Consider the following 47,555-nt stretch of genomic DNA (forward strand, 5'->3'; position numbering starts at 1 on the left):
CTTGGAAGATGGAGCCGGTCGGCCGGTTCATCCACTCGAAATCCATCGGTGCCTGGCGCTCGATCCCCGGCACGCAGGCCTGCACGGCGGCAGGGATGGCCTGGCGCGCGCAGGCCGCGTCGCAGCCCGCTCGGGCGGCTTCGGCCGGGGCCGGCTTGGCGTCCGGCTTGGCATCCTGGGCAGAGGCCGTGACGGCACCGAGCCCGAGCCAGGCGACGCAGGCGAGGGCGCGGAGAAACTCAGCCGGAGGCACGGCGCAGCCCGCCCCCGGTCCAGCCACGTTCCGTGTCATCCGACGAACTCTCCCTTATCCGCGTCAGCGCCGATCCCCGGACGCGGCCTCCGTCCACCGGCGCCGACAGATAGACGCCATTCTCAAGCTAAACCACTCTCGTCCGGATGAAGCGGTCCGGTTTCTGGCCACCGCATTGTAGATTTTCGGCGTCCGTTGCGGAAATGTAAATCGAGAGGGCGCCTGAGACCAATCGACGGCGGCGTATGGCCATCGCTAGACCGCAATCCGCAGCCGTCATCGTCATCCATCAATCCTGCTCACACCGCGGCCTGCCTGAACGCAGATCATCGCAAAACCTGCGAAGCACGCGCGTCATATTTTTCCGTCAACGTTGAACATCGGCCATCGGCGAGAACTGACAGACGCGGGCGAGCAGCGCGACCAGTTCGGGCTGGCGCGAGGTTCCGGTCTTGCCGAAGATCGACGCCAATTGGGTGCGCAGCGTCGCGATACTCACATTGCGGCTCTGCGCGATGGTGGCCAGCGGGATCCCCCGGCTGAGCTCCGCCGCGAGACGGCCTTCGGCCGCCGTGAGACCGAAGATCTTCTCCAGCGCCGGGGCGCAGACCTGGGTGCGGACGGCGAGGTCGATCAGGATCAGCAGGCGATGGGCCTCCCCCATGGCGGTGATGTCCATGGCCTGGAAGACCAGCCGCTGATCGCTGCGCGGCCGTTCCAGTTCGACCGTGCCGAACGGCTCGGTCAGCGCATTGGAGATCATACGGCTCGTAAACAGCTCAGCGTCGATGGGCGTCGTCTCGGAGACATCGTCGGAAATGATCTTCCTTGCCAACATATTGCAATCGATCGTCTTGCCACGACAATTGATCAATACGGCTGCCGAGCCAACTTTATCGAGAACATTGAGAAGCGCGTATTTATCCGGCATCCCGAGCGATCTCTATGGCGATATATCAATATATTTTTTGCCGGCGCCGCATTGCACGGTTATCCGCTCGCGGCATCGACCTTCAAGCGACATTCGTCTGAACGATATCATTATAGATCGAGTGATGCATTCGTGCCACTACCTGCAACTGCCGAACATCTGACTTTTTGCGCGCCGTCAAACTACGTATGACTTGAAATGGATGGAGCGTAGATTGGTAGCTCGACTCCGTATTTCTATAATATCACGATATTGCTGCAGGTTCCACTGCAAAACAGCATTAGATCAATCTCAGAACTTCGTTTCTACCGACGCCGGCTCGAAAACATTAGCGAACATCAAGATTAAGAGTAAAGCTTGGTGCAGGCCGCCATTCTGCTCTCAGCACGGCAGGCGCGGCCGGAGAATCTCTTTCTGAATACTCAGCGCAGTCATCGACCGCCGTGCGAATGCTTTTGCAGAATCAAACCCAAACAAGCGCCTCGTGCCTTGCCGAGGTTAACCTAAACAATCCGTTTCCACCCAAAACGGCATCTTATCATTCGAATGGATGATGCGGTTTTCGCCTGTCTCCCGTATTTAACGCCTCGTTAACAACTTCACAGAGCAATCGACGGATTTGCCGAGCTGGTCAACAGCCGGTTAATGAACCCGAACCGACTGCCGAGTGACAGATAAAATCAGCAGGGGAACAGTCATGCGGCATCTTTCGATTGCAACGGTCAGCGTTCTGGCCATCCTCGTTGCTTCTCCCGCTTTCGCGGCCGGAAACAACAATGCCAAGTCCGAGCAGAAGGGGACTGCCAACAAGCTCGAGCTCATCCAGACCGGCGTCGGCGGCAAGATGGACGTGACGCAGGACGGCAGCGACAACGGCACGGGCTACGGCGCCAAGGGCACCCAGAACGGCGGTAGGAACAACAGCCTCACCGTGACCCAGACCGGCGATCGCAACGCGTTCCAGTCGCTGCAGCTCAACGGCAAGAGCAACACGATCGACCTGACCCAGAGCGACAACAACAACACCGCGGGTCTCGGTCAGTCGGGCGGCGAGCGCAACGCCACGAAGGTCATTCAGCAGGGCCTCAACGGCGTCACCGATACCGGTCACACCTTGGCCACGGCACAGACCGGCGGCTCCGACTCGGTGATCGACGTCGGGCAGCTCGAGTATCACCAGACGGCTTTCGCGACGCAGGACAACGCGAAGGACCAGTCGACGATCTATATCCGGCAGACCGGATCGGATCATTTCGCCTATGGCGACCAGCAGGGCACGAAGAACTCGACCGCCTACGTCCTCCAGGCCGGACGCGCGGACAACGGCTACGTCGTTCAGCAGAACACCTCGGGCACCACCGGCATGGTGCTGCAGAATGGCGACCGGTCGGTCGCGGTCCTGTATCAGGGCAACAATTCGAACAATTCGACCGGTCTCATCAACCAGGTCGGCAACGACAACACCCTGTTCGCCGCGCAGTCGAACAGCAGCGGCAGCGGCATCTGGGCTTCGCAGTTCGGCGACCGCAACTACGGCCTGATCACGCAGTCGGACTCGAACAACAGCAACATCATCCTGGCGCAGTACAGCACCGACAACCGGGCGACGATCGAGCAGATCAATTCCAACGCCGCGACCGTCTCCGTCACCCAGCTGGGCGGGACGTTCAACACGGCGACCGTGACGCAGAACACCTCGTCGAACGCCGGCATCTATCTGATCCAGAACGGCAACAACAACGACGCCACTCTCAGCCAGACCCGGTCAGCGGCCAGCACCATCACCGGCTTCCAGAACGGCGACGGCAACGTCCTCGTCGCGTCGCAGAGCTACAACCCGAACAGCGTGATCAACAGCACGCAGACCGGCAGCGGCAACCGCGCGACGATCACTCAGACCCGCTAAGACGACGGGACGCGCCTGGGCGTGGCCCCCTGCCTCGGCAGGGGGCCACGCTTCGTTCTTTCGGACCCGAGTGACCCTGTCCGCGTCCGATCGTTGTGCCGAGAAGGGGCGTGTCATGACCGCGTCCGGCGACGTTCCGCCACCGATCTCCTGTACCCTGCTCGAGCATCGTGCGGGCTCGCAGGTTCAGATCGAGGTCCGTCTCCGTTCGGACAGCGCCCGGACCGGCACCTATCGCCTGCAGGTCGTGAAACAGGGGCGCTCGGGGTCGGCGCAGATCAACCAGGAATCGGCGTTCTCGCTCGATGCGGGGCGCTCGGTGCGCATCGATGGTCCGAGCCTGTCGTTGGAGCCCTCGGCCTCCTACCGCGCCATTCTCTCCGTGAAAGCCAACGATATCACCTACACCTGTGAACGAAGCGGACCGGAGCCGACCGACAGCCTGTAAGTCTGATGTCACGCACCGAATCGGGCTGTTGCAGCCTGATCACGCTAAGCCTCATCAGTCTGCTTGATGTCCTATACCGGGCATGATTCCATTTGACTTGAGGAATGCCATCAGATGAAGGTGGCGAGGGGGACCTGGATCCCGCTCGGTACTGGATATCGACGATGCACAGGATGCATGTTCGAGTAACCAGTTTCGGAAGAAGATGATTCATAAAGTCGTGTTACAATCAAGCCGATCGTCCATGAAAGAGGGAGCGGGGATATGAGCAGTCCGGCACGTGCCGTATCTCGCCGTCGTGCTCTGTGCTGTGCTTGCGCGGGCCTCCTTCTGACCGGCCTTCATTCCGCGGCCGATGCCCAGCAGGCAGGCGTCCCGATCGAGTATCCCACGATCGGCGGCATTCAGATCCCGATCAGGATCCTGCAGCCGGACAGCGGGGCGGTCGGCGGAGCCGGCCAGCTCGCGTCGAACAGCCAGACCGGGATCGGCAACAGCACTGAGATCAGCCAAGCCGGCCAGGGCAACCGTGCCGGGATCGTGGCAGTCGGCAACGGCAACACGGCGCTCATCGGCCAGCAGGGGCTCAACAATGTCGGGCAGGGGACCCTGACCGGCAGCGGGCTCAGGCTCGATCTGCAGCAGATCGGCGCCGGCAACGTCGCCGACCTCGGCGTCAACGGCCCGGCCGGGGGCAGCCTGACGGTCCTGCAGCGCGGCGACGGCAACACGGCGACCGGATCGGTACCGGGGAGTCGCGACGTGAGCGTGACCCAGCTCGGCAACGGGGCCTCGGTCGACGTCAGTCAGGGCGGCGTCCCGAAGAGCATCATCATCAACCAGGTCCGCGCGCGATGAGCCGGACAACGCTGCACCGTGTCTCACGCGATTCCCACGGCGCCGCGCCCTCGCGCGCGGCCCGCACGGGACGTCGCGTGAGGCGTTGCGGAGCCGATCGAGGGGCAGGGGCCAGATCATGAAGACACGCATCCTCGCGGTCGGCGCCGCGATCCTGTTGCTGGCCGCTCCCTCCCAGGCCGGCAATCTCGTGTACCAGGCGGCGAACCCGGCCTTCGGCGGAAACCCGCTCAACGGCAGCTGGCTGCAATCCGAGGCGCAGGCGCAGAACATTCCGCAGGCGGCGCAGCAGCGCCAGCAGCAGCTGTTCAGCACGGGTACCTCGCGAGGTATCTCGACCCTGACGCCGGGACAGATCTTCGCGCAACAGCTCCAATCCCAGCTGTACAGCTCGCTCGCCAACCAGATCACCCAGGCGATCTTCGGAGAGAACGCGCGCCCGAACGGGACCTTCGTGTTCCAGGGCACGACGATTGAATTTCTGAGGGTCGGCTCGGACGTGCAAGTCACGATCAACGACGGCCAGACGAAGACGCAGGTGGTCGTCCCGGCGACACCTTAGAAGAACTGGATCTTCGCAACGACGTCTGGCTGCGCAAGCAGCATCTTCGAGTACGCGTGACGACGGTCGTCACGACTCTCGCAATCAAACGACTCGAAGGCCGCACCAAGCGGCCCGGTCGTGGCCGGGATTGCTGATCTGATGTGGGCTGAACCTTCATTCCGCCGGGGCATGACAGCCGGCGCTCTGCTGCTCGCGATGCTCGGGCTCGGTGGCTGCGTGGCGGTCGGCGAGCGCGAGCCGCTCAACGAGGCGCCGACCGTCACCGAGACCTCGCCGACCGGCCTGAATCTTGAACTGCTGCCGCCGCCGGTGAAGGCGGTGGACCTCGCCGTCTACAGCTTCCCCGACCTGACCGGCCAGAATAAGCCGAGCGACAACTTCGCCGAATTCTCGCGGGCCGTGACCCAGGGCGGCGCAGCCTTTCTCGTCGATGCGCTGCGCCGCACCGGCGGCGGCCGCTGGTTCCGGGTGGTCGAGCGCGGAAGCCTCGCCAACATCCTTCAGGAGCGGCAGCTCATCCGCGCGACCCGCCAGGAATTCGATCAGGACCAGGCCAAGCCGCTGCCGCCGATCCGCTTCGCCGGCCTGCTGGTCGAGGGGGGCATCCTCGCCTACGACGCGAATTTCGTGACGGGCGGGATCGGCGCCCGCTATCTCGGGATCGGCGGCGACATCCGCTACCGGCGCGACGTGGTGACGGTCGGCATGCGCATCGTCTCCGTGCAGTCGGGCGAGGTGCTCACCAGCGTCACGACGACGAAGACGATCTACTCGATCGGTCTCAACACGAACACATTCCGCTACGTCGCGGTCAACAAGCTGTTCGAGTTCGATGCGGGCGTGACGCGCAACGAGCCAACACAGTTCGCCGTGCGCGAATCGATCGAGCTCGCCGTCTACGCGACGCTGATGGAGGGGGCTCGCAAGGGGCTCTGGAAGTTCCGCGATCCGGCGATCGGGCAGCGCCTGCTTCAGGACTATATCGAGCGGGACAAGCCGCTTCCGCCCGCAAGCGCGAACGCCGAGGTCGTCCAGGAAGCCGTCGTGGTCGCGAAGAACTGAGGCGATGCGCGGCCGGCTCCCATGGATGGCGGCGGCACTGGCGGCGGCCGTCCTGACCGCGTCCCCCGCGCGCGCTGAAAACCGCGCCCGCGTCGCGGTCCTGGATCTCACCGCACCGGTCCAGGCCAACGCTGCGAGCGAATCGCCGAGCGGGGGCGTCATCGCCATCGTCGAGACGATCCCACCGGAGGTCTCCCTCTCGACACTCTCGACGCTGATCGCCCGGGCGGCGGTCAGCAACGGCGTGCCGTCGGACTTCCTCCTGCGGCTGCTGAAGCGCGAGAGCGGCCTGAACCCCCTCGCCGTCAGCCCGAAAGGCGCGCTCGGGATCGCCCAGTTCATGCCGGGAACGGCGGCCGAGCGCGGTCTGAACGATCCGTTCGACCCGGTTCAGGCGATTCCGAAGGCGGCCGAACTCCTGCGCGACCTGCGGCAGCGCTACGGGGACTGGGCGCTGGCCGCCGCCGCCTACAATGCGGGGCCCGGCCGGGTCGATGCCTGGCTGCTCGGCCGCGTGGAACTGCCGAGGGAGACGGTGGACTACGTCGCCCACATCACCGGCGTGAACGCGCCGAGCTGGACATCGGCCTACCGTCCGGCCGGCCCCGCCTGGCCGCTCCAGATCGCGTCCTTCGCCGCACCCCTTCCATTGCTCAGCCTCACATCGGACCCGATCGCCATCCGGATCACCGGCCGCCGCGGCGCCTCAGCCGATGCGAAGCGATCGATGAAGCCGACGGACGGCGCCATCGCACCGCTCTCGACGGCTCAGCTGAGCGCTGCGGCCGGCGGCGTCCTGCGTCCGGCGGTGGCAAGGAGCGCGAGCAGCCCCTGCGCCGCCCTGCTCAACCCGGCCGCGCAATGTCTCAACTTCAGCCGGTATTGATCGGCACGGCGCGACGTCCATCGTTACGAACGGAAAGCGCCCCGCGGTCCTCTCGGATTCGACCGCGCACCGGTCTCCCGCGTCAGCGGCCCTGCCTCAGGGTGATCTGGTTGAACGAGCCGGATTGGGCGATGACCGCGGTGTTGGAGAAGCCGCTCTGTGTGACGCGGATGACGTTGCCCATTCCGGTCTGCGTCGCGTCGATGCGATTGGACTGCCCGTCCTGCACCCCGTAGAACGCATTCCCCTGGCCCGGACTCGATGCGGTGTCGATGCTCGTCGAGACGCGGTTCATCGTGTTGCGAAGGGCACCGTTCTCGAGATCCTGCATCGTTGCGTTGGATTGCGAGAGCAGGGCGGAGAGATCCTGAGCGCGTACGGACCCGGATATTGTCGTCAGGGCAGCGCAGAGGGCAACGATCGGAACAATTTTACGCATCGGGCACGATCCTTCTCGTCGCCCGAAACTCCGGTTTCCCCGTTAAAAAACCTTGTATAGCCGCAAGGCCGTCAACAACCGGAAGTCCTCGTCCACCGAAGATCGCCGGAAAGCCTGAAAAGGACGGCGAACCGTCGCGGCCACTTCAGACTTGGCTTGCGCTGCGGACTCGATCGAAGCGCTGTCGTCATGTCGCGTGTGGGAGGCGTGGCCGCAGGACCGGCACCCGGGTGAGGGTCGCCGGAGCCGGCTGGGCGGCCTTGCCGCATCAGCTGTTGGCGAGGCGGCTCAGCGTGTCGGTCAGCGTCAGCGCGAACAGGATCGCGAGCCAGAACAGGCCGCAGGCGGCGGCGAGGCGCACCAGGGTGTCGGCCCGGTCGAGCCGCATGAACAGCAGCGCCACCAGGCCGGCCTGACTCGCGGCGATGCCGAAATTGAGGACCGTCGACCAGGGAGCGGGCGCCGCGTAGGCCGAGAACAGGCTCAAGGCCGTCAGCGCGAGCAGGAGGACCCAGACGACGAGGCCGCGCCGCCAGATCGTCCCCACGGATCGTTGCGTGCCCGATCTCATCCACCGCGTCCGTCGAGGTAGAGCATGGGGTAGAGCACGATCCAGATCATGTCGACGAAGCCCCAGTAGAGCATCGCCACCTCGACCTGGGGGCTCTCGAACAGGAAGCCCGGCGCCCGCCACTCCTTCCAGATCAGGCGGAGGACGAGGCCGATGCCGATCGACAGGTGGATGGCGTGGATCGCGGTCGAGAGCCAGTAGAAGCCGAAGAAGAGCTGCGTCGCGGGCGCCGCGAGGGCGAAGCCGGCGCCGGGCACGAGGTGACGCTCGATATCCTCGCGATATTCCAGCCCCTTTACCACCAGGAAGGCGAGGCCGAGCAGGGCCGTGGCGGCGAGGCACCCGAGCGTCAGGCGCCGCAATGCCTCCCGCTCGGAGGCCTGCGCGGCGATCGCGGCGCAGAGTCCGCTGGTGAGGAGGAGCGCGGTGTTGAGCGTGCCGTAGACGATGTTGGTCTCGCGCGCGGCGGCGGCGAAATCCGCGGCGTGCTCCAGCCGCATCGCGGTGTAGAGCAGGAACAGTGCGCCGAAGAACAGCACCTCGCTGGCGATGAAGACCCAGATGCCGAAGGTCGCCCCGGCCCGCTGGTGAGCGAAGGCGCGGTCCTCCGCGAGGCGGAGTTCGTCCCACGGCTCGCGCAGGTGGCGCTTGGCGGCCGTGCCGAGAACATCGCCGCCCGTGCTCACGTCAGCGCCCCCTCTTCGGCGATGCGCGGCTCGTCGCCGGGCGGCGTCGCCTCCGGGTGATAGTCGTAGGGCGGGGCGAGGACCTGCGGGTTGCCGAAGAAGTTCTGCCGAGGGGGCGGCGAGGTCGTGCGCCATTCGAGCCCGGTGGCGTTCCACGGATCGTTGAGGGCGCGGCGTCCGAAAAACAGCGACCAGGTGAGGTAGCCGAGCGGCATCAGGTAGGCCACCGCGAGCACCGCGGCGCCCGAGGAGGAGAGCACGTTCCAGACCTGGAATTCCGGTGGATAGCTGTAGTAGCGCCGCGGCATGCCGAGATAGCCGGCGATGAATTGCGGGAAGAAGGTCAGGTTGAAGCCGAAGAACATCAGCAGGGCGGCAAAGCGTGCCCAGCTCTCAGGATACATCCGTCCCGTCACCTTCGGCCACCAGAAGTGCAGGCCGGCGAAGTAGGCGGACACCGAGGCGCCGACCATGATGTAGTGGAAGTGGGCGACGACGAAATAGGTGTCCTGCACGTGCACGTCGATCGGCACGGAGGCGAGGAACAGGCCGGTCAGCCCGCCCATGGTGAACAGGCCGAGGAAGCCGAGGGCGTAGAGCATCGGCGATTCGAAGCCGATCTGGCCGCGGTAGAGCGTGGCGGTCCAGTTGAACACCTTGATCGCCGAGGGCACCGCCACGATGAAGGACAGGAACGAGAACACCAGGGCGGCGAACGGCGACATCCCCGAGGTGAACATGTGGTGGCCCCAGGTGAAGAAGCCGATCACCGCGATCGCCACCAGGGCGTAGACCATGAAGGAGTAGCCGAAGATCCGCCGCCGGGCGTAGCAGGTGATGACCTCCGAGATCACGCCCATGGCCGGCAGGATCATGATGTAGACGGCCGGGTGCGAGTAGAACCAGAACAGGTGCTGGAACAGGATCGGGTCGCCGCCGCGGGCCGGATCGAAGATCGGCAGGTTGAAGGTGCGCTCGGCGATGACGAGAACGAGCGTCAGGGCCAGCACCGGCGTGGCGAGCACGAAGATCAGGCTCGTCGTGTACATCGCCCAGACGAAGAGCGGCAGGCGAAACCACGTCATGCCGGGCGCCCGCAGGAAATGGACCGTGGCGATGAAGTTGACGCCCGTGGCGATGGTCGAGAAGCCGGAGACGAACACGCCGAGCACGGCGAGCGTGACGAAGGTGTTCGAGAACACCGTCGAGTAGGGGACGTAGAAGGTCCAGCCGGTATCGATCCCACCCGCCAGCACGGCCGCCAGCGTCAGGAGACCGCCGGCGAGGTTGAGATACCACGAGATCAGGTTGAGTTTGGGGAAGGCGAGATCGCGGGCGCCGATCATCAGCGGCAGCAGGAAGTTGCCCATCGTCGTCGGGATCGACGGGATGAGGAAGAACCACACCATGACGATGCCGTGCAGCGAGAACAGCTTGTTGTAGGTGTCCGCGCCGACGACGTCGCCTTGCGGCGTGAACAGCTCCAGCCGTACCAGGGTCGCCGCCGCGCCGCCGATGAAGAAGAAGAACGTGATCGACAGCGCGTAGAGGATCGCGATGCGCTTGTGATCGGTGGTGAGCAGCCAGGACGCGACGCTGCGCCCCTCGGCGAGGTAGCTGACCGGCAGGCCGAGATCCAGCTCGCGCGGGTTGGCCAGCGTCGAGGCGTCGGAGGAGGCGCCGCTCATCGGGCAGGGCTCCCGGCAGGGTGTGGGATGCGCATCATGGCGGCGTGTCTCCCGAGGCGGGTGCGCCGGGCACCATGGCCGGGCTGCGCAGGGATTGGTTCGGCGACGAATCCTGCGGCGTCTGGCCCGGCGCGCAGATGTTCTGGGCCGGCGCGAGGTTGAGCGAGCCGATCAGGTCGAACCGGTCGGTGCCGTGGCGGATATAGGCGGTGAGCGCCTGGATCTCGCCGTCGGAGAGCTTGCCCTCGTAGCTCGGCATGATCGGCTCGTAGCCGGTTACCACGTCGCGCTGCGGCTGGAGGATCGAGTTGCGGACATAGGCCTCGTCGACACTCGCGGTGCGCCCGCCCTCCAGCGGCACCGACTGCCCCCAGATGCCGGCGAGCGAGGGCGCGTGCACCTTCGATCCCGCATTGTGGCAGCCCGAGCAGCCCCGCTCGGAGAACAGCCGCTCGCCGAGTTCGGCGAGCCCGTCGCGCTCCGGCTGCTTGGTGAGCCACCGGGCGTAGTCCTGCGGCTCCATCACGATCACCCGGCCGAGCATGCGCGAGTGGTCGGTGCCGCAATACTCGGTGCAGAGCAGGTGATAGGTGCCGGTCCTGGTCGCCTGAAACCACGTCTCGGTCTGCTGATAGGGCAGGGCGTCGCGCTTCAGGCGGAAAGCCGGGACGTAGAAGGAGTGGATCACGTCCTGCGAGGTCAGGAGCAGGCGCACGGGCGCGCCGACGGGGACGTGCAACTCGTTGATCTCGCGGGTGCCGCTGGGCCCTTGCGTCTTCCACATCCACTGCTTGCCGACGACGTGGATCTCGATGGCATCCTTCGGGGCTGAGAAGGCGCCGATCTCCACCGAGGCCGCCCACCAGAAGATGAAGACGAAGATGAACAGCGTCGCGGCGGTCCAGCCGACCTCGAACTCGCGCGAGACGAGGCTCGGCATCTCGCCGCGCTCGGCCGAGGAGCCGCGGCGGTACCGGATCGCGAAGGTGACGACCAGCCCGACCACGAGCAGGACGATCGCCGAGGAGATCAGGAGGAGGCCGATGAAGATCGCATCGACCTTCGCCGCCTGAACCGAGGCCGATTCCGGCCGCAGGAAGGTGGGAATGAGGGCGTCGAGCATCAGGGCGCCCCTCTCGCCGGCCCGGCGCCGGCGGGTGTATCGACGGCGCCCGGTCCGGCACCGGGGGCGAGCACGGTGCTCGACGCGCCGCCGCGGCTGCCGAGCGCGGGCGTCCGCTCCGGCTGGACCGGCGCCGCGTAGGCCGCGTTGCCGCGCTCGGCGAGGCGCCGCATCGCCTCCGTGATCGGCATGCGGGCGATCCCCTTCTCGCGGTCGATCCAGGCGTAGCCGTCGAGCTTCGTCCGCTGATCCTTGAGCATCGCCGCGAGGTCGGCCTCCGGGCTTTGCTGAAGCCGCGGGGCCGGGAAGACCCGTGCGGTCTGAACCAGGGGGCCGAGGTTCTGGCGGCTGTAGTAGTATCGCAGGCCGCCGATCGTGACGGCGGTGAAGACGACGATGAACAGCCCGGTCAGCAGCAGGGGTTTGAGCCGGATATCCGGCGCCTCGGTGCCGGGCGGGGCGTGGCCGACGACGTCGTCGTGGACCCGCCTGTGGAGCTGGCCGGGCGCCGCGTCAGACATGACGGAGCCTCCCGGCGCGCCGCATGATCAGCCGTGACGCGAAGCCCGAGACGAGCAGGAGCACGAGGAGGGCGACCACGGCCGCTGCCGCCGCACCGCCCGCCTCAGCCCCGTAGGCCGGCAAAACGAGCCACGCGAAATGCAGGGCGAGGCCGATCAGCACGAGCAGGCCGACGCCGCGCAGCAGAGCCGGGCTCTTCCGGACGGACGCGAAGAGCAGGGCGAGGAAGGGGAGGATGCCGCCGAGGACGAGGCTCGCGCCGAGGACGCCGCCCCACGGGCTCGCGCCGCGCTTGAGGTACCAGGCCGCCTTGGGCGGCAGGTCGCCGTACCACGCGACGATGTAGGACATCAGTTCCAGGTAGATCACGCCGAGCAGAGCCGCGAGCATCAGGCTGGCGAGGTCGGAGGAGCCGCGGGCGTCGAGGCTCGACGGGCTTGCCAGCGCGGCGAAGGCGAGAGCCGCCAGGATCTGGTGCAGCGCGACGTCGGCGGCGAAGGCCGAGGCGTTGAAGCCGGGCTCGACGGAGAGGATCCAATCGACGGAGACGAGGCTGATGGTCAGGCCGTAGAAGCCGAGGCCGAGGCCGGCGACGAGCGGACCGGCGCGCCCGGACAGGGACAACAAAGCGAGCACCGACCAGCCGAGGAGGGCGACCGTCGCGCGCACGAGGAACAGCGTCGGGTCGAGGTAGAGGCGCAGGACATCGGGCTTGGCGCCCGTGCCGGCGGCCCAAGGGTAGGCGGCCTGGAGCCCGAGGGCGACACCGAGGAAGGCGAGGGCGGCGAGCGGCACGAGGGCGGTCGCCGGCCTCAGGGCGGGCGCCAGGACCGCGCCCCATCGCCCGCCGGTCACAGTGTGGATCATGGCGAGGACCAGGGCGCCGAACGGCACCGCGCTCCACACGATCCAGGCGAGCAGCCAGCCGCGGAACAGGGCATCGCTCACGGCAGCTTCTCCGCGAGATCGGGGGCCTCGGCGACGCGGGCGCCCTGCGAGAGCTGCAGCGCGCGGATATAGGCGGCGATCGCCCAGCGGTCGCGCGGCTCGACCCGGTCGGCGTAAGCGTACATCACGCCGTAGCCGCGGGTGATGACATCGACGAAGTAGGCGGCCGGCGCCGCCCGCAGACGGTCCTCGTGATAGGAGGGCGGGGCAGGGAAGCCGCGCTGCACCACCATGCCGTCGCCGTGGCCGGTATAGCCGTGACAGGGCGTGCAGATCGCGTCGTAGCGCTGGCGCCCGCGCTCCAGCAGAGCGGCATCCACGGGCGGCGGATCGCGCAAGGCCGCCTCGCGACCGAGCGCGCCGACCTCGACCGTCCCCTCCGGCGGGCGGCGCGCCTCGGCTTGGTCGGGGAAGAGCGGTGCCTTGCCGTAGACCTCGTAGCGCGCCTGCCGGCGCATCGACTGGTCCTCGCAGGCACCGAGCGCGGCGAGGAGCGGCAGCAGGAGCGGGAGGAGACGCCTCACGGATGCATCTCCGCCACGAGCAGGGCGCCGGCCCGCTCCAGGCTCGCGCGCAGGGCGGCCGCGTCCGCATCCTTCGGCGCGACGAGGAGCAGGAAATGGTCCTGGCTCGCCCGCTCGAATTGCGGGATCGCGAAGAGCGGATGATGCAGGCGCGGCAGGCCGCAGGTCCAGAACATCGCGACGAGCCCGGCGATGGCGGCCATCAGCACCCCGAACTCGAACGGCACCAGCAGGAAGACCGGCCAGGAATGCAGCGGCCGTCCGCCCGCGTTCAGCGGGTAGTCGATCACCGACGAATACCATTGCAGGGCGTACATCGCCGCCGCCGCGCCGAAGCCGGCCACCGCCATCACCGGCCGTACCGGGTTGCGCTTCGGCGCGAAGGCGTCCATGAGATCCGGCACGGGGAAGGGCGTGAAGGCGTCGAGCGCCCGGTGACCGTCGGCGGCGGCGAGCCGCATCGCCCGCACCAGCGCCTCGGGCGTGTCGAACTCGGCAAGCAGCGGGGCGCTCATGCCGTCCCCCCTCTCGCCGCGCCCGCGTCGTGGGCGAGCTGGCTGACCTCGTGGATGGAGACGATCGGAAAGATCCGCGCCAGGACGAGGAAGCCGAAGGCGAACAGCCCGAGCGGCGCGATCAGGATCACCACGTCGTAGACGCTGACGTGATAGGTCCGCCACAGGCTGACGGCGTGGCCGTGCGAGAGCGTGTTCCAGACGATCAGGATGCGCTCCAGCCACATCCCGAGATTGATCACGACCGCGATGATCGCGAGCGCCCATAGGTTGAGCCGCACGCGCGCGAACCACAGCGCCTGCGGCACGAGGCAGTTGCAGAACAGCAGGCTGTAATAGAGCCAGCGGTAGTCGCCGGTGAAAAAGTAGGCGATCACCGACCGGTCGGCCTGATCGCCGCCGTACCAGCCCATGAACCACTCGGTGGCGTAGGAGAGGGTCATGACGATGCTGGCGAACAGCATCACCTTCGCCATGGCGTCGAAATGGGCCGGGGTGATCACCGCCTGGAGGTTGAGGCCCCAGCGGATGACGATCGCCAGCACGACCACCATGGCGAAACCCGAATACATCGCGCCGACGACGAAGTAGGGCGGGAAGATCGATTCCTGCCAGCCGGGCATCAGGCTCGCGGCGAAGTCGAGGCCGACGATGGAGTGGACCGAGCAGACGAGCGGCACGGCCAGCGCCGCCATGGCCTTGTGGAAGCTCTCGTAGATCGCCCAGTGCCGGGCCGAGCCGCGCCAACCGAGCGCCAGCGCGCCGTAGATCCGCTGCCCGACGCGCGTCCGCGCCCGGTCGCGCATCGTGGCGAGGTCCGGCAGGAGACCGGTGAACCAGAAGATCAGCGAGAACAGCAGGTAGCTCAGGATCGCCCAGAAATCCCAGACCAGCGCCGAACGCCATTGTGGCCAGAGATCCATGGTGTTCGGATAGGGCGCGAGCCAGTACGCGTAGAGCGGCCGCCCGAGATGGATGATCGGGAAGATGCCGGCGATCGCGGCGGCGAACAGGGTCATCGCCTCGGCGAAACGGTTGATCGAGGCACGCCAGTGCTGGCGCGTCAGCAGCAGCATCGAGGAGATCAGCGTCCCGGCATTGCCGATGCCGATCCACCAGACGTAGTTGGCGATCGAGAAGCCCCAGACCAGCGTGGTGTTCACCCCCGAAAGGCCGATGCCGACGGTGAGCACCGCGCCGATGGCGATGACGGTGACGAGCACCAGCGGCAGCACCCCGAGGACAGCGATCACCCATGCACGGCCCGGCCCGCGTCTCTGGATCGGGTCCGCGACTGCGGCGCAGATCTCGGCGTAGCCGAGGCGCTCGCGGGCGATCCACCGATGCGGCTGGTCCCTGCCGCTCACGCGTGATCCTCCTTCAGGTCCGGGTTCGGCGCGCGGAGGTTCGCGAGGTAGGTCGTGCGCGGGCGGGTGTTCAGCTCCTCCATCAGCGCGTAGTGGCGCGGATCATGCCGCATCGCGGCGATGGCGCTGCCGGGCTTGGCGAGGTCGCCGAACCGGATCGCCCGCGTCGGGCAGGCGGACTGGCAGGCGGTGGCGACCGCGTCCATCTCCCGGCCGTCGCGCTCGGCCGCCTGCCGCTCGGTGGCGATGCGCTGGACGCAGTAGGTGCACTTCTCCATCACGCCGCGGGCGCGCACCGTGACGTTCGGGTTGCGCTGTGCCTTCACCGATTCCGCGCCGAGATGGGCGTAGGGCTGGCCGTCGGCGTAGCCGAAGAAGTTGAAGCGGCGGACCTTGTAGGGGCAGTTCGCCTCGCAGAAGCGGGTGCCGACGCAGCGGTTGTAGACCTGAAGGTTCAGGCCGTCGCCGTCATGCACCGAGGCCGCGACGGGGCAGACCGGCTCGCAGGGCGCGTGCTCGCAATGCATGCAGGGCACGGGCTGGAACCCGGCCCGCGGCGCCTCGGGTCTGCCCTCGTCGTAGATGTCGATCCGTAGCCAGTGCATCATCCGGCCGCGCGCGATCTCTTCCGGGCCGACGACGGGGACGTTGTTCTCGGATTGGCAGGCGACGACGCAGGCGTTGCAGCCGATGCAGGCGTCGGTGTCGATCACCATCGCCCAGGCATGGCCGTCGGCATCGCCCTTCCACGGCGTGAGCAGGCTCGGCTGGTCCGCGCCGATGCCTTTCGGCTCCGCACGGGCCAGGGCGGAAAGGTCGATCTGCCGGAACAGCTTTCGGGTTTCGCCTTCGAGCTCGACGTAGTCCTGCGTGCGCAGGATCGTCTCGGTCCTGTCCGTCTTCGCGAGATCGACGCCGGTCACGAGCCAGGGCGAGGCGCCGCTCGCGAGAGCATAGGCATCCGTGCCGACGCCGTTGCCGATGGCGCCGGTCCGCTGCCGGCCGTAGCCGAGGCTCAGCACGCCGACGCCGTCGGCGACGCCGGACTCGATGATCACCGGCACCTCGATGGTGCGGCCGCCCGCGCTCGCGCGCACCACGTCGCCGGCCTCGAGTCCGCGCCGCCCGGCCTCGGCGCGGGAGAGCGCGAGCGCGTTGCCCCAGACCTGCTTCGAGATCGGCTTCGGGCATTCCTGAAGCCACGCATTGTTGGCGAAGCGCCCGTCCCAAAGGCATGGATCCGGCCGCAGCTCGACAGTGAGGCCGTCGCTCCGGCGGCTTTCCGGCAGCGGGATCAGGCGCGGCTCGCCGGGCTGAAGGGTCGATGCGGCGGTCTCCTCGATGATCCCGTCGTGCAGGCAGCGGCGCCACCAGCCCTCGAAATCCGCGCCCCCGCGTTGCCGCCACGTCTCCCGGACGAGAGCGTCGCCCGCCGTCGCCGTGCGGCCGGCGAAGAGCGGCAGGATCTCGTGGAGCGAGCGCCCATCGTAGAGCGGGCGCAGAAGCGGCTGGACCAGGCTCGCGGTGCCGTCGGTCGCGCGGAGATCCGACCAGCTCTCCAGCTCGTGCGTCAGCGGCAGGTGCCAGTGGGTAGCGCCCGCGGTCTCGTCGCCGTAGAGCCCGGCATGGACGCTGAACCGGGCGCGCCCGATGCGCTTGGCGAGGTCGAGCTCGGGTGGTGCCGTGGCGACCGGATCGGCGTCGAGGATCGCGAGGCAGGTCACCGCGCCGCGGTCGAGCGCGCCGGCCAGATCGGCAAGGGTCGCGGGCGCTCGCCCCTCGATCCCGTCGGGCGGGACGATGAAGTCGACGGGTGCCCGGAGGCGCGCGTTGATCCAGTGCGCGAGCGCGTGGCCCTCGGGCGCGAGTGCGGCCCCGGCGAGCACGAGTGCGCGGCCCTCGTGCGCCTTGAGATCCTGGGCGGCGGCCTCGGCGAACAGCCGGGCCGCTTCGGGCAGTTCGGGTGCGGGCAGGCCGGCGCCGAGCGCGTTGGCCACCGTCGCCAGCACCCCCGGCTGATCAAGGGGGTGGACGGCCCGGCGCGCGTCGGCCTTGACCCCCGTCAGAGTCAGCGCCGCCTCCGCGACGTAGAGGCGGCCGAACCGCTCCCGGTCGCGGCGGCGCTCGGCGAAGGCGTTCGCGAGCCGGATCTGGTCCGGTCCGGCCCCGAGCGGGTCGGCCCCGACGCACAGGATCCTCTCGGCCCGCTCAAACCGGGGCAGGGCGCGCAGGCGTCGGCCGAAGGCAAGTTCGGCTCCGCGCTCCGCGTTCCCGTCATCGACCGGCTCGTGAACGTGCCACGCCGCCTCCGGCAGCGCGCGCAGCAGCGCGTCGATCTGGCGGGAGAGCGTCGGCGAGGTGACGCGGCCGGTGACGAGGTGAAGGCCGCGCCCGCGGTCAGCCTGCACCGCCGCGAGCGGCCCGCTCAGCGCCCGCTCGAACATGTCCCAGGAGGCGATGCCGCCCACACGCTCGGTCACCGTGCGCGAGCGGTCGGGATCGTAGAGATCGAGGATCGCCGCCTCCGCGAACACGTCCGTCGCGCCGAGGCTTGCCGGATGCAGCGGATTGCCCTCGATCTTGATCGGTCGCCCGTCGACGGCAATGGCGTGGACCCCGCGCGCCCAGCCGCTGAGCGAGAGGGTCGTGGCGTAGCGCACCGGCACGCCGGGCAGGAGCTGCTCGGGCGCTTGCACGTACGGCACGATGGTCTCGACCGGTCTGGAGCAGCCGCCCGCGGCGAGCGTGATGCCGGCGCCGAGGAGGCGCAGCGCCTCGCGGCGCGAGGGCGGGGTCAGCGGTGGCATATCGAGCACTCGCTCAGCCGCTCGGGCGATTTGATGTGACGCTCCTCGACAAAGCGGGCACCGATCACCGCCTGATCGGCGGGCGGCTTCCAGGCCATGTCGAACACCGCCTCGTGCGGACGGAGGTTCGGCGCGGGGTCGCGATGGCAGTCGAGACACCAGCCCATGGTGAGCGGGGCCGTCTGCCGCATCAGTTTCATGGTCTGGACGGGGCCGTGGCAGGTCGAGCAGCCGACGCCCTTGGCCACGTGGACCGAGTGATTGAAGTAGACGTAGGCCGGCAGGTTGTGGACCCGGTTCCAGGTCAGCGGGCGTCCCTCGGCGAGGCTCTGGCGCACCGGCGCCAGCATCGGCGCGTTGGTCCATTCCTGGGAGTGGCAGCTCATGCAGGTCTCGGTCGGCGGAATGCCGGCGAATGCCGCCTTCTCCACCGAGGTGTGGCAGTAGCGGCAATCGATCCCGAGGCCGCCGACATGGTGCTCATGGCTGAACGGCACCGGCTGTTCGCGGGTCACGTCCTGGGCCGTCACGTAGGGCGAGCGCCACAACGTGTAGGCGAGGCCCACCGCCAGGACCGGAACGGCACCGATGGAGGCGAGGACGACGCGGGCGACGGTGTCCGCCCCCGGATGAAAGATCTGCACCATCCCGCGCGAGACGCCTTCCGCACGCCCATCCTGGCATCGCTACGATTCGAGATCGCCCTCGCGCGCGTCCGGTTCCTCCCGACGAAGCCCGACGTGATCGAAGCCGCGCCGATGTCGCTCACGCATCACAGTCGTTCCCCGGCACGGCTTCGCCTCGTCCCCGAACGGCAAACCTGCAGCATGGGAGAAAGATCAAACGCGGCCCGACCCTTCGGGGGCACCGTGCCAGAGGGCGAGCCGCACAGAGGCTCCCGGCCGATCGATACCGGGCGCCGGATGCGCCGGAGCCTCATCTCCGGTGGCGCTGCCGGCAGGCTTGCCCGCGATGTCGACGACCCGCCGGACATGTCCGGCGACCAATGTCCGGGACGATGTCGCGTCGATCTCGTTGCCGGATGGTCGTGAGCGGCAGCACGCGACGACGGTAACCTTTCAGTAAACAAACATCGTTAACGAAATGCTTGGACGCCCGACGTCATGTCTTGCAGGTGACTTTCTCCGCTTCGACCGAGATCGGGCGGCGAAGTTGCTGCGGAGCCCTGCCCATCGGGTGCGAGGTCCGGTCGAAGCTGGCCGCTTCCCGGTCCGTCGTGTGGATCATCGTTCGAGGTCTGCCGACCTCGTCAGCGGAAAGCCTTTGCCATGTCGGAGACGGTCCAAGCAGGCAAGAACGGGGCGAAGGTGCCGGCCGAGAAGATCTCGCCCGAAGAGATGTTGAAGCAGGCCGTCGCCGGTGCGTCGAAGGTCGCTGCTCCGGTGGCCGCGCGCGCCCGCAAGACGGTCCGCCTCGGCGCCAACGGCCGCTTGGCCGCGGCGAGCGTGGCGGCCCTGATCGGCGGCCTCTCCCTTGGTCTCCTGGCCGCGCCGCAGGAGCGTTCCGGCGAGGGGCTCGCGCAGGTTCGGGCCGATCTGTCGGCGGGGCGAGCGGAATCGGCCCGGCTCGCGCAGGAGATCGACCGGCTGGCCCGCACCGCCACCGCTCTGCGGGAGGCGAGCGAGGCCGCCCGCGGTGAGACCAAGGCGCTCGCCGCCGGCTTGGCCGATCGGATCGGGCGCAGCGAGCAGGCGCTCGACAAGCGGTTGACGATCCTGGCCGAGACGGTGACCCGCGGCGAGCGCGAGCAGAGCGACCGGATCGCCGGCATGATCGCGCAACTGGAGAAGAAATCGCAAGCAAGCGTGGCCGCCGTCCCGGCCAAGCCAGAAGTGAAGTCCGAGGCGAAATCCGAGTCGAAGCCCGAAGCGCGCGCGGCGGAACCGACCCAGACCGGCAGCCTCGCCGACAAGCCGAAGACCGAAACCCTGGATGGCTGGGCCCTGCGCGACGTCTACGACGGCGTCGCGATCCTCGAAGACCGCCGCCGCCGGCTGGTCGAGGTCGGACGCGGCGACGCGGTGCCCGGAATCGGACGGGTCGAGGCGATCGAGCGTCGCGGCCGGCAATGGGTCGTGGTCACGCGCCAGGGCATCATCACGCCCCAGACCTGGTGAGGTCGCGCCCGCAGGAACAGCGGGCCGTCAGGTCACCGGCAGGATTTCGGCGGGTGTGACGGCGGCCAGCGTCGCACCGGGCACGGCCGGAGCCAATTCGGCGAGCATCGTCGCCCGCTCCAGGCGCATCCGTCCGCGCTCGCGCGCTTCGTCCCGCGCCTTCGGCGTCGCGTGAAGAATCATGGCGAGAAACGCCTCGCCGTCACCCTGCTCCGTCAGATTCTTCGCATCGAAGACTGGCATGACCCGCTCCCGCCCTCGACGAGGGCACGCGGTTTACGAGCGAAAGCTCGACCGTTCGTGAAGAACTGGCAAAACGGGGATAAGTTCCCTCAGTTCTTCAGCCTTAACCGCGCTTTCATCTTTGCGTCGCAGCGGAACGTACTGCGGTGCGAAGCCGCACACCACAGCCGCAAGAGTTGTACAACTCAAGTCTGCGGCAGTTCCAGAAGATCTGGCAGGACACCGCGGAAGTTTGTCTCGACTTGGTAGAGATGGCCGGCCATCGGGTCGAGGGTCGGGTCGCGACCGCGCAGACAGGTCGTGATGTAGAGCGTCGAGAGGCCGTCCCCACCGAAGGCACATTTGGTCACCAGCGGCGTCGGCATCGGTACGACGTAGGCGGCCTGTCCATCCGGGGTGAAGCGGGTGATGCGGCCGGCGCCGTAATGGCAGATCCAGAGATGGCCCTCCGCGTCGAGCGTCAGGCCGTCCGGCTTGCCCCAGCCTTCCTCGAACCGGAGGAGGGTCCGGGCCTCGCCGATCCGATCATCGTCGAGGTCGTGAACTCGGACGATGCCGTTGGCCGTGTCGATCGTGTAGAGCCGGCGTCCGTCCGGGCTCACGACGGGACCGTTCGTGACCGCGGCCGCGCTCCCGAACGTCTCGAGGCGGGCTCCGTCCCAGCGATGGAAGCGGCCGGTCTCCGCTTCCTCCCCATCGTCCATGCTGCCGAAATAGAGCCGGCCGTCGGGCCCGATCTGTCCGCTGTTCAGTCGGTTGCCCTCCGGGTCATCGTCCGGCCGAACCAGCGGCGTGCGGGATCCGTCGGAGAGGCGCAGGGCGGCGACGCCCGACTTGAAGCCGGCGACGACGCGGTCCGGATCCCGGGTCAGGAGGGCGAAGCTGAGCTTCTCATCGAGCGGCAGGCGCACGGTCTCGTTCGTGGCCGGCCAGTGCCGCCAGACCGCGGGGTTCTCGATATCGACCCAGAGCAGCGAACCGTCGCGGGCATCCCACACGACCTCCTCCCCGAGGGCGCAGCCGCAGGCGACCGCGACGCGCGGCGTGTCGGGATGAACGGGCAGGGTCATTGCGGCTCCGGATGAGTGGCGACGAGTAACGGGGAGGGGGCACCCCGCTCCGGACAACGCGCCGTCCGGTGCCTTTTTCCGTCGTGCCGGGAGCCGGTCGGCCCGTCTCCTCCGCTCTACCGGGTCGCCTCCGCGACGAACTCGGCATTGATGGCGAAGGCGGCCATCGCGCCCTCCGCCGCGGCCACGACCGCGAACTGAACCCGGCGCGAGGCATCGCCCGCCACGTAGAGGCCGGGCACGTTGGTCTTCTCGTATTCCTGGGTCGGCACCACGCTGCGGGTCTCGTCGAGTTCGCAGCCGAGTTGCGCGATGAGCGGGGAGGGGCTGCAGGCGAACGGCATCAGGAACAGCGCCGCGCAGGGCGTGCTGCCGCCGTCCCGGAACCGGAGGCAGGTCGGGCGGGCCCCGTCTCCCTCGAGCCGCGCGATCTCCGCCTCGATCACCCGCACGCCGTTGCGTTCGAGCCGGTCGCGGTCCTTGTCGGAGAGATCGCCGTCGCCGCCGTTGGTGCAGAGCGTGACGTCGCGGCTCCAGCCGGTCAGTTCGAGCGCGAGACCGCAGCCGCCATGCCCGCGGCCGTAGACGATCAGCGGGCGGTCCCGGACCTCGAAGCCGTCGCAATAGGGGCAGGAATGCACGCCGGTGCCCCAGTAGGTGTCGAACCCCTCGATCTCGGGGATGTCCTGGGCGAGGCCGGTCGCGAGGATCAGGCGGCGGGCCCGCTCGCGGCGGCCGTCGGCCTGGACGATGGTGAAGCCGTCATCCTCGCGAAACGCGTCCGTCACCGCGACCGCGCGGCATTCCACGGTGTCGTAGCGGTCGAGGTCGGCCCGTCCCTGGGCCCGCAGATCGAAGGGCGGCGTGCCGTCGCGGGTGAACAGGCCCCAGGTGCGCGGGGTCGCGGCGTTGCGCGGCTCGCCCGCGTCGCAGAGCAGAACCGTGCGGCGCGCCCGCCCGAGGATCAGGGCTGCGTTGAGGCCGGCCGGGCCGCCGCCCACGATGATGACGTCGTGCATGCTGATCTCCCGGCGACCCCGCCGGGAGACAAGCCTGTTCGACAGCCAAGAGTTTCCCGCAAGAGTTTCCCGGAACGGTTTCCCGGAAGGGGTCGCCGCTCAGGCGGCGCTCTTCACCGGCACGCCCTTCTCGGAGAGGAACTGCTGCAGCTCGCCCGACTGGAACATCTCGCGGGCGATATCGCAGCCGCCGACGAACTCGCCCTTCACGTAGATCTGCGGGATGGTCGGCCAGTTGGAATAGGCCTTGATGCCCTCGCGGACCGCCATGTCGTCGAGCACGTTCACGCCCTTGAACGGCACGCCGAGGTAGTTGAGGATCTGGACGACCTGGCCCGAGAAGCCGCACATCGGGAATTGCGGCGTGCCCTTCATGAAGACGACCACGTCGTGGGAGTCGATCTCGTTCTTGATGGCGGTGTTGACGTCGGTCATCGCATCGTCCTCGTTGGCGTTCGCGTGGTGTTTGCTTGAAGTCAGGAATGTCCGGCGGATTTCAAGGCCGCGGCTTCGGCGATCCGCACGAGGGCGGCGTCGGCATCGAAAGGGGCTGCCAGCAGATCCTCCGGCGTCAGCGGACAGTCCGTCGGCAGGTGCGGAAGCAGTGTGTCGCCGTAGACTTCGAGATCGCCGGCGGCAAGCTCGATCCCGATGCGCCACGCCTTCGACCAGTCGATCCGCTGTCGCATGGAACGCTCGTAGCGAGCCCGCACCGCAGCCTGGAAGGCGATGATCTCGTGGCGCCAGTGCAGATTCGGTGGAGCGTCCGGCGCCGAGACGCGCTTCAGCAGGTGCGCGAACAACTGTGCCAGGAGCCTTTCGACCGCCCGAATCTGCGACCGCCCCACGCTCTCGATCTCCTCGGCGACATTCTCCCAATCGACCGCGTTCGACAGGTCGCTCCGGGCCGCGAGCGCCCGCAAAGCCGCCGCCTGCTCCTCGGCCCAGGTCACGATGTCGTCGTCGTAGAGGCTCGGCCGGTCCATCGGGGCGACCCGCTTCGTGAATGTGCGACCTAATCCTGGGGAACGCCGGTGGTCAGCGCAAGGGCGTGGAGCACGCCCCCCATCCGCCCCTGGAGCGCGCCGTAGACCATCTGGTGTTGGGCGACGCGGGTCTTGCCCTTGAAGGCGGAGGAGATGACGGTCGCGGCGTAGTGGTCGCCGTCGCCCGCCAGATCTTTGATCTCGACCTGCGCGTCGGGCAGCGCCTCGCGGATCATCGACTCGATCTCGCGCGCATCCATCGGCATCGGGGCTCTCCGCTCGCTCTCGTCTCGTTACGCGGCCGGGGCGGCCGGCTGGCTCGCCATGTAGGCGGGGAACCAGCCCTCATGCGCGGCCTTCAGCTCGGCCACGGATATGGTCTCTTCGCCCGGCAGCACCAAGCTGTCGCCGCCGACGATGCCGACGGTCGCCGCGTCGATCCCCTGCGCCGAGGCGCTGTAGAGGAGGTCGGCCGCCGCCTCGGCCGGAACCGCGATCAGGTAGCGGGCCTGATCCTCGCCGAAGAGGAAGGCGTGGGCCGGTACGCCGTCCGGCGCCGCCGGCAGGGCCGCGCCGATCCCGCCGGCCATCGCCATCTCGGCGAGCCCCACGGCGAGGCCGCCGTCGGAGAGGTCGTGCACGGTGTCGGCGATGCCGGACACGATCAGGCTGCGCACGAAGTCGCCGTTGCGGCGCTCCACCGCCAGGTCGACCGGCGGCGGCGCGCCCTCCTCGCGGCCCGCGATCTCGGAGAGGTAGAGCGACTGGCCGAGCCAGCCTTCGGTGCGGCCGATGAGGACCAGCACGTCGCCCTCGCGCTTGAGCGCGACCGTGGCGTGGCGCTCCACGTCGTCCATGACGCCGACGCCGCCGATGGTCGGGGTCGGCAGGATGCCGACGCCGTTGGTCTCGTTGTAGAGCGAGACGTTGCCGGAGACGACGGGGAAATCGAGGGCGAGGCAGGCCTCGCCGATACCCTTCAGGCAGCCGACAAGCTGACCCATCACCTCGGGCTTCTCCGGGTTGCCGAAATTGAGGTTGTCGGTGATCGCCAGCGGACGCCCGCCGACGGCGGTGATGTTGCGCCACGCTTCCGCCACCGCCTGCCGGCCGCCCTCGACCGGATCGGCCTCGCAGTAGCGCGGCGTGACGTCGGTGGTGAGCGCGAGCCCCTTCGGACCGTCCTCGACCCGGACGATGGCCGCATCGCCGCCCGGCTTCTGCACGGTGTTGCCGAGGATGAAGTGGTCGTACTGCTCGTAGACCCAGCGCTTCGAGGCGAGTTCGGGCGAGCCGATCAGGCGCTTGAGCGCTTCCGCATTCCGGACGCCCGCCTCGACGCTCGCGGCACTGATGACCGGCTGATGGGTGTTGGCGAGGTGCGGCCGGTCGTAGAGCGGCGCCTCGTCGCCGAGTTCCTTGATCGGCAGGTCGGCGACGGTCTCGCCGTTGTGCTTGATGACGAAGCGCAGGGTGTCGGTGGTGTGGCCGATGACGGCGAAGTCGAGGCCCCACTTCACGAAGATGGCCTGCGCCTCGGCCTCCATGCCCGGCTTGAGCACCATGAGCATGCGCTCCTGACTCTCCGAGAGCATCATCTCGTAGGGGGTCATGCCCTCCTCGCGGGTCGGCACCTTCTCCAGATGCAGCTCCACGCCGAGATTGCCCTTGGCGCCCATCTCGACCGCCGAGCAGGTCAGGCCCGCCGCGCCCATGTCCTGGATCGCGATGACGGCGCCCGAGGCCATGAGTTCGAGGCAGGCCTCCAGCAGCAGCTTCTCGGCGAAGGGATCGCCGACCTGCACGGTCGGGCGCTTCGATTCGCTGGCCTCGTCGAACTCGGCCGAGGCCATGGTCGCGCCGTGGATGCCGTCGCGGCCGGTCTTCGAGCCGAGATAGACGATCGGATTCCCGACACCCGTGGCCGCCGCGTAGAAGATCGCGTCGGTGCGGGCGAGGCCGACCGCCATGGCGTTGACGAGGATGTTGCCGTCGTAGCGCTTGTGGAAGCCGACGAGGCCGCCCACCGTCGGCACGCCGAAGGAATTGCCGTAGCCGCCGACGCCCGCGACCACGCCGGAGACGAGGTGGCGGGTGCGCGGATGGTCGGGCGAGCCGAAGCGCAGGGCGTTCAGGGCGGCGATAGGTCGTGCCCCCATCGTGAAGACATCGCGCAGGATGCCGCCGACGCCGGTCGCCGCGCCCTGGTAGGGCTCGATGAAGCTCGGGTGGTTGTGGCTCTCCATCTTGAAGACGCAGGCGAGCCCGTCGCCAATATCGATCACGCCGGCATTCTCGCCCGGCCCCTGGATCACCCACGGTGCGGAGGTCGGCAGGCCGCGCAGGTGCTTGCGCGAGGACTTGTAGGAGCAGTGCTCGTTCCACATCGCCGAGACGATGCCGAGTTCGGTCAGCGTCGGTTCGCGGCCGACCAGGGCGCGGAAGCGCTCGTACTCGTCGGGTGTCAGGCCGTGCTGGCGCACCAGCTCGGGTGTGATCGGAACGTCGTTGCGAAACATCCGAAGGCCCTGTCCAAAACCTTTGCCGCGGTCCGACCCGGACCCCTTGGGGCCGACCGGCGATGGATCCGATGGCCCCCTGCGACGCGAAACAACTTCGCGCTCCGCTCTAGAGCGGATCAGCACCGGCTGCAAAGGGCATGGGCTTCCATGAGCCGATTGCGCACAAGCCGGTCCTTCCGTTCTTCTAAGTAAATTCTTCGCTCGCAGCCGTGCTTCGCTGCGTCCGGCACCGCTCGACCGCCTCGTGCACCGGCATCGGCCCGGCGACGAAGGCGACGTAATCGAAGGCGTCCGGCGCCCGGCTCGACATCAGGAGCTGGAAGTGCATGCGGAACAGGTTCCAGCGCCGCCGCGCGACGAGGTCGGGCTCGATCAGATCCTCGATCTCGACCCGCATCACGGCGAAGCGGCCGAGCGGCGGCGACGGCAGGCCCGAGGCGCTCACCGGATCGCGCAGGTGGATCGAGAGCCAATCCCAGTTGGCGCGGATATCGAGCCAGCCGATCGCCCCGTCGCGGCCGACCCGGTCGAGGGCGCGGCGCGTCTCCTCCGCCCGCGGATCGAGGGTGATCCAGGGGATGACGCTGCCGATGGTCACGAGCGTCACCGGCGTGCCGCGCCGGCCGAAACCGGGATCGACCGTCAGGATGCGGTCGAGACATTCGAAGGCGAGGAAGCTCGATGAGGAATGCCCGATCACTACGATCTCGGAGGCCCGCCCCTCCGCCGCGCGGATGCGCTCCGCCCAGGGACCCAGGCGCTCGCGCATCGCGGTCTCGCGGCCCGCGGCGTGGTCGTGCGTGAAGGTGGTGTCGTCGACGAGATGCGCGACGTAGAGCGGTTTTCCGCGGGTCAGATGCATCACGAGCGCCAGGATCGCGTAGGCGAGCACCGGGACCAGGGCCGCTCCGGCCAGCATGGGCAGCCCGGAGAGCGGTGTCAGCGCCACCGCCGCGACGGCCAGCCCGAGGCTCGCCAGCACGAAGACTAAATAGAACTGGTGGACGCTGACGATGACCCGGTAGAAGCGCCGCGCCTCGCGCTGGAATCGCCGCAGGTAGCCGGAGCGCCACAACCGCCACCATAATCCCGGCAGGCTCGTCAGCCGCCGCAGGTTGGAGCGGGGGAACCGGGCTCGGACGATGTCGTCCCAGCGCAGAAGAGAGTAGCGCACCCGCGTCGCGTCACCGTCGGCCTCGCTTCGCACATCCCAATCAAGGCTGATGCCGTCCGCCGAGCGGACCGGATCGCCGACGGTGATCGCCACGCCGCGCCGCTCGGCCGTGATGCGGCTCTCGCGTCGGAACAGACCCCAATAGGTCTCGGGCTCGCGCGGATCGAAACCCGGCAGATAGAAGACCTGCCGCACCGGCTGCGTGTCAGAATCAGGAATGGCGGACCGCCGTTCTCGGAGACGGGAAGGTCGAGCGTCTCGGCGAGTCGCTCGGTCGTCCGTTGCCTACACGATGCGGCGGGGCCGGGGCGAGGCCAAAACGCGGTCCTCCGTCTCAGGCGGTTTCGAGCCATTCGCGCAGCTTCGCCCAGCGCCGCCGCGAGGCTGCCTCGCGGATCGCCATGCCGATCGCCCGGCGCTGGCCGACCAGCACCACGAGGCGGCGGCCGCGGGTGACGCCGGTATAGAGCAGGTTGCGCGCGAGCATGGTGCGGTGCTGCGTGACCACCGGGATCACCACCGCCGGATATTCCGAGCCCTGCGCCTTGTGGATCGTGGTGGCGAAAGCCGGCACCAGCGTGTCGAGTTCGTTGAACGGGTACACCACCGGCCGCCCGTCGAAATCGACGACGAGGGCCTCCTCCTCCGCGTCGATGGCGCTGATCGTCCCGAGATCGCCGTTGAAGACGTCGCGGTCGTAGTCGTTGCGGGTCTCCATCACTCGGTCGCCGGGGGCGAAACGCCAGCCGAAGCGCTCCACCTGCGCGGACGGCGAGGGATTCAGCACCCGCTGCAGGGCGTTGTTGAGGTTGCGGCTGCCGAGCGAGCCGCGGATCATCGGCGTCAGAACCTGGATATCGCGGGCCGGATCGAGGCCGAAGCGGCGCGGGATGCGCCGGGTCACGAGTTCGACGAGCGTGTCGACGCCGGCCTCGGCATCCTCGATCTCGACGAGGTAGAAGTCGCTGTCCTCGCCCTTCGGTGCGGTGAGCGGCATCCGCCCCGTGTTGATGCTGTGGGCGTTGACGACGATCCGGCTCTCCGCCGCCTGCCGAAAGATCTCGGTGAGGCGGGCCACCGGCACGCGGCCCGAGGCGATCACGTCGGCCAGCACTTGGCCGGGGCCGACGGAGGGCAGCTGATCGACGTCGCCGACGAGGATCAGGCCGGCATGGTCCGGCACCGCCTTGAGCAGGGCGTGCATCAGCGGCACGTCGACCATCGAGGTCTCGTCGATGACGAGGAGATCGCACTCGAGGGGTTTGTCCTCGCCGCGCTGGAAGCCTCCGTTGCGCGGGTCGATCTCGAGCAGGCGATGGAGGGTGCGCGCCTCGAGCCCCGTCTGCTCGGTCATCCGCTTGGCCGCCCGACCGGTCGGCGCGGCGAGCAGCACCCGCACGCCCTTCGCCGTCAGGATGCGCAGGATCGCGTCGAGCGTGCTGGTCTTGCCGACACCAGGGCCGCCGGTGAGCACGCAGAGCTTCGAGCGCAGAACCAGCCCGACCGCCTCGGCCTGGGATGCGGACAGGGTCTTGCCGGTCTTGCTCTCGACCCAGGGGCGGGCCTGCGCAAGGTCGATCGACGGCCAGGGCGGCGAGCCGGCGGCGCGCTCGGCGAGACGCATGGCGATGGCGCGCTCGGCCCCGTGCAGGCCCTTGAGAAACAGGCAGGGTTCGCCGCGGAGGGTGTCGGCCACGACCTCGCGTCCCTCGCGGAGCGCCAGCGCCGCCGCGACGCGGACGAGATCGGGCGCGACGTCGAGGAGGTCGGCGGCGAGACGCACGAGCCGCTCGACGGGAAGTCCGCAATGGCCCTCGTCCATCGCCGTCTGGAGCGCGTAGGACACGCCGGCCGCGAGCCGCTGCGGCGCGTCGCGGGCGAGGCCGAGGCGGAGCGCAATCGCGTCCGCCGTGCGGAAGCCGATGCCGCGGATGTCGCGGGCGAGCCGGTAGGGATCCTCGGCCATCACCTTGAGCGAATCCCCGCCGTAGGTGCGGAAGATGCGGGTCGCCCGCGCCGTGCCGACGCCGTGGGCGTGCAGGAAGATCATGATCTCCCGCACCGCCTTCTGCTCGGCCCAGCCCTTGACGATGCGGGCCGCGCGCTTGCGGCCGATGCCCTCGACCTCGGTGAGGCGAGCGGGCTCGGCCTCGATGACCTCGAACACCGCCTCGCCGAAGGCCGCGACGATGCGCTTGGCCATCATCGGGCCGATGCCCCGCATCTGGCCGGAGGCGAGATAGCGCTCGATGCCCTCGATCCCGGTCGGCGGCGTGACCTGGAGCGTGTCGGCGCGGAACTGGAGGCCGTGCTCGCGATCCGTGACCCAACGCCCGGCCGCCGTCAGCCACTCGCCCGCGGCGATGGCGGGAGCGTGGCCCACCACCGGCACGAGGTCGCGCCGGCCGCGGGCATGGACCTTGAGGACGCAGAAGCCGGTCTCGGCACTGTGGAACGTCACGCGCTCCACCGAACCGGCCAGCACGTCGAGATCGGGAGGCCGGACCGGCGCGTTCATGCCCTCACCCCGTCATGGTTTCGAAAGGACAAGTCCTTTCGCGGGTCCAGGGCAGAGCCCTGGTGAAGGGAAGCCGGGGCGCTACCCCGGCGCCCGGCCGAAGGGCTTGCCCTTCGGGATCCCGTTACGCGGCGCGGCTGCCCCGTCCCGCCTTCTTGGCCGGCGGCCAGCCGAGCGCCCGCAGGCGGGCCTTGGCGTAGTCGCGCACCTCCTCGCGGGTGCCGTGCGGCATGGCGTTGAGAATTCCCTGCCTCCGCTCGTCGAGCATCAGATCGGTGACGGCGTTGATCGATTCCGCCTCGTCGATCTGGCGCTTGAGGTCGGCCTCCTGCTCGGTCACCTCGTCGAAGGCCGGGGAGGCATCGAAATCCTCGTCCACGGCGCGGATCGCCATCGGCTGGTTCTGGCGGAACTCGTCGGCTTCCTCCTCGGAATAGACGAGGCCGTGCAGCTCGATCAGCTTGAGGATGACCCGGTCCTTCGCCCGCTTCTCGGCCATGGCGTAGACATAGGCCGCCTGCCGACCGGAGACGCGGTAGTTCACGTTCACCAGCGCCTCGCCGATCGACCACTCGACCCGCTCGTCGCCCGCCTTCTCGCCGGGCATGCGGCCGGTAACGAGGATCACCGCCTCGTCGCGCTCGCTGCGCAGCAGGGTCGGCGGGTCGAAGCGGATCTTCGTGTGGCCGGCGATCCGCTCCAGGGTCTTGTGGTAGATGACGGCGGTGCCCTGCACGCGCCAGACGTTGCCCGCGAAGGGCTCGCCGTAGCGCACGAGGATGTCGGCGATCTGCTTGTCGGCGGTTCTCATGGTTGTCCCCAGGCTGTGGACCGGGTCCGTGTTAGGAGGCGCGCCGCCTGTGTCGGCAGCTGATGTTCGCGTTATGTTCTTTCTGTGGACAATATGTGGATAACCCTTGCATGGCAAGCCCAGATGTCTGCGACGGGCCGTCCCGCCGAGTCGCGGACGGCTCGGTGAAGGGGGGATCGGGTTCGGCGGGCGACGGGCGAAGGGCGTCAGCCGGCCTTCTTGGCGTCGTCGAGAAACTCGCGGATCGCGTCGGTGAAGCGCTCACCGTAGGCCTCGCGCTTGCGCTCGCCGACGCCGTGGACCGAGCGCAGCGCCCAGAGATCGACGGGCTTCGCGCGCGCCATCTCGATCAGGGTGCGATCGGGAAACACCATGAAGGCGGCGATGCCCTCGGCCCGGGCGATGGTGGCGCGCAGGCCCCTCAGGTGCTGGAACAGGGCCTCGTCCGCCTCGCTCAGCGCATTCGCCTCGTCGTCGCGGGCTGCGGAGCGGCGGCTCCTCGGCTCGGCCTTCTTCGGCTCGGGATCGGGCCTGACCTCGATGGTCTCGCGACCGAACAGGATCGCCTCGCCCTTCTCGGTCATGACGAGACCGCCATAGCCGTCGGTGTTCTCGGCGACCGCTCCGGCGGCGAAGAGCTGGCGCAGCAGGGCCCGCCACGCCGCCACCGGCTTCTCGGCACCGACGCCGAAGGTCTTGAGCGCCGTGTGCCCGTTGCGCCGGATCGTCTCGCTCTCCTTGCCGTGGACGACGTCGCAGACATAGGCCGCGCCGAAGCGCTGGCCGGTGCGCACGATCGCCGAGAGCAGCTTCTGGGCGGCCACCGTCCCGTCGATGAGCGAGACGCCGCTGCGGCAGAGATCGCAGCGGCCGCAAGCGGCGCTCGCCTCGCCGAAATAGCCGAGCAGCGATTGCCGACGGCAGGCGGCGCCCTCGCAGAGCGCGATCATCGCCTCGAGCTTGCGCCGCTCGACCCGGCGCCGCTCCTCCGAGATCTCCTTCTCGTCGATCTGGCGGCGGCGCAAGGCCATGTCGTCGAGGCCGTAGAGAGTGAGCGTGTCGGACGGCAGCCCGTCGCGGCCGGCGCGGCCGATCTCCTGATAATAGCCCTCGATGTTGGTCGGCATGTCGGCGTGGCAGACGTAGCGCACGTCCGGCTTGTTGATGCCCATGCCGAAGGCGATCGTCGCGGTCATCACCACACCGTCCTCCTGCAGGAAGGTGTCCTGATTGCGCGCCCGCGTGCCCTGGTCGAGCCCGGCATGGTAGGGCAGGGCGTTGAAGCCGTCGCCCTTCAGGGTGTCGGCGAGCTGCTCCACCCGCTTGCGCGACGAGCAGTAGATGATGCCGCTCTCCGCCCGCCGGTCGCGCAGGAAGCGCTCCAGCTGGCGGGTCGGGTTGTCCTTCGGCTGGAAGGTCAGCCGGATGTTCGGCCGGTCGAAGGAATGGACGAAGGTCTTGGGCGGGCGCCCCGCCGGAAACAGCCGCTCGGCGATCTCGGCGCGGGTCGCCGCGTCGGCGGTGGCGGTGAGGGCGAGCGTCTGAACGTTGCCGAGCGCCTCGCGGGCGCGGGCGATCTCGCGGTATTCGGGGCGGAAGTCGTGGCCCCATTGCGAGACGCAGTGCGCCTCGTCCACCGCGAGCCGCCGCACGCCGGCCCCGCACAGGGCCTCCATGCAGCCGTCCATCAGCAGCCGTTCGGGCGACACGAACAGCAGCCGCAGATCTCCGGTGCGGATCTTGCGCCACGTCTCCCGCGAGGTCGCCTCGGCCACCGTCGAGTTCAGGGTCGCGGCCTCGATGCCGAAGGCGCGCATCTGCTGCACCTGATCGTGCATCAGCGCGATCAGGGGCGAGACCACCACGGTGAGCCCGGCATCGACCAGGGCGGGCAACTGGTAGGTCATCGACTTGCCCGAGCCGGTCGGCATCACCGCAAACACGTCCGCGCCGTCGAGCACGGCGCCGATCACCTCGTCCTGGCCGGGGCGGAAGTCGTCGTAGCCGAAGGTTTTTTTCAGCGCGGCACGGGCCTCGTCGAGGCGAGCAGTCATCGGGTCACTTGCCGAGGCGAACGGGTGATCGAGGTCCTCGTCCGACTTGCGGATGAGGCGTGTAGGCAATAGTTTGCGGCTGTCTACACAACGAGGCCGCCATGCCCCTGAACATCCGCAGCGAGGAGGTGAACCGCCTCGCCGAGAAGCTGGCATCGCAGGCTCGGGTGAGCAAGACCGAGGCGGTGCGTATGGCGTTGTCCAACGAACTGCAACGGCGGGAATCGTCGCCCTCGCTCGCCGAACGGATCAAGCCGATCCAGGAGGCTTTCGCCGCCTGGCCCAAGACCGGCCTGAAGGCCGACAAGGCGTTCTTCGACGACATGAACGACGAGCCCTGATGTTCGTCGACGCATCGGCGATGGTCGCGATCATCGCACGCGAGTCGGAGGCGGAGGCGCTGACGCGTCGGCTCGAAGAGGCACCGGTCCGTTACACCTCGGCGGTGGCCGTCCTCGAAACGGTGATGGCTCTGCGCCGCCTCGGCGCGGCGTCGGTTCAGCAGGCGGAACGGCTGGTGCGGCAGTTGCTCCAGAGCGCGGAGATCGAGGAAGTCGCCATCGGAAGCCAGGAGTCGATGGCCGCCGTCGCGGCCTACGCGCGCTACGGCAAGGGACAAGGCCATCCTGCCCAACTCAATCTCGGCGACTGCTTCGCCTATGCCTGCGCCCGAACCCGCAACGTCCCGCTCCTCTTCGTCGGCAACGACTTCGCGCAGACCGACATCCCCGACGCGAGGGCCTGAGACTCACGCTCCGGCCGGCACGAGGCGGCCCTCCGCCACGCCGATGAGGTCGGCCCGGCCTTCCAGCTCGACGAACAGGGCCGGATCGGCGCCCGTCATCCAGACCTGCCCCTCCAGCGCTTCGAGCGCGTCGAACAAACCGGCGCGCCGCCGCGGATCGAGATGGGCGGCCACCTCGTCGAGGAGGATGAGGGGTGTGAGCCCGCTCATCGCCCGCACGAGCCGGGCATGGGCCAGCACGAGGCCGATCAGCAGCGCCTTCTGCTCGCCGGTCGAGGCGGTAGCGGCGGGCACGTCCTTGGGGCCGTGCCGCACCACGAGGTCGGTGGTCTGCGGTCCGATCAGGGTGCGGCCGGCGGCGCGGTCGCGGTGGCGGCCCTGCAGCAATGCGCGGCGGTAGCGATCCTCCGCCTCCAGCGCCGGCCAGACCGCGACGAGATCGTCGAGGTCGCCCTCGAGCCGCAGGGAGGCCCAGGGGAAGGGCGCGGCATCGTCCCGCGTTTCCGCGATCAGCCGGTCGAGGCGCTCCACCGTCTCGCGCCGGGCGAGCGCCACGGCGACACCGAGTTCGGCCACCTCGCGCTCCACCGCATCGAGCCAGCGGCCGTCGTCCGGCCGCTCGTCGAGGAGCCGATTGCGGGAGCGCAGGGCCCGCTCCATCGCCGAGACGCGGGCGCCGTGGCCGGCATCGACGGCGAGCACGAGCCGGTCGAGGAAGCGGCGCCGGTCGCCGGCCGCCCCGCGGAACAAGGCGTCGAAGTCCGGCGTCAGCCAGACGATCCGCAGGAACTCCGAGAAGGCGACGGGGGAGGGGGCGGGCGCCCCGTCGATCCGGCAGACCCGCGTGCCGCGCCCGTCATAGCCGGGCGGCTCGTAGCCGGAGCCGAGCCGGTGCTCGGCCTCCGCGGTCTCCAGCGTCGCCGAGACGGCGAAGCCGCCCGGCCCGCCGACCCGCGCCATGGTGGCGAGGTCGGCGCGGCGCAGGCCGCGGCCGGGGCAGAACAGCGAGACCGCCTCCAGAATGTTGGTCTTGCCCGCCCCGTTCTCGCCGACCAGGGCCACGAAGCGGCGCGCCGTGGCGAGATCGAGATCGACGTGGTTGCGGAAGTCGCGGGCGATCAGGCGGGTGAGGCGGGTCGCGACGGCGGTGGGTTCATTCATTCGGCGGCAGGCCGGAGCGATACCGGGCGGAATGGAGCACGCGGTCGATGAGAACCGCATCGTCGCGCAGGCGGTGGAGGATGAGGTAGGAGCGGAACACGAGGATGCGGACGTCCGGTGCGATCTCGGGCGCGGGACGGCCCTGCATCGGGGTTTCGGAAAGGGACCGGCAGCGTTCCCGCAGTTCGGCGACGAAGCTGACGGCCCGGCTCGGGTTGTCCGCGGCGATATAGTCCGCGATCGATCGAAGATCCGCCCTGGCCCTGCGCGAGATGACGACCGGTCTCACGCGCCGGCCTTCGCCCTCGCACCGTAATGGGCAGCCATCTCGTCGAGGACGGCTTCGACCGGCTCGTATTCGCCGCTCGACGCACCGTCGCGCCACGCCTCTCTCAGCTCGCCGAGTCGCTCTTCGCGGACCTTGAGGAGCCGGATGCCTTCGACGACGGCCGCATCGGCGGAAGGGTATCGTCCGGCGGCGACGAGATCGTCGACGAAGGCGGCGTCTACGGGGTCGAGGATGACGGGTTTCGACATGGCCGGTGTGCCTATGGCAGTCTGGCCGTCACCATATCCCCCACGGGCGAGAGATGCGAGGCGTCGCCTGCACGTCAAACCCGCATCGGCATCAGGACGTAGAGCGCGGGCGCCCCATCCCGGTCCTGGATCAGCGTCGGCGAGCCGGGATCGGCGAGCTTGAACAGGGCCGTGTCGCCCTGGAGCTGCGCGGTGATGTCGAGGAGGTAGCGGGCGTTGAAGCCGATATCGAGGGCGGAGGCCTCGTAATCGACGTCGAGCTCCTCCGTCGCCGAACCGGCATCCGGGTTGGTCACCGAGAGGGCGAGCCGCCCGTCGCCCATGGCGAGTTTTACCGCGCGGCCGCGCTCGGACGAGATGGTCGAGACGCGGTCCACCGCCTTGGCGAAGGCGTCGCGCTCCACCGTGAGGCGCTTGTCGTTGCCGGTGGGGATCACCCGCTGGTAGTCGGGGAAGGTGCCGTCGATCAGCTTCGAGATCAGGGTCACGCCGCCCGCGAAGGTGAGCCGGATCTTGGCCGGCGACAACTCGACCTGCACGCTGTCGCCGCCATCGTCGACGAGCTTCTGGATCTCGGCCACGGCCTTGCGCGGCACGATGATGCCCGGCATGCCGCGGCTGCCCTCGGGCGCTTCCGCCTCGACCCGGGCGAGCCGGTGTCCGTCGGTCGCCACGGCGCGCAGCTTCAGCGCGCCCTCGACCTCGACGGTGTGGAAGTAGATGCCGTTGAGATAGTAGCGCGTCTCCTCCGTCGAGATCGCGAACTGCGTCTTCTCGATGAGCTGCTTCAGCTCCGCCGCGGAGATGGCGAAGGAATGCGGCAGCTCGCCCGCGGCGAGGTCGGGGAAATCGCCCTCGGGCAGGGCGCCCAGCGCGAAGCGCGAGCGGCCGGAGCGGATCGTCATCTGACCCGTCTCGCCGGACGTCTCCAGCGACACCTGCGCACCCTCGGGCAGCTTGCGCACGATATCGTAGATGACGTGGGCCGGCACCGTGGTGGCGCCGGCATCGAGCACGTCGGCCGGCACGGTCTCGGTCACCTCGATGTCGAGGTCGGTCGCCTTCAGCTGCAGGCCGCTCTCGCCCGTGCGGAGCAGGACGTTGGAGAGGATCGGGATCGTGTTGCGCCGCTCCACCACCCGGTGGACGTGGCCGAGCGATCTCAGGAGGGCCGCGCGCTCGACTGTGACTCTCATCGGAAAACCCGTCGTCTCTTGAACAATCGGCCCGTCCGCCGTCGGTCAGGCCCGAAAACGGAGTGTCTCCCTCGAAGCGCCCGTCCCGCCATCGCGGCCGGAGGGCTGGCGGTGACCGGGCATTTCGCGAGGCGCTCTGTCGTGGAGCGGGCTCGGCAGCTTGGCGAACCGCTCTCGGGAAGGCAAGGGCGGCATCGGCGCTGTCCCGCCTCGCGGGTGGCATGACGGCCGGGCCGCGTCTTCACGACGGGCCGGACCGGTCCCAACGCCGGGGGACGCGGCCGGCCGTTGGCGTCGGGCGGAGCCGGGCTTGCGATCGGTCCCGCCCCCGCTCGACGGTCAATCCTGAAGCATGCGCTTCAGCAGCTCGACCTCATCACCAAGCACCGCATCCTCGCCGATCTGCTTCTCGATCTTGCGCACCGCGTGCAGCACCGTCGTGTGATCGCGCCCGCCGAAGCGGCGGCCGATCTCCGGCAGGGAGCGCAGGGTCAGCACCTTCGACAGATACATCGCGATCTGGCGCGGCTTCACCACGGCGGCGGTGCGCCGCTCGGACAGGATGTCGGAGCGCGAGACGTTGTAGCGCGAGGCCACCAGTTTCTGGATGTCCTCGATCTTCACCCGCTTGGGCTCGCGGTTCTTCACGAGGTCGCGGATCGCGGTCTCCGCGGTCTCGACGGTGACCGGTGCGCCGGTCAGCGTCGCGTGGGCCAGGAGCCGGTTCACAGCCCCTTCGAGGTCGCGGCCGTTGGCGGTGATCGCCCGGGCGACGTAGGCCGAGACCGCCGGCGAGACTTCGAAGTTCGGGTGGCTCTGCCGGACGGCGTCGAGCCGGGCGGAGAGGATCGAGGCGCGCAAGCCCTCGTCGAGCCCGCCGATCTCGACGACGAGGCCGCCGGCGAGGCGCGAGCGCACGCGCTCGTCGAGTGCCTCGAGTTCCGTCGGCGGCCGGTCGGAGGCGACCACGACCTGACGTCCCGAATCGATCAGGGCGTTGAGGGTGTGGCCGAACTCGGTCTGGATCGACTTGCCCTGGATGAACTGCACGTCGTCAAGGATGAGCAGGTCGATCGCCCGCAGGCGCTCCTTGAAGGCCAGCGCGCTCTGGGTCTTCAGGGCGTTGACGAAGCCGTACATGAAGCGGTCGGCGGTGAGGTAGATCACCCGGCGCCCGGCTTCGCGGGCGGCATGGCCGGCGGCGTGGAGCAGGTGCGTCTTGCCGAGGCCGACGCCGGCATGGACGTAGAGCGGATTGTAGAGCGCGCCGTCGCCGTTGCTGCGGGCGACCCGCTCCGCCGCGGCATGGGCGAGCGCGTTGGAGCGGCCGACGACGAAGTTCGCGAAGGTGAGGCGCGCATCGAGCGGCGCGCCGTTGAGATCGACCGCGGCCGAATCGCCCCGGGGCGAGGCGATCTCGGTCTCGACCAGCGGACCGGGCCCCTGGAGGGCGGCGGGCGTCGCGGTCGCGTGGAGCCGGGTCAGCGGCCCGCTCGTCGGGTTCGATTTCGCCTGGGTGCCGGCACTCGGGCGGGCCGGGGCGGAGGGACCGCGCACGCCGACCTCGATGCGGCTGACGTCGTCGGCCTCGGCCCGGAAGGTCGTGAGCACGCGGTCGAGATAGTGCGACTCGATCCAGCTCTTGAGGAACCGGGTCGGCACGGTGAGGCGGGCGACGCCGCCCTCCAAGCCTTCCAGTTCGAGGCGGGCGAACCAGCTCGCGAACACGTCCTCGCCGAGCTCGGCCCGCAGCCGCCGCTTCACCCGCGCCCAGGCCGCGGGGATATCGACGGTCCCCCTGCCATTCCCGCCATCGCCGTCCGACATGCTGCCGTCGAGGTGCATCACCGTGTCTCCTCGCATCCAGGCCGGCGAACCGGAGGGGATGCGTACGCATACGCCACACGAGAGAAGGCACCGCCCGACTCGGGCGGGGCCAAGAATGGCCGCGGCGCTGTCAAGAGCAACACCGCGGGCCACCGCTAAAGATGGCTGTGTATCAACAATCCTCTATCGTTCTCCTAACAGCGGGACGATCGGGGAAAACATCTGCGCCCTGACCGAGTCGTCGGCGCGGGGTCCAAGAGTCGAAGGCCTGCCCGCAACTTGGGGACGACTCGCGGGCTCCCGGTGCTCATCTTGTGCAGCCGCCCGACCGGCAACGTTTTGTTAATCTACATGGCCGGCGCGGCCTCGCGCAATCGAGACCATTTCCGGCATGGTTAACGTTGCCCTACCGAGGGGTCCGGGAGGCCGCTGCAAGGGCCGATTCGGGATAAGACGGCGCGATCTGTGGAGAAGCCGAACGGGTCGGTGCACAACCGAGGTCGCGCCAGGGGCATCGGTCGCCCGATCCGTCGAAGGCCGGGTCATCCGCCGATCGCGGACGCGGCCGGTCGTCCCGTCGTCGCGCGCGGCGATCACGTCGCTGGCGCGCGGGGCCCCGCTTCACGGCGAAAGGCCAGCAGGCACGAAAAAGCCCGGCCAAAATGACCGGGCTCGATCCATCATCGTATCTCGGAGGAACTCCCTATCGCCCTCCGTTCGGGAGGGCGGGGGTCCGTCGCACGCCGATCAGGCGGCGATCGCCTTCACGCGCGCGGCGAGACGAGAGACCTTCCGCGAGGCGTTGTTCTTGTGAACGATGCCGTGCTGGGCGGCGCGCATGATCTCCGGCTCGGCGGCGCGGAGAGCGGCGAGGGCCTGGCCCTGATCGCCGGTGGCGATCGCCTCCTCGACCTTGCGGACGAAGGTGCGCATCCGCGAACGGCGCGAGCGGTTGATCGCCGTGCGTTTGGCGATCTTACGGGTCATCTTCTTGGCCGACACGGTGTTGGCCATGGGCATCCTCGTCTGGTCGTGGCGGCAAAGACTCCGGCCCGGAAGCTTCCGGTGCCGGTCAACGCGGCCTGATGATAAAGCGAAGGCGAAACGACCGGGCGCAGTGCTGCGGCCGGACGTGGAGGGCGCTCTATAGCGATGCCCCCAGGATCCGTCAACAAATCGTCACGCCGGCCGGCCGTCCCACCGTTCGGGCATTTTGTTCGACGGAAGAGCGTTGCCAAGCGAAATCCGATCGGCTAATGCCCCGTCCAGTTCGGCGGCGGCACCGCCCCCCGACACCGTGCTGCGGTAGCTCAGTGGTAGAGCACCTCATTGGTAATGAGGAGGTCGAGAGTTCAATCCTCTCTCGCAGCACCATTCTTCTCAATGACTTAGCTGTCGTTTTGTGGAGTGCTTCGAGGTTCGTTTGAACCCGAGCCCCCAAATCCGAACCCGTGGACAGGTTCACGACATGCCCGAATCCCCCACCGTCGGCGAGATCTTCAAGGCCAAGGCCGTCACCGACGAGCAGGTGAACGCGGCGGTCGACGCTTACCTCGCCAAACCCGAGACCGACGCGCACCCGATCGCCGACGGCTACGTGCTCGACCTCGGCGCAGCCATCGCAGGGCATAGCTGGGCGAGCCAGGTCGTCGCCAATCGCGAGAGCAGCCCGAGCCTGAAGCGCGGGGCGGTTCGCACCGCGATCCTGCTCGCGCGGGCGCGGAAGGCGTGAAGGGCAGGGACCCCACCGTCGCCGACTGGATCGCCGAGGGCATGGCGACGATCGCCCTGCATTGCGCGTGCGGCCGGTATGCGACGGTGAAGCTGTCCGACCTGCAGCCGACGATGCGCCGATCGCGGCTCGGCCGGAACGCCCGATGCGCCGCGTGCGGCAAGCAGGGCGCCCAAGTGATGCGGGACATGGATGCGCATTACGAGGCGATGGCGGCTACCGGCTGGAGCTGTGAGCCGAAGCCGAGGCCGAGCGGGTAATGACCGACGACGAGCACACCGCCGCCGAGCTGCGCGGCCTGCTCGGCTTCGCCCGCGGTCTCGGCTTGAACGAGGCGGCCGTGCGGGAGATCTACGAGGCCGTCGGGCGCGAGGCTGCGGAGGCCGGCATCGGTGATGACGACCGCATGGACGAGGTGCGGAAGCGGATGCTCGCGGTGGCTCGGATTGAATGATAACAATCATTCCCGCTCAGCCATTGCGGGTAGGGAGCGGCCGCGACGCGGAGTTAGGCGATGCGGTTTGTTAGCTGGCCTCGGATGCGTTGCTCCGTCGTATGGACCATTGAACTTGGAAGATGTGGCTAAATGATTTGTTTTGTGCACATCCAAAGAACGGGCGGCTCAACTATACATGCATCTTTCCGACCGATCTTTGGGTGGGATAAATGGCGAGTATATGACAATCCGGTGCCGCTTGCGGGTTTGAACGGCGAGATGAAGGCGTCAGGTGACCGGAACTGGTACGTCGGCGGGCACTTTTCGATTGGTCATCTTGATCGGATCGTTGGTCTTGCTCCTGACGATTTCCTCTTTTCGGTTGTCCGAGATCCAGTTGAGCGCATCGCATCGCTGCACCGTCTCCTGGCCCGGAGTCCTGAGTGGCTGCCACAGGTCAATCTGGCCATCGGGAAAAGCATGGACTACTTTTACGATTGTTGTATCGATAAAGGTGTTTTGGAAAAAAATACCCAGTGCAGCTACATTTCTGGAGCGGATAATTATGAGTCTGCAAGTGCATCGCTATCACGCTACGACTGCTTAGGTAGCATGAGTGATTTTTCTGGCTTTCTCAATCTTTTAGGACATGAGGTATTTAAGAAGACGGGAGTTGCTTTCAAGTATCTTGATACGCATCACAATGCGGCTGCGCCGACCGGGGTTGAGATTTCATCGGCCCTTAGGTCGAGGATTGAGAAAGATTTTGCAGAAGATTTCATGCTTGTTGCCGAGGTCGAGCGACGTCAAGCAGCCATGCTGCAAGATCTGCAAAGGTGATGACATCGATAGCTCAAGCTGACAGATGTCGCCGCTACACCGCTTGGTGCACCCTGTGGATGCGCCTATCAAACGATAATGATGCCTCGACGGCGTTCTGCACCTTGCGAACCGAGACGAATGGGTGGGGGCTAAATTGCGGCTCGACGATGTAAAAAAAGGATACGATCTCTTTATCGGGATCGGAAGTGCCTGCAATCCGGCGATGGCCTTCGACAGACACGGCTTGCGCAAATTCAGCCTTCCGCTTGATTGGTCGGTGACGCTTGATCCTATGGATGTAGTTCGCCTATTCGACGGTCGTTTCGCGGGCTACATGGAACGGAGTAACCTCGAACTAATCTCAGGTGGAGCCAAGGTCCATGACGAGGACCAGTGGCAGCTCGGGAGCCCGAGCAAGGACGCTCCGAGTTCGTATTTCGTGCGAGACAGTAAATTTAACGTGATCTCGGTACATGATTTTCGGGTGATTGAGGGTCAGCCGTGGGATGCTTCATATGAATCCTTCCGACAGAAGCTCGAAATCCGAATTGCCCGGCTGTTCAGATCCCTGGAAGAGGCCGACTCAGTACTGTTCGTGCGCTGGGCGGATCTTCAAAAGAGCAAGACCGAGCTTCATCGCCCTCAGGACTTGGCAAAAAACGCCGCACTGATCCATCGGTCCCTTTCCGACGCCACGCGCGGACGGGCGGATCTGCTTATCCTTCGCCCTGCCGCGAACGCGGAGGTCATCACCGACCTTGAAGATGAACGGGATGGCATCTGCGTCGTCGAGGTTCCGAACCGACCTGCGGACTGCGCCATATGGGACGAGATCCTGCAGGGAATGTCGCTCAGCGAGAAAGCGTCTGCTCGCGCGCTGGAAGCTATGCGAGCCTGAAACGAAAAACCCCGCCGCGGCTGAGCCGGGCGGGGCTGGTAATGATCGACAATGGCCGGGGCTGTCAGCCCGGCGGTCCGCGCTCTACGCAGGGCGCCCGCACCACCTCCTCCGGCGTCTCTTTGGCGAAAGTCGTGATCGGCCCGATGGTGATCTCGGATCGCGCATGCGGCCGCTCGCCCGGCGACGTGATCACCGGGCTGATGCGCGTGCTCGGCCCGATGAACAGGTAGGCGCGGGCGTCCTTGGCCGGCTTTCCGCTCGCCAGCATGCCGGCCAGGGTGACCGCGATGAAGCAGGGGCTCACGGCCGGTCCCGGTCGTGATGCGCGCGGTTCTCGATCGCCTGCTCGCGCTCGATCAAGCCGAGGAGTTCGGTCTGCCGCTTCGTCTCCTCACGGATGATGCGGACGCACTCCGCAATCCGGCCGGTGTCCTCGGTCTGCCGGCGGGCGAGGTCCCGCAGCTCACGCATCAGGTCGATCGCCTCGCGCGGCCCGTGGAGAAAAGGCGGCGGCACGTCGGCGATGCTGGCCGGTGCCGGCGGCGGCAGATGCTCGCGGTCGCCCCGTGCCCGCGTCACCATCCAGCCGATCAGCATCATGGTGCAGCCGCCGACGAAGACCTGGAGAAACTGCTGGGTTGCGATCACGTCCTTCAGGAAGTTGAGCCAGTCCATCAGCCCCGAACCTCCTCAAGAGCCGCCAGGGCCTTGCCGAGCCGGCTCCTGCGGGAAACGCCGTCCAACACGGCGATGTAGACGGAAATTGCTTCGAACCCGGCGAGCGTACCGAACACCGGGATGACGAAGCTCGGCGCAAGCGCCACAGTGAAGGCATCATAGATCAGGGCCATCGCGAACTGGCCCATGATCAGGCAGCCGACACCTGCGCCGATTGCCCTCGCGTAGGCGCCCCTCGGTCCGACGCGGACGTTGTTGATGTAGCCGTTCAGGAACAGCGCCATGATGCGCACGCTCCCGGCGCAGCCGAAGACCAGTGCCATGTTGGCTTCGCTGAAGCCCATCTCGGCGATCGGCTTCAGCGCGGCCCGCTCCATGGTGTCGCCGGGCATGGCGAGGGTGAAGGCGATGAGGATCATCATCGTCGCCATGCACCACTCGAACAGCCGATAGGTGCTGTAGGGGCCGGCCGAATGCATCGGCAGGAGCGGGCGGCGCGCGGCGCCGTTCGAACCGGGCATGCGCCCCTCCCGCTTATCCTCGAACCATCAGGTCCGCGTCGCGCAGCTCGTCGGCAGGCACCGTGCCGGTGGCGATCTGCTCCTGCGCCGGAACGAGCACGGCCGCCTCGCTGGCGCCGTCGTCGAGATCGAGCTTGCGGAACATGCGGGCCGCGATGCCGTCGGCGCCGCCGGCCGCCTTGATGACCGCGGCCGGTGCGGTGTCGATGACGTACTGCGTGCCCTTGGCGATCACCGGCACCGCCACGTTGGCGGAGAGCGTCTTGCCCTTGGCCGCGCCCTGGACCGCGTTCAGGCCGTAGCCGACGGCGGCCTCGAGCATCATCTCGACGCGCTTCTGCGACAGGAACAGGGCCGCCCACGGGTAGATCTTGCGAATGGCCTGGATGACGTAGCCGGCGATGATCGGCACGAGGATGGTCAGGAGCGGTTCGCGCAGGGATACGGCGAGAGCCACGAGCCAGTCGCCCCAGGGCAAGATCACGGCCTTGTCGCCGACGGTGGCGACCTCGGCGGCGAATACGCCTCCGGTCGAGAACGCCAGTGCCGCGAGGGCGGCGGCGATGACCCCGACGAAGCCGAGCCGTCGGACGGCGGCGAGCGTCAAGGCGACCGCCAGCGCGAGCCCGGTGAGGAAGAGCAGGCCGTGCGAGAGGCCGACGGCAGCACCCTCTTGGCCGGGCGGATAGGCCATGGCGAAGGCGGGAGAAGCGACACAGGCGAGCGCCAGCGCCGCGAGCGGAAGCATGCGGGTCATGGTGATGGTCCTGATGGTGGGGATGCGCGGCCGGCCCGGCCGGCTCGGGTTCAAGAACGGGGTAGGTCGTAGGCGTGGCTTGAGCGCTGTCGCGGGGCGGGTCACGAATTGGTGCCGTCGCGCCGAAGGCCCCTTCAGCTTCGCGGCAGATGGCCGGCGGGTCGGCACCTGCCCCCCAAAGCGTTCGGCGCCGGCCCGCTGCTCTACACCTCGCTCACGCCCGACCGCGCCCCGGCGATCGTCGTCGGCAGCGCGTGCGGTGCCGGCAGCGGTACGCCGGCCGGCCAGCGGAACGCGGTGAACTCCTTCCGCGGGAAAGAGGCGATCGACCACGCATCGCCTTGATTTCCGCCCAGAAGGAAGATCTGCGTCGGGCTGGCGCCGACCACAAACCCGACGTGCCCTTGCCAGGACGAGTTGCCCCGCTTCTTCGTGGCGATGGCCCCGAGCGCCGGCTCCTTCAGCCCGACACCCCAAGCTTCGTAGGACCGGGCCGCGAGGCTGCCCGAGGGCTTGTGACCAGCCCGCTTCAGCATGGCGCCGACAGCCGCCGCGCACCACGCCACCGAGTCCTGCTTGATGCCGGAGAAGCCCGCGTCGGCGAAGAGCTGCACGACGCGCGAGTTGTTGGCCGCGCCCGCGCCCTCGCGCACGCCGAGCTCGCCTTCGGCCAGCACGAGCCAGCCCGGCTTCTCGGGTGCCTCGCGCCGCTCGCTGATGTCCGCCTTCTGCAGAGCGGACTGCGTCTTCGGCCCAGCGATGCCATCAGGCACTAGGCCAGCAGCGCGCTGGAACGCGGTCATGGCGGCGATGGTGAGCGGTCCGGCATCGCCGTCGGCTCCCGAGGGGCCGAGGTCGTACCCGCGCGCGAGGAGAGCGCGCTGGATCTCAGCGACGGTCATGGTGGTGATCTCCGATGTCGAGGGAAGACGTTGGGGGGGCAGGGTCTGGGAGCATGGACCGCCCGGCGTGCGTACCTCTGAATGGTGCGATGTGCCGGTGATCTGCGTGTGCTAGGATCCTGGGTCCGGAGCTGTCGGAACTTAGCGGCGCCGGTTATGTTGCTGCTTGACAGTTACATCGGAGCAACGAGCATGAACGCCGACGCCATCAAGAGCCGCAGCGAGGCGCTCGAGTTGCTCGATGCCGACCTGATCACGATCCACGACTTCATGACGCTGTGCGACCTGAAGGGCTGGGACCGATAGCGGGCTCGGGCCGGACTGCGCGGCGAGCGAAGGCGGCGTTACGGGCGGATCGAGAAGCTTGAGCCGTCGAACTGCAGGAACGAGCCGGCTCCGATCGTCGGCATGAACTGGATCGAGATGTTGCCGGACAGGTCTACGAGGTAAACGCCCGTGGCCCACGGCGACCCGTTCACGATGTTGTTCAGGTAGACCAGCCCTGGGAGACGCACCGCTTTGTTGACCGGCCGGAAGTTAGCCGGCAGCGTCGCGATCGATGTCCCAGCGGTGGTGGTGCCGCCCGCAACGGTCCCCGCCAAGCGAATGGTCCCATCGGTCAAGGGCATCCACCAGAGCCCCTGCCGGAAGCTGGTGTCGGATGCCGCCGCCCAGTTGTTCAGGAGGGTGAGCTGCTGCCACACGCCGATGGTAGGAGACGCAGCGTCTACCGAGACTAGGGACTGTCCCGTCTTCGGTGCTCCGCCGATCCCTTCATAGAGCTGACGCCCAACGGTGTTGTTCGGAGACGCGACGGCGCGGAAGAGGAGCTTGTTCGCCGCGTAATTTACCGTGTTGGCTTCAACCGAGACGCCCTGCGACCCGCTAAGAGCCGCGACAGCATCGGACCGGCTGTAGGCGTTGATGTTGTTGTTTCGAACGGCAACGCTGATCGCGTTGATGATAGTGATGACAGCAGGGTTTGTGCGGGAGCCGGTGTAGTCCCCCACGGCTTCGAGCTGGTTCTCGGTGATATAGACCTGCTGGCCGCCATCAATGACGATCGTGTCACCGGTCGCCGTGATGTTGTTGCCATTGATGCGGTGGGTCGCTGCGCCACCGATAGCTTTATAGTAGATGCCCTCGTTCGGGCCGTTGATGACGTTGCGCTCGATGTTGTTGCTATCACCGGTCAGCTCGAACCGCATTCCTCCGATGAAGTCGCTGTCTCGGAACGTCGATCCGAACATGCCCCCGGTGAAGTTGCCCGTCAGCGGATTTCCCTGCGCATCGGCGGTGTAGGAGTTAATGTGGCGGAAGGCGTAGTAGCCCTTCTGCGGCATCCCCGTGCCGACATTCTCCACCAGGAGCTTGGCGACGACACCGTTGGTGTCGGGTGTTTCGACGCGGATTGCGTCACCGCCCGCCGGGACGACGATCAGATCCTTGATGAAGGCGCCCCGGATCGGGTTGTTTGCCAACGGCTTGATGAGGATCGTGGAGCGCGTGCCGGCCTCGGGGCACGGGTTGAACTGTGTGGTGCGCGTGCCCCGCATGTTCACGAACCGGTCGATGCGCAGCAGCGCCTCCGCGTCGGCCGGATCGGTGCAGAGGCTGATGTTGCCGGCCGGCCAGACGACGGTCCCCCGTCGGTCCATCGCCGCCTTCAGGGCCTTGCGCGCGGCAACGCTGTCGTCGATGCCGTCGTTGGCGACGACGCCGTAATTGACCGCGTAGACCTCGTTCGCGAGCATGTCCGCCAGCGTGCGGGCGATGCCGCCGGGCGTTGTGGCGTACATGGTCGACAGGTCGAGCTTGTTGCCAACCCGCGGGCCGAGATCCACCACGCTGCCGAAGACGACGTTGTTGCCGCGGACCTCTGGGCGCGGAAGGACGGCGGTCTGACCGAACGCTGCGCCCGCGAGCGTGAGCAGAAGGGCGAGGGAGGAGAGGAGACGCTTCATCAGGCAACCACCCACAGCGCAGGGCCGGCTCGACGCAGCCGGAGGGAATCGAACGGGTCGATGATGTTGATTGTCACCCGGCCGCCGATGGTCTGGCTGGTGGCCGCTTTGACGACGAGAGGATTTGTCGGAGAGGCCGTGCCGTCGGCGTCGACGATGAGCAGATCCTGCCCCTTCGGATAGGATGCTGCGCTCGGCAGCGTCACCGTGCGGCTGACCGTCATCCCGCGCATCGCGATTTCGACGTCAGACGCCGCGGCCGCATAGTCCGCGTTGCCGATGTCCTTGCTTCCGATCGCGGCCTTCGCTGCTAGCGCTTCGGCCAATCCCGGGGCGCCGCCGATGGCATCGAGATACGCCTGCATGCCGACGAGGATTTGCTGCGCACTGGAGATCTGCGATTGCAAATCACCGATCGCGTTCACGACGAGTGCAACATCCGCGAGGCTCGGCGTAAATCGCAGCCGGTGCCCGCCATTGGCTAAGCCGCCGGGATTGTTCTGCGGGTCATAGGCGCCATTATTGTAGTAGTTCGCGAGACGGTCCAATGCCGCCACGACTTGGGGACTGAACGCCATTACAGCGCCTCCTCGACCTTGAAGCTTGTGCTGGCCAGTCCGGGGGCGGCGCGACGCAGGGACGGCATTGACCTGACCGGCTGGCTTTGGACCGGGCTGATTGAGAGGATCAGTCAGGACCGAAGGAGTCGGACATGCGGCGAGGACAGAAGACGAGTGCGGAG

The 47,555-nt window shown here is 68.0% G+C and carries 52 protein-coding genes and 1 tRNA gene (1 of these 53 only partly in view); 15 read left to right on the plus strand and 38 right to left on the minus strand.

All coding sequences use genetic code 11. The features are described from left to right. A protein-coding gene (locus ABS772_RS18125) for a hypothetical protein (protein WP_350396186.1) crosses the window boundary here: on the minus strand, nucleotides 1-292 show its start. It extends 329 nt beyond the left edge of the window; only the first 292 of its 621 coding nucleotides appear in the window; the start codon lies at nucleotides 290-292; its stop codon lies off the left edge, out of view. Between the two features lie 328 nt (nucleotides 293-620). Beyond that, entirely contained in the window at nucleotides 621-1,184 is a 564-nt protein-coding gene (locus ABS772_RS18130; protein ID WP_350396187.1) for a helix-turn-helix transcriptional regulator, read from the minus strand. A gap of 697 nt (nucleotides 1,185-1,881) precedes the next feature. Here ABS772_RS18130 and ABS772_RS18135 point away from each other — a divergent pair. The 6 genes from ABS772_RS18135 (at nucleotide 1,882) to ABS772_RS18160 (ending at nucleotide 6,909) form a co-directional block, all read left to right on the plus strand. Next, nucleotides 1,882-3,090 carry a hypothetical protein gene (locus ABS772_RS18135; protein WP_350396188.1) on the plus strand — a complete coding sequence of 403 codons (1,209 nt, stop codon included), beginning with the start codon at nucleotides 1,882-1,884 and terminating at the stop codon, nucleotides 3,088-3,090. Nucleotides 3,091-3,205: 115 nt separating this feature from the next. After that, on the plus strand, nucleotides 3,206-3,538 hold the full coding sequence (gene csgH, locus ABS772_RS18140; protein ID WP_350396189.1) for a curli-like amyloid fiber formation chaperone CsgH: 333 nt from the start codon (nucleotides 3,206-3,208) through the stop codon (nucleotides 3,536-3,538). 264 nt (nucleotides 3,539-3,802) lie between these two features. Further along, on the plus strand, nucleotides 3,803-4,396 hold the full coding sequence (locus ABS772_RS18145) for a hypothetical protein (RefSeq protein ID WP_350396191.1): 594 nt from the start codon (nucleotides 3,803-3,805) through the stop codon (nucleotides 4,394-4,396). A 118-nt stretch (nucleotides 4,397-4,514) separates the two neighbouring features. Then, complete coding sequence (locus ABS772_RS18150; RefSeq protein WP_350396192.1) at nucleotides 4,515-4,958, plus strand: curli production assembly/transport component CsgF; 444 nt, start codon at nucleotides 4,515-4,517, stop codon at nucleotides 4,956-4,958. A 171-nt stretch (nucleotides 4,959-5,129) separates the two neighbouring features. Beyond that, a complete protein-coding gene (locus ABS772_RS18155) occupies nucleotides 5,130-6,023 on the plus strand; it encodes a CsgG/HfaB family protein (RefSeq protein WP_350396193.1) in 894 nt (297 codons plus the stop codon). Between the two features lie 25 nt (nucleotides 6,024-6,048). Then, the gene (locus ABS772_RS18160; protein ID WP_350396195.1) at nucleotides 6,049-6,909 is read left to right on the plus strand and encodes a lytic transglycosylase domain-containing protein; all 861 of its coding nucleotides are present in this window, start codon (nucleotides 6,049-6,051) and stop codon (nucleotides 6,907-6,909) included. A gap of 82 nt (nucleotides 6,910-6,991) precedes the next feature. On the opposite strand, the gene ABS772_RS18165 is transcribed toward ABS772_RS18160, so the two are convergent. From ABS772_RS18165 to ABS772_RS18220, 12 genes are all read right to left on the minus strand, one after another. Further along, nucleotides 6,992-7,348: a curlin repeat-containing protein gene (locus ABS772_RS18165; RefSeq protein WP_350396196.1), complete on the minus strand. Its 357-nt coding sequence runs from the start codon at nucleotides 7,346-7,348 to the stop codon at nucleotides 6,992-6,994. Between the two features lie 268 nt (nucleotides 7,349-7,616). Beyond that, a complete protein-coding gene (locus ABS772_RS18170; protein ID WP_350396197.1) occupies nucleotides 7,617-7,895 on the minus strand; it encodes a cytochrome C oxidase subunit IV family protein in 279 nt (92 codons plus the stop codon). Nucleotides 7,896-7,915: 20 nt separating this feature from the next. Then, nucleotides 7,916-8,605: a cytochrome c oxidase subunit 3 gene (locus ABS772_RS18175; protein ID WP_350396198.1), complete on the minus strand. Its 690-nt coding sequence runs from the start codon at nucleotides 8,603-8,605 to the stop codon at nucleotides 7,916-7,918. Then, nucleotides 8,602-10,293, minus strand: a complete 1,692-nt coding sequence (gene ctaD / locus ABS772_RS18180) for a cytochrome c oxidase subunit I (protein WP_350396199.1) — start codon at nucleotides 10,291-10,293, stop codon at nucleotides 8,602-8,604. The genes ABS772_RS18175 and ctaD overlap by 4 nt, the downstream gene beginning before the upstream one ends. 34 nt (nucleotides 10,294-10,327) lie before the next feature. Beyond that, nucleotides 10,328-11,416, minus strand: a complete 1,089-nt coding sequence (coxB, locus tag ABS772_RS18185) for a cytochrome c oxidase subunit II (RefSeq protein ID WP_350396200.1) — start codon at nucleotides 11,414-11,416, stop codon at nucleotides 10,328-10,330. Further along, a complete protein-coding gene (locus ABS772_RS18190; RefSeq protein WP_350396201.1) occupies nucleotides 11,416-11,937 on the minus strand; it encodes a hypothetical protein in 522 nt (173 codons plus the stop codon). The genes coxB and ABS772_RS18190 overlap by 1 nt, the downstream gene beginning before the upstream one ends. Continuing rightward, nucleotides 11,930-12,886 carry a hypothetical protein gene (locus ABS772_RS18195; protein WP_350396202.1) on the minus strand — a complete coding sequence of 319 codons (957 nt, stop codon included), beginning with the start codon at nucleotides 12,884-12,886 and terminating at the stop codon, nucleotides 11,930-11,932. Before ABS772_RS18195 ends, ABS772_RS18190 begins: the two co-directional genes overlap by 8 nt. Next, a complete protein-coding gene (locus ABS772_RS18200) occupies nucleotides 12,883-13,410 on the minus strand; it encodes a c-type cytochrome (RefSeq protein ID WP_350396203.1) in 528 nt (175 codons plus the stop codon). The genes ABS772_RS18195 and ABS772_RS18200 overlap by 4 nt, the downstream gene beginning before the upstream one ends. Next, nucleotides 13,407-13,925 carry a DUF3341 domain-containing protein gene (locus ABS772_RS18205; protein WP_350396204.1) on the minus strand — a complete coding sequence of 173 codons (519 nt, stop codon included), beginning with the start codon at nucleotides 13,923-13,925 and terminating at the stop codon, nucleotides 13,407-13,409. The genes ABS772_RS18200 and ABS772_RS18205 overlap by 4 nt, the downstream gene beginning before the upstream one ends. Further along, nucleotides 13,922-15,292, minus strand: coding sequence for an NrfD/PsrC family molybdoenzyme membrane anchor subunit (nrfD, locus tag ABS772_RS18210; RefSeq protein ID WP_350396205.1), 1,371 nt, complete (start codon nucleotides 15,290-15,292; stop codon nucleotides 13,922-13,924). Before nrfD ends, ABS772_RS18205 begins: the two co-directional genes overlap by 4 nt. Beyond that, nucleotides 15,289-18,099 (minus strand): 4Fe-4S dicluster domain-containing protein, encoded by a 2,811-nt coding sequence (locus ABS772_RS18215; RefSeq protein WP_350396206.1) that lies wholly within the window; start codon nucleotides 18,097-18,099, stop codon nucleotides 15,289-15,291. Before ABS772_RS18215 ends, nrfD begins: the two co-directional genes overlap by 4 nt. Next, complete coding sequence (locus tag ABS772_RS18220) at nucleotides 18,087-18,746, minus strand: cytochrome c3 family protein (RefSeq protein ID WP_238256600.1); 660 nt, start codon at nucleotides 18,744-18,746, stop codon at nucleotides 18,087-18,089. The genes ABS772_RS18215 and ABS772_RS18220 overlap by 13 nt, the downstream gene beginning before the upstream one ends. A gap of 642 nt (nucleotides 18,747-19,388) precedes the next feature. Between ABS772_RS18220 and ABS772_RS18225 the strand changes: the two genes are divergently transcribed. Continuing rightward, complete coding sequence (locus ABS772_RS18225) at nucleotides 19,389-20,237, plus strand: hypothetical protein (protein WP_350396207.1); 849 nt, start codon at nucleotides 19,389-19,391, stop codon at nucleotides 20,235-20,237. A 27-nt stretch (nucleotides 20,238-20,264) separates the two neighbouring features. On the opposite strand, the gene ABS772_RS18230 is transcribed toward ABS772_RS18225, so the two are convergent. From ABS772_RS18230 to recQ, 11 genes are all read right to left on the minus strand, one after another. Then, nucleotides 20,265-20,480, minus strand: coding sequence for a hypothetical protein (locus ABS772_RS18230; RefSeq protein ID WP_350396208.1), 216 nt, complete (start codon nucleotides 20,478-20,480; stop codon nucleotides 20,265-20,267). A 185-nt stretch (nucleotides 20,481-20,665) separates the two neighbouring features. Then, nucleotides 20,666-21,550 carry an SMP-30/gluconolactonase/LRE family protein gene (locus tag ABS772_RS18235; RefSeq protein WP_350396209.1) on the minus strand — a complete coding sequence of 295 codons (885 nt, stop codon included), beginning with the start codon at nucleotides 21,548-21,550 and terminating at the stop codon, nucleotides 20,666-20,668. Nucleotides 21,551-21,666: 116 nt separating this feature from the next. After that, nucleotides 21,667-22,569 carry an NAD(P)/FAD-dependent oxidoreductase gene (locus tag ABS772_RS18240; RefSeq protein ID WP_350396210.1) on the minus strand — a complete coding sequence of 301 codons (903 nt, stop codon included), beginning with the start codon at nucleotides 22,567-22,569 and terminating at the stop codon, nucleotides 21,667-21,669. Nucleotides 22,570-22,668: 99 nt separating this feature from the next. Beyond that, nucleotides 22,669-23,004 carry a Grx4 family monothiol glutaredoxin gene (grxD, locus tag ABS772_RS18245; protein WP_238258477.1) on the minus strand — a complete coding sequence of 112 codons (336 nt, stop codon included), beginning with the start codon at nucleotides 23,002-23,004 and terminating at the stop codon, nucleotides 22,669-22,671. Between the two features lie 41 nt (nucleotides 23,005-23,045). Then, nucleotides 23,046-23,555, minus strand: a complete 510-nt coding sequence (locus ABS772_RS18250; RefSeq protein ID WP_283206923.1) for a DUF29 domain-containing protein — start codon at nucleotides 23,553-23,555, stop codon at nucleotides 23,046-23,048. A gap of 29 nt (nucleotides 23,556-23,584) precedes the next feature. After that, the gene (locus ABS772_RS18255; RefSeq protein WP_012451972.1) at nucleotides 23,585-23,821 is read right to left on the minus strand and encodes a BolA family protein; all 237 of its coding nucleotides are present in this window, start codon (nucleotides 23,819-23,821) and stop codon (nucleotides 23,585-23,587) included. A 27-nt stretch (nucleotides 23,822-23,848) separates the two neighbouring features. Continuing rightward, nucleotides 23,849-26,074 carry a phosphoribosylformylglycinamidine synthase subunit PurL gene (purL, locus tag ABS772_RS18260; protein ID WP_350396212.1) on the minus strand — a complete coding sequence of 742 codons (2,226 nt, stop codon included), beginning with the start codon at nucleotides 26,072-26,074 and terminating at the stop codon, nucleotides 23,849-23,851. Nucleotides 26,075-26,261: 187 nt separating this feature from the next. Then, the gene (locus tag ABS772_RS18265; protein WP_350396213.1) at nucleotides 26,262-27,446 is read right to left on the minus strand and encodes a hydrolase; all 1,185 of its coding nucleotides are present in this window, start codon (nucleotides 27,444-27,446) and stop codon (nucleotides 26,262-26,264) included. A 139-nt stretch (nucleotides 27,447-27,585) separates the two neighbouring features. Further along, nucleotides 27,586-29,769, minus strand: a complete 2,184-nt coding sequence (gene recD2 / locus ABS772_RS18270; RefSeq protein ID WP_350396214.1) for an SF1B family DNA helicase RecD2 — start codon at nucleotides 29,767-29,769, stop codon at nucleotides 27,586-27,588. 124 nt (nucleotides 29,770-29,893) lie between these two features. Continuing rightward, on the minus strand, nucleotides 29,894-30,580 hold the full coding sequence (locus ABS772_RS18275; protein ID WP_350396215.1) for a trna delta -isopentenylpyrophosphate transferase: 687 nt from the start codon (nucleotides 30,578-30,580) through the stop codon (nucleotides 29,894-29,896). A gap of 206 nt (nucleotides 30,581-30,786) precedes the next feature. Then, the gene (gene recQ / locus ABS772_RS18280; RefSeq protein WP_350396216.1) at nucleotides 30,787-32,634 is read right to left on the minus strand and encodes a DNA helicase RecQ; all 1,848 of its coding nucleotides are present in this window, start codon (nucleotides 32,632-32,634) and stop codon (nucleotides 30,787-30,789) included. Between the two features lie 101 nt (nucleotides 32,635-32,735). Between recQ and ABS772_RS18285 the strand changes: the two genes are divergently transcribed. Together ABS772_RS18285 and ABS772_RS18290 are read left to right on the plus strand one after the other, a co-directional pair. Then, complete coding sequence (locus tag ABS772_RS18285; protein ID WP_238258489.1) at nucleotides 32,736-32,975, plus strand: type II toxin-antitoxin system VapB family antitoxin; 240 nt, start codon at nucleotides 32,736-32,738, stop codon at nucleotides 32,973-32,975. After that, a complete protein-coding gene (locus ABS772_RS18290; protein ID WP_350396217.1) occupies nucleotides 32,975-33,379 on the plus strand; it encodes a type II toxin-antitoxin system VapC family toxin in 405 nt (134 codons plus the stop codon). Before ABS772_RS18285 ends, ABS772_RS18290 begins: the two co-directional genes overlap by 1 nt. A gap of 3 nt (nucleotides 33,380-33,382) precedes the next feature. On the opposite strand, the gene recF is transcribed toward ABS772_RS18290, so the two are convergent. The 6 genes from recF to rpsT form a co-directional block, all read right to left on the minus strand. After that, complete coding sequence (gene recF / locus ABS772_RS18295) at nucleotides 33,383-34,540, minus strand: DNA replication/repair protein RecF (RefSeq protein WP_350396219.1); 1,158 nt, start codon at nucleotides 34,538-34,540, stop codon at nucleotides 33,383-33,385. Next, nucleotides 34,533-34,925, minus strand: coding sequence for a type II toxin-antitoxin system RelE/ParE family toxin (locus ABS772_RS18300; RefSeq protein WP_350396220.1), 393 nt, complete (start codon nucleotides 34,923-34,925; stop codon nucleotides 34,533-34,535). Before ABS772_RS18300 ends, recF begins: the two co-directional genes overlap by 8 nt. Then, entirely contained in the window at nucleotides 34,826-35,077 is a 252-nt protein-coding gene (locus ABS772_RS18305) for a type II toxin-antitoxin system ParD family antitoxin (protein ID WP_238258258.1), read from the minus strand. Before ABS772_RS18305 ends, ABS772_RS18300 begins: the two co-directional genes overlap by 100 nt. Before the next feature lie 74 nt (nucleotides 35,078-35,151). Further along, complete coding sequence (gene dnaN / locus ABS772_RS18310; protein WP_238258260.1) at nucleotides 35,152-36,273, minus strand: DNA polymerase III subunit beta; 1,122 nt, start codon at nucleotides 36,271-36,273, stop codon at nucleotides 35,152-35,154. Between the two features lie 339 nt (nucleotides 36,274-36,612). Further along, nucleotides 36,613-38,118, minus strand: coding sequence for a chromosomal replication initiator protein DnaA (gene dnaA, locus ABS772_RS18315; RefSeq protein WP_350396244.1), 1,506 nt, complete (start codon nucleotides 38,116-38,118; stop codon nucleotides 36,613-36,615). Nucleotides 38,119-38,847: 729 nt separating this feature from the next. Further along, the gene (gene rpsT, locus ABS772_RS18320; RefSeq protein ID WP_017483060.1) at nucleotides 38,848-39,114 is read right to left on the minus strand and encodes a 30S ribosomal protein S20; all 267 of its coding nucleotides are present in this window, start codon (nucleotides 39,112-39,114) and stop codon (nucleotides 38,848-38,850) included. 285 nt (nucleotides 39,115-39,399) lie between these two features. On the opposite strand from rpsT, the gene ABS772_RS18325 reads away from it, so the two are divergent. The 6 genes from ABS772_RS18325 (at nucleotide 39,400) to ABS772_RS18350 (ending at nucleotide 41,988) form a co-directional block, all read left to right on the plus strand. Next, nucleotides 39,400-39,474: transfer RNA gene (locus tag ABS772_RS18325), tRNA-Thr, on the plus strand. A 94-nt stretch (nucleotides 39,475-39,568) separates the two neighbouring features. Beyond that, the gene (locus ABS772_RS18330) at nucleotides 39,569-39,832 is read left to right on the plus strand and encodes a hypothetical protein (protein ID WP_350396221.1); all 264 of its coding nucleotides are present in this window, start codon (nucleotides 39,569-39,571) and stop codon (nucleotides 39,830-39,832) included. Further along, nucleotides 39,829-40,092 carry a hypothetical protein gene (locus ABS772_RS18335; RefSeq protein WP_350396222.1) on the plus strand — a complete coding sequence of 88 codons (264 nt, stop codon included), beginning with the start codon at nucleotides 39,829-39,831 and terminating at the stop codon, nucleotides 40,090-40,092. Before ABS772_RS18330 ends, ABS772_RS18335 begins: the two co-directional genes overlap by 4 nt. Beyond that, on the plus strand, nucleotides 40,092-40,286 hold the full coding sequence (locus tag ABS772_RS18340) for a hypothetical protein (protein WP_350396223.1): 195 nt from the start codon (nucleotides 40,092-40,094) through the stop codon (nucleotides 40,284-40,286). The genes ABS772_RS18335 and ABS772_RS18340 overlap by 1 nt, the downstream gene beginning before the upstream one ends. 234 nt (nucleotides 40,287-40,520) lie before the next feature. Then, nucleotides 40,521-41,108 (plus strand): hypothetical protein, encoded by a 588-nt coding sequence (locus ABS772_RS18345; RefSeq protein ID WP_350396224.1) that lies wholly within the window; start codon nucleotides 40,521-40,523, stop codon nucleotides 41,106-41,108. Nucleotides 41,109-41,244: 136 nt separating this feature from the next. Next, nucleotides 41,245-41,988 carry a DUF1796 family putative cysteine peptidase gene (locus tag ABS772_RS18350; RefSeq protein WP_350396225.1) on the plus strand — a complete coding sequence of 248 codons (744 nt, stop codon included), beginning with the start codon at nucleotides 41,245-41,247 and terminating at the stop codon, nucleotides 41,986-41,988. Between the two features lie 64 nt (nucleotides 41,989-42,052). Here ABS772_RS18350 and ABS772_RS18355 read toward each other — a convergent pair whose 3' ends face one another. The 7 genes from ABS772_RS18355 to ABS772_RS18385 all read right to left on the minus strand — a co-directional run bounded on the left by ABS772_RS18355 (nucleotide 42,053) and on the right by ABS772_RS18385 (nucleotide 47,391). Further along, nucleotides 42,053-42,295 (minus strand): hypothetical protein, encoded by a 243-nt coding sequence (locus ABS772_RS18355; protein WP_350396226.1) that lies wholly within the window; start codon nucleotides 42,293-42,295, stop codon nucleotides 42,053-42,055. Beyond that, the gene (locus tag ABS772_RS18360; protein WP_350396228.1) at nucleotides 42,292-42,666 is read right to left on the minus strand and encodes a hypothetical protein; all 375 of its coding nucleotides are present in this window, start codon (nucleotides 42,664-42,666) and stop codon (nucleotides 42,292-42,294) included. The genes ABS772_RS18355 and ABS772_RS18360 overlap by 4 nt, the downstream gene beginning before the upstream one ends. Next, nucleotides 42,666-43,190: a hypothetical protein gene (locus ABS772_RS18365; RefSeq protein WP_350396229.1), complete on the minus strand. Its 525-nt coding sequence runs from the start codon at nucleotides 43,188-43,190 to the stop codon at nucleotides 42,666-42,668. Before ABS772_RS18365 ends, ABS772_RS18360 begins: the two co-directional genes overlap by 1 nt. A gap of 13 nt (nucleotides 43,191-43,203) precedes the next feature. Continuing rightward, nucleotides 43,204-43,947 carry a hypothetical protein gene (locus tag ABS772_RS18370; protein ID WP_350396230.1) on the minus strand — a complete coding sequence of 248 codons (744 nt, stop codon included), beginning with the start codon at nucleotides 43,945-43,947 and terminating at the stop codon, nucleotides 43,204-43,206. Nucleotides 43,948-44,150: 203 nt separating this feature from the next. After that, on the minus strand, nucleotides 44,151-44,849 hold the full coding sequence (locus ABS772_RS18375) for an NlpC/P60 family protein (RefSeq protein ID WP_350396232.1): 699 nt from the start codon (nucleotides 44,847-44,849) through the stop codon (nucleotides 44,151-44,153). A 344-nt stretch (nucleotides 44,850-45,193) separates the two neighbouring features. Next, a complete protein-coding gene (locus ABS772_RS18380; protein ID WP_350396233.1) occupies nucleotides 45,194-46,813 on the minus strand; it encodes a hypothetical protein in 1,620 nt (539 codons plus the stop codon). Then, nucleotides 46,813-47,391, minus strand: a complete 579-nt coding sequence (locus ABS772_RS18385) for a hypothetical protein (protein WP_350396234.1) — start codon at nucleotides 47,389-47,391, stop codon at nucleotides 46,813-46,815. Before ABS772_RS18385 ends, ABS772_RS18380 begins: the two co-directional genes overlap by 1 nt. Nucleotides 47,392-47,555 lie beyond the last annotated feature (164 nt).

Origin of the sequence: Methylorubrum podarium (assembly GCF_040270385.1) — a bacterium.
GTDB classification, from domain to species: domain Bacteria; phylum Pseudomonadota; class Alphaproteobacteria; order Rhizobiales; family Beijerinckiaceae; genus Methylobacterium; species Methylobacterium podarium.

What these genes read in the sequence shown, in the direction of transcription:
- ABS772_RS18235 (WP_350396209.1), bottom strand. Translation starts at nt 21,550, where the DNA reads ATGACCCTGCCCGTTCATCCCGACACGCCGCGCGTCGCGGTCGCCTGC.
- ABS772_RS18160 (WP_350396195.1), top strand. Translation starts at nt 6,049, where the DNA reads ATGGCGGCGGCACTGGCGGCGGCCGTCCTGACCGCGTCCCCCGCGCGC.
- purL (WP_350396212.1), bottom strand. Translation starts at nt 26,074, where the DNA reads ATGTTTCGCAACGACGTTCCGATCACACCCGAGCTGGTGCGCCAGCAC.
- ABS772_RS18340 (WP_350396223.1), top strand. Translation starts at nt 40,092, where the DNA reads ATGACCGACGACGAGCACACCGCCGCCGAGCTGCGCGGCCTGCTCGGC.
- ctaD (WP_350396199.1), bottom strand. Translation starts at nt 10,293, where the DNA reads ATGAGCGGCGCCTCCTCCGACGCCTCGACGCTGGCCAACCCGCGCGAG.
- rpsT (WP_017483060.1), bottom strand. Translation starts at nt 39,114, where the DNA reads ATGGCCAACACCGTGTCGGCCAAGAAGATGACCCGTAAGATCGCCAAA.
- ABS772_RS18255 (WP_012451972.1), bottom strand. Translation starts at nt 23,821, where the DNA reads ATGCCGATGGATGCGCGCGAGATCGAGTCGATGATCCGCGAGGCGCTG.
- ABS772_RS18275 (WP_350396215.1), bottom strand. Translation starts at nt 30,580, where the DNA reads ATGAGAACCGCCGACAAGCAGATCGCCGACATCCTCGTGCGCTACGGC.
- csgH (WP_350396189.1), top strand. Translation starts at nt 3,206, where the DNA reads ATGACCGCGTCCGGCGACGTTCCGCCACCGATCTCCTGTACCCTGCTC.
- ABS772_RS18155 (WP_350396193.1), top strand. Translation starts at nt 5,130, where the DNA reads ATGACAGCCGGCGCTCTGCTGCTCGCGATGCTCGGGCTCGGTGGCTGC.
- ABS772_RS18285 (WP_238258489.1), top strand. Translation starts at nt 32,736, where the DNA reads ATGCCCCTGAACATCCGCAGCGAGGAGGTGAACCGCCTCGCCGAGAAG.
- recF (WP_350396219.1), bottom strand. Translation starts at nt 34,540, where the DNA reads ATGAATGAACCCACCGCCGTCGCGACCCGCCTCACCCGCCTGATCGCC.
- ABS772_RS18250 (WP_283206923.1), bottom strand. Translation starts at nt 23,555, where the DNA reads ATGGACCGGCCGAGCCTCTACGACGACGACATCGTGACCTGGGCCGAG.
- ABS772_RS18375 (WP_350396232.1), bottom strand. Translation starts at nt 44,849, where the DNA reads ATGACCGTCGCTGAGATCCAGCGCGCTCTCCTCGCGCGCGGGTACGAC.
- ABS772_RS18130 (WP_350396187.1), bottom strand. Translation starts at nt 1,184, where the DNA reads ATGCCGGATAAATACGCGCTTCTCAATGTTCTCGATAAAGTTGGCTCG.
- ABS772_RS18360 (WP_350396228.1), bottom strand. Translation starts at nt 42,666, where the DNA reads ATGGACTGGCTCAACTTCCTGAAGGACGTGATCGCAACCCAGCAGTTT.
- ABS772_RS18165 (WP_350396196.1), bottom strand. Translation starts at nt 7,348, where the DNA reads ATGCGTAAAATTGTTCCGATCGTTGCCCTCTGCGCTGCCCTGACGACA.
- ABS772_RS18205 (WP_350396204.1), bottom strand. Translation starts at nt 13,925, where the DNA reads ATGAGCGCCCCGCTGCTTGCCGAGTTCGACACGCCCGAGGCGCTGGTG.
- ABS772_RS18365 (WP_350396229.1), bottom strand. Translation starts at nt 43,190, where the DNA reads ATGCCCGGTTCGAACGGCGCCGCGCGCCGCCCGCTCCTGCCGATGCAT.
- ABS772_RS18190 (WP_350396201.1), bottom strand. Translation starts at nt 11,937, where the DNA reads ATGTCTGACGCGGCGCCCGGCCAGCTCCACAGGCGGGTCCACGACGAC.
- grxD (WP_238258477.1), bottom strand. Translation starts at nt 23,004, where the DNA reads ATGACCGACGTCAACACCGCCATCAAGAACGAGATCGACTCCCACGAC.
- ABS772_RS18145 (WP_350396191.1), top strand. Translation starts at nt 3,803, where the DNA reads ATGAGCAGTCCGGCACGTGCCGTATCTCGCCGTCGTGCTCTGTGCTGT.
- ABS772_RS18150 (WP_350396192.1), top strand. Translation starts at nt 4,515, where the DNA reads ATGAAGACACGCATCCTCGCGGTCGGCGCCGCGATCCTGTTGCTGGCC.
- ABS772_RS18330 (WP_350396221.1), top strand. Translation starts at nt 39,569, where the DNA reads ATGCCCGAATCCCCCACCGTCGGCGAGATCTTCAAGGCCAAGGCCGTC.
- ABS772_RS18220 (WP_238256600.1), bottom strand. Translation starts at nt 18,746, where the DNA reads ATGGTGCAGATCTTTCATCCGGGGGCGGACACCGTCGCCCGCGTCGTC.
- ABS772_RS18380 (WP_350396233.1), bottom strand. Translation starts at nt 46,813, where the DNA reads ATGAAGCGTCTCCTCTCCTCCCTCGCCCTTCTGCTCACGCTCGCGGGC.
- coxB (WP_350396200.1), bottom strand. Translation starts at nt 11,416, where the DNA reads ATGCTCGACGCCCTCATTCCCACCTTCCTGCGGCCGGAATCGGCCTCG.
- dnaN (WP_238258260.1), bottom strand. Translation starts at nt 36,273, where the DNA reads ATGAGAGTCACAGTCGAGCGCGCGGCCCTCCTGAGATCGCTCGGCCAC.
- recQ (WP_350396216.1), bottom strand. Translation starts at nt 32,634, where the DNA reads ATGACTGCTCGCCTCGACGAGGCCCGTGCCGCGCTGAAAAAAACCTTC.
- ABS772_RS18135 (WP_350396188.1), top strand. Translation starts at nt 1,882, where the DNA reads ATGCGGCATCTTTCGATTGCAACGGTCAGCGTTCTGGCCATCCTCGTT.
- recD2 (WP_350396214.1), bottom strand. Translation starts at nt 29,769, where the DNA reads ATGAACGCGCCGGTCCGGCCTCCCGATCTCGACGTGCTGGCCGGTTCG.
- ABS772_RS18230 (WP_350396208.1), bottom strand. Translation starts at nt 20,480, where the DNA reads ATGCCAGTCTTCGATGCGAAGAATCTGACGGAGCAGGGTGACGGCGAG.
- ABS772_RS18370 (WP_350396230.1), bottom strand. Translation starts at nt 43,947, where the DNA reads ATGACCCGCATGCTTCCGCTCGCGGCGCTGGCGCTCGCCTGTGTCGCT.
- ABS772_RS18290 (WP_350396217.1), top strand. Translation starts at nt 32,975, where the DNA reads ATGTTCGTCGACGCATCGGCGATGGTCGCGATCATCGCACGCGAGTCG.
- dnaA (WP_350396244.1), bottom strand. Translation starts at nt 38,118, where the DNA reads ATGCACCTCGACGGCAGCATGTCGGACGGCGATGGCGGGAATGGCAGG.
- ABS772_RS18305 (WP_238258258.1), bottom strand. Translation starts at nt 35,077, where the DNA reads ATGTCGAAACCCGTCATCCTCGACCCCGTAGACGCCGCCTTCGTCGAC.
- ABS772_RS18240 (WP_350396210.1), bottom strand. Translation starts at nt 22,569, where the DNA reads ATGCACGACGTCATCATCGTGGGCGGCGGCCCGGCCGGCCTCAACGCA.
- ABS772_RS18385 (WP_350396234.1), bottom strand. Translation starts at nt 47,391, where the DNA reads ATGGCGTTCAGTCCCCAAGTCGTGGCGGCATTGGACCGTCTCGCGAAC.
- ABS772_RS18215 (WP_350396206.1), bottom strand. Translation starts at nt 18,099, where the DNA reads ATGCCACCGCTGACCCCGCCCTCGCGCCGCGAGGCGCTGCGCCTCCTC.
- ABS772_RS18225 (WP_350396207.1), top strand. Translation starts at nt 19,389, where the DNA reads ATGTCGGAGACGGTCCAAGCAGGCAAGAACGGGGCGAAGGTGCCGGCC.